This window comes from Thiothrix caldifontis, from assembly GCF_900107695.1.
GTDB classification, from domain to species: Bacteria; Pseudomonadota; Gammaproteobacteria; order Thiotrichales; family Thiotrichaceae; genus Thiothrix; species Thiothrix caldifontis.
The window spans coordinates 57,672-115,342 of the sequence record NZ_FNQP01000006.1 but is presented as its reverse complement, the minus strand read 5'-3'; the positions used below and the strand labels follow the sequence as shown (position 1 = coordinate 115,342).

General features: G+C 49.8%; 52 protein-coding genes and 1 tRNA gene (2 of these 53 cut by a window edge). 34 read left to right on the top strand and 19 right to left on the bottom strand.

Annotated elements, in window-relative coordinates:
• A protein-coding gene (locus BLV87_RS06615) for a serine protease (protein WP_093066663.1) crosses the window boundary here: on the bottom strand, positions 1-309 show its 5' end (the start). Its footprint begins 651 nt before the window's first position; only the first 309 of its 960 coding nucleotides appear in the window; the start codon lies at positions 307-309; the stop codon falls past the left edge of the window.
• Positions 310-395: 86 nt separating this feature from the next.
• Here BLV87_RS06615 and BLV87_RS06610 point away from each other — a divergent pair, with 86 nt between their 5' ends.
• Positions 396-1,265 (top strand): PfkB family carbohydrate kinase, encoded by an 870-nt coding sequence (locus BLV87_RS06610; protein ID WP_093066661.1) that lies wholly within the window; start codon positions 396-398, stop codon positions 1,263-1,265.
• Positions 1,266-1,282: 17 nt separating this feature from the next.
• On the opposite strand, the gene BLV87_RS06605 is transcribed toward BLV87_RS06610, so the two are convergent.
• Positions 1,283-2,599: a hypothetical protein gene (locus BLV87_RS06605; protein WP_093066659.1), complete on the bottom strand. Its 1,317-nt coding sequence runs from the start codon at positions 2,597-2,599 to the stop codon at positions 1,283-1,285.
• Positions 2,600-2,724: 125 nt separating this feature from the next.
• Here BLV87_RS06605 and BLV87_RS06600 point away from each other — a divergent pair.
• Positions 2,725-2,801, top strand: a tRNA-Met gene (locus tag BLV87_RS06600).
• Positions 2,802-2,904: 103 nt separating this feature from the next.
• Here BLV87_RS06600 and BLV87_RS06595 read toward each other — a convergent pair.
• Both BLV87_RS06595 and BLV87_RS06590 read right to left on the bottom strand, forming a co-directional pair.
• Positions 2,905-4,650, bottom strand: coding sequence for an ABC transporter ATP-binding protein (locus tag BLV87_RS06595; protein ID WP_093066657.1), 1,746 nt, complete (start codon positions 4,648-4,650; stop codon positions 2,905-2,907).
• Positions 4,651-4,653: 3 nt separating this feature from the next.
• The gene (locus tag BLV87_RS06590; protein WP_093066655.1) at positions 4,654-5,082 is read right to left on the bottom strand and encodes a hypothetical protein; all 429 of its coding nucleotides are present in this window, start codon (positions 5,080-5,082) and stop codon (positions 4,654-4,656) included.
• Positions 5,083-5,187: 105 nt separating this feature from the next.
• Between BLV87_RS06590 and BLV87_RS06585 the strand changes: the two genes are divergently transcribed.
• The 4 genes from BLV87_RS06585 to BLV87_RS06575 all read left to right on the top strand — a co-directional run bounded on the left by BLV87_RS06585 (position 5,188) and on the right by BLV87_RS06575 (position 8,548).
• Positions 5,188-7,236 (top strand): monovalent cation:proton antiporter family protein, encoded by a 2,049-nt coding sequence (locus BLV87_RS06585; protein WP_245706935.1) that lies wholly within the window; start codon positions 5,188-5,190, stop codon positions 7,234-7,236.
• Positions 7,237-7,287: 51 nt separating this feature from the next.
• On the top strand, positions 7,288-7,812 hold the full coding sequence (locus tag BLV87_RS06580) for a disulfide bond formation protein B (protein ID WP_093066653.1): 525 nt from the start codon (positions 7,288-7,290) through the stop codon (positions 7,810-7,812).
• Positions 7,813-7,993: 181 nt separating this feature from the next.
• Entirely contained in the window at positions 7,994-8,167 is a 174-nt protein-coding gene (locus BLV87_RS19275; protein ID WP_175517865.1) for a hypothetical protein, read from the top strand.
• A 123-nt stretch (positions 8,168-8,290) separates the two neighbouring features.
• Positions 8,291-8,548: a helix-turn-helix domain-containing protein gene (locus tag BLV87_RS06575; RefSeq protein WP_093066651.1), complete on the top strand. Its 258-nt coding sequence runs from the start codon at positions 8,291-8,293 to the stop codon at positions 8,546-8,548.
• Positions 8,549-8,602: 54 nt separating this feature from the next.
• Here the strand turns inward: BLV87_RS06575 and BLV87_RS06570 are convergent, their stop codons facing one another.
• Complete coding sequence (locus tag BLV87_RS06570; RefSeq protein WP_093066646.1) at positions 8,603-9,148, bottom strand: helix-hairpin-helix domain-containing protein; 546 nt, start codon at positions 9,146-9,148, stop codon at positions 8,603-8,605.
• Positions 9,149-9,328: 180 nt separating this feature from the next.
• Between BLV87_RS06570 and BLV87_RS06565 the strand changes: the two genes are divergently transcribed.
• Positions 9,329-10,777 carry a cytochrome-c peroxidase gene (locus BLV87_RS06565; protein ID WP_093066644.1) on the top strand — a complete coding sequence of 483 codons (1,449 nt, stop codon included), beginning with the start codon at positions 9,329-9,331 and terminating at the stop codon, positions 10,775-10,777.
• On the opposite strand, the gene pyrE is transcribed toward BLV87_RS06565, so the two are convergent.
• The 7 genes from pyrE to murA form a co-directional block, all read right to left on the bottom strand.
• Positions 10,774-11,415 carry an orotate phosphoribosyltransferase gene (pyrE, locus tag BLV87_RS06560; protein WP_093066642.1) on the bottom strand — a complete coding sequence of 214 codons (642 nt, stop codon included), beginning with the start codon at positions 11,413-11,415 and terminating at the stop codon, positions 10,774-10,776. The genes BLV87_RS06565 and pyrE overlap by 4 nt on opposite strands.
• Before the next feature lie 10 nt (positions 11,416-11,425).
• Complete coding sequence (gene asd / locus BLV87_RS06555) at positions 11,426-12,280, bottom strand: archaetidylserine decarboxylase (protein WP_093066640.1); 855 nt, start codon at positions 12,278-12,280, stop codon at positions 11,426-11,428.
• A gap of 117 nt (positions 12,281-12,397) precedes the next feature.
• Positions 12,398-12,886 carry a hypothetical protein gene (locus BLV87_RS06550; RefSeq protein WP_093066638.1) on the bottom strand — a complete coding sequence of 163 codons (489 nt, stop codon included), beginning with the start codon at positions 12,884-12,886 and terminating at the stop codon, positions 12,398-12,400.
• 186 nt (positions 12,887-13,072) lie between these two features.
• Positions 13,073-14,374, bottom strand: a complete 1,302-nt coding sequence (gene hisD / locus BLV87_RS06545) for a histidinol dehydrogenase (RefSeq protein WP_093066636.1) — start codon at positions 14,372-14,374, stop codon at positions 13,073-13,075.
• 3 nt (positions 14,375-14,377) lie between these two features.
• Positions 14,378-15,439 carry a 3-deoxy-7-phosphoheptulonate synthase AroG gene (gene aroG / locus BLV87_RS06540; RefSeq protein WP_093066634.1) on the bottom strand — a complete coding sequence of 354 codons (1,062 nt, stop codon included), beginning with the start codon at positions 15,437-15,439 and terminating at the stop codon, positions 14,378-14,380.
• Positions 15,436-16,080 (bottom strand): ATP phosphoribosyltransferase, encoded by a 645-nt coding sequence (gene hisG / locus BLV87_RS06535; protein ID WP_093066831.1) that lies wholly within the window; start codon positions 16,078-16,080, stop codon positions 15,436-15,438. The genes aroG and hisG overlap by 4 nt, the downstream gene beginning before the upstream one ends.
• A 4-nt stretch (positions 16,081-16,084) precedes the next feature.
• Positions 16,085-17,344, bottom strand: coding sequence for a UDP-N-acetylglucosamine 1-carboxyvinyltransferase (gene murA, locus BLV87_RS06530; protein WP_093066632.1), 1,260 nt, complete (start codon positions 17,342-17,344; stop codon positions 16,085-16,087).
• 267 nt (positions 17,345-17,611) lie between these two features.
• Here murA and BLV87_RS06525 point away from each other — a divergent pair, with 267 nt between their 5' ends.
• Genes BLV87_RS06525 through BLV87_RS06515 form a run of 3 tightly spaced genes read left to right on the top strand, consistent with a single transcriptional unit; the run spans position 17,612 to position 21,369 of the window.
• Positions 17,612-20,035 (top strand): sugar-binding protein, encoded by a 2,424-nt coding sequence (locus tag BLV87_RS06525; protein WP_245706934.1) that lies wholly within the window; start codon positions 17,612-17,614, stop codon positions 20,033-20,035.
• 27 nt (positions 20,036-20,062) lie between these two features.
• On the top strand, positions 20,063-20,485 hold the full coding sequence (locus BLV87_RS06520; RefSeq protein ID WP_093066628.1) for a DUF3293 domain-containing protein: 423 nt from the start codon (positions 20,063-20,065) through the stop codon (positions 20,483-20,485).
• Complete coding sequence (locus BLV87_RS06515; RefSeq protein ID WP_175517864.1) at positions 20,482-21,369, top strand: SH3 domain-containing protein; 888 nt, start codon at positions 20,482-20,484, stop codon at positions 21,367-21,369. The genes BLV87_RS06520 and BLV87_RS06515 overlap by 4 nt, the downstream gene beginning before the upstream one ends.
• 61 nt (positions 21,370-21,430) lie before the next feature.
• Here the strand turns inward: BLV87_RS06515 and BLV87_RS06510 are convergent, their stop codons facing one another.
• On the bottom strand, positions 21,431-23,149 hold the full coding sequence (locus BLV87_RS06510; protein WP_093066624.1) for a proline--tRNA ligase: 1,719 nt from the start codon (positions 23,147-23,149) through the stop codon (positions 21,431-21,433).
• A gap of 362 nt (positions 23,150-23,511) precedes the next feature.
• Here BLV87_RS06510 and BLV87_RS06505 point away from each other — a divergent pair, with 362 nt between their 5' ends.
• The 6 genes from BLV87_RS06505 to BLV87_RS06480 all read left to right on the top strand — a co-directional run bounded on the left by BLV87_RS06505 (position 23,512) and on the right by BLV87_RS06480 (position 30,861).
• Positions 23,512-25,113: a cytochrome ubiquinol oxidase subunit I gene (locus BLV87_RS06505; RefSeq protein WP_093066828.1), complete on the top strand. Its 1,602-nt coding sequence runs from the start codon at positions 23,512-23,514 to the stop codon at positions 25,111-25,113.
• Between the two features lie 10 nt (positions 25,114-25,123).
• Positions 25,124-26,269, top strand: a complete 1,146-nt coding sequence (gene cydB / locus BLV87_RS06500) for a cytochrome d ubiquinol oxidase subunit II (protein ID WP_093066622.1) — start codon at positions 25,124-25,126, stop codon at positions 26,267-26,269.
• Positions 26,270-26,281: 12 nt separating this feature from the next.
• The gene (cydX, locus tag BLV87_RS06495; RefSeq protein ID WP_093066620.1) at positions 26,282-26,392 is read left to right on the top strand and encodes a cytochrome bd-I oxidase subunit CydX; all 111 of its coding nucleotides are present in this window, start codon (positions 26,282-26,284) and stop codon (positions 26,390-26,392) included.
• Positions 26,393-26,471: 79 nt separating this feature from the next.
• A complete protein-coding gene (cydD, locus tag BLV87_RS06490) occupies positions 26,472-28,304 on the top strand; it encodes a thiol reductant ABC exporter subunit CydD (RefSeq protein WP_093066618.1) in 1,833 nt (610 codons plus the stop codon).
• Positions 28,301-29,950, top strand: a complete 1,650-nt coding sequence (gene cydC / locus BLV87_RS06485; protein ID WP_093066616.1) for a thiol reductant ABC exporter subunit CydC — start codon at positions 28,301-28,303, stop codon at positions 29,948-29,950. The genes cydD and cydC overlap by 4 nt, the downstream gene beginning before the upstream one ends.
• Before the next feature lie 50 nt (positions 29,951-30,000).
• Complete coding sequence (locus BLV87_RS06480; RefSeq protein WP_093066614.1) at positions 30,001-30,861, top strand: D-hexose-6-phosphate mutarotase; 861 nt, start codon at positions 30,001-30,003, stop codon at positions 30,859-30,861.
• Here BLV87_RS06480 and tgt read toward each other — a convergent pair.
• The gene (gene tgt / locus BLV87_RS06475; RefSeq protein WP_093066826.1) at positions 30,858-31,961 is read right to left on the bottom strand and encodes a tRNA guanosine(34) transglycosylase Tgt; all 1,104 of its coding nucleotides are present in this window, start codon (positions 31,959-31,961) and stop codon (positions 30,858-30,860) included. The genes BLV87_RS06480 and tgt overlap by 4 nt on opposite strands.
• A 187-nt stretch (positions 31,962-32,148) precedes the next feature.
• Here tgt and BLV87_RS06470 point away from each other — a divergent pair, with 187 nt between their 5' ends.
• The 10 genes from BLV87_RS06470 (at position 32,149) to aroE (ending at position 45,922) form a co-directional block, all read left to right on the top strand.
• The gene (locus tag BLV87_RS06470; protein ID WP_093066612.1) at positions 32,149-33,819 is read left to right on the top strand and encodes a hypothetical protein; all 1,671 of its coding nucleotides are present in this window, start codon (positions 32,149-32,151) and stop codon (positions 33,817-33,819) included.
• A 90-nt stretch (positions 33,820-33,909) separates the two neighbouring features.
• Complete coding sequence (locus BLV87_RS06465) at positions 33,910-35,463, top strand: EAL domain-containing protein (RefSeq protein WP_175517863.1); 1,554 nt, start codon at positions 33,910-33,912, stop codon at positions 35,461-35,463.
• 46 nt (positions 35,464-35,509) lie between these two features.
• A complete protein-coding gene (locus BLV87_RS06460) occupies positions 35,510-37,237 on the top strand; it encodes a glucosamine inositolphosphorylceramide transferase family protein (protein WP_139282131.1) in 1,728 nt (575 codons plus the stop codon).
• Positions 37,238-37,244: 7 nt separating this feature from the next.
• Positions 37,245-38,312 carry a glycosyltransferase gene (locus tag BLV87_RS06455; protein ID WP_093066606.1) on the top strand — a complete coding sequence of 356 codons (1,068 nt, stop codon included), beginning with the start codon at positions 37,245-37,247 and terminating at the stop codon, positions 38,310-38,312.
• Positions 38,297-40,081, top strand: a complete 1,785-nt coding sequence (locus tag BLV87_RS06450; RefSeq protein ID WP_093066604.1) for a glycoside hydrolase domain-containing protein — start codon at positions 38,297-38,299, stop codon at positions 40,079-40,081. The genes BLV87_RS06455 and BLV87_RS06450 overlap by 16 nt, the downstream gene beginning before the upstream one ends.
• Complete coding sequence (locus BLV87_RS06445; protein ID WP_093066602.1) at positions 40,078-41,280, top strand: O-antigen ligase family protein; 1,203 nt, start codon at positions 40,078-40,080, stop codon at positions 41,278-41,280. The genes BLV87_RS06450 and BLV87_RS06445 overlap by 4 nt, the downstream gene beginning before the upstream one ends.
• Positions 41,277-42,344, top strand: a complete 1,068-nt coding sequence (locus tag BLV87_RS06440) for a glycosyltransferase (RefSeq protein WP_093066600.1) — start codon at positions 41,277-41,279, stop codon at positions 42,342-42,344. The genes BLV87_RS06445 and BLV87_RS06440 overlap by 4 nt, the downstream gene beginning before the upstream one ends.
• 12 nt (positions 42,345-42,356) lie before the next feature.
• On the top strand, positions 42,357-43,802 hold the full coding sequence (locus BLV87_RS06435; RefSeq protein WP_093066598.1) for an oligosaccharide flippase family protein: 1,446 nt from the start codon (positions 42,357-42,359) through the stop codon (positions 43,800-43,802).
• The gene (locus tag BLV87_RS06430) at positions 43,769-44,905 is read left to right on the top strand and encodes a glycosyltransferase (RefSeq protein ID WP_093066596.1); all 1,137 of its coding nucleotides are present in this window, start codon (positions 43,769-43,771) and stop codon (positions 44,903-44,905) included. Before BLV87_RS06435 ends, BLV87_RS06430 begins: the two co-directional genes overlap by 34 nt.
• A 171-nt stretch (positions 44,906-45,076) precedes the next feature.
• Positions 45,077-45,922, top strand: a complete 846-nt coding sequence (aroE, locus tag BLV87_RS06425; RefSeq protein WP_093066594.1) for a shikimate dehydrogenase — start codon at positions 45,077-45,079, stop codon at positions 45,920-45,922.
• On the opposite strand, the gene BLV87_RS06420 is transcribed toward aroE, so the two are convergent.
• On the bottom strand, positions 45,908-46,495 hold the full coding sequence (locus BLV87_RS06420; protein ID WP_093066592.1) for a Maf family protein: 588 nt from the start codon (positions 46,493-46,495) through the stop codon (positions 45,908-45,910). The genes aroE and BLV87_RS06420 overlap by 15 nt on opposite strands.
• A 128-nt stretch (positions 46,496-46,623) precedes the next feature.
• On the opposite strand from BLV87_RS06420, the gene BLV87_RS06415 reads away from it, so the two are divergent.
• The 8 genes from BLV87_RS06415 to BLV87_RS06380 all read left to right on the top strand — a co-directional run bounded on the left by BLV87_RS06415 (position 46,624) and on the right by BLV87_RS06380 (position 53,395).
• Positions 46,624-47,169, top strand: a complete 546-nt coding sequence (locus BLV87_RS06415; protein ID WP_093066590.1) for a YceD family protein — start codon at positions 46,624-46,626, stop codon at positions 47,167-47,169.
• A 6-nt stretch (positions 47,170-47,175) separates the two neighbouring features.
• A complete protein-coding gene (rpmF, locus tag BLV87_RS06410; protein ID WP_093066588.1) occupies positions 47,176-47,370 on the top strand; it encodes a 50S ribosomal protein L32 in 195 nt (64 codons plus the stop codon).
• A 93-nt stretch (positions 47,371-47,463) separates the two neighbouring features.
• Positions 47,464-48,492, top strand: a complete 1,029-nt coding sequence (plsX, locus tag BLV87_RS06405) for a phosphate acyltransferase PlsX (protein WP_093066586.1) — start codon at positions 47,464-47,466, stop codon at positions 48,490-48,492.
• Positions 48,489-49,457 (top strand): beta-ketoacyl-ACP synthase III, encoded by a 969-nt coding sequence (locus BLV87_RS06400; RefSeq protein WP_093066584.1) that lies wholly within the window; start codon positions 48,489-48,491, stop codon positions 49,455-49,457. Before plsX ends, BLV87_RS06400 begins: the two co-directional genes overlap by 4 nt.
• Positions 49,458-49,463: 6 nt before the next feature.
• Complete coding sequence (locus BLV87_RS06395) at positions 49,464-49,949, top strand: CYTH domain-containing protein (RefSeq protein ID WP_093066582.1); 486 nt, start codon at positions 49,464-49,466, stop codon at positions 49,947-49,949.
• A gap of 7 nt (positions 49,950-49,956) precedes the next feature.
• Positions 49,957-51,303, top strand: coding sequence for a DEAD/DEAH box helicase (locus BLV87_RS06390; RefSeq protein WP_093066580.1), 1,347 nt, complete (start codon positions 49,957-49,959; stop codon positions 51,301-51,303).
• Positions 51,304-51,389: 86 nt separating this feature from the next.
• Positions 51,390-52,520 carry a histidinol-phosphate transaminase gene (gene hisC, locus BLV87_RS06385; protein WP_093066578.1) on the top strand — a complete coding sequence of 377 codons (1,131 nt, stop codon included), beginning with the start codon at positions 51,390-51,392 and terminating at the stop codon, positions 52,518-52,520.
• Positions 52,517-53,395, top strand: a complete 879-nt coding sequence (locus BLV87_RS06380) for a prephenate dehydrogenase (RefSeq protein ID WP_093066576.1) — start codon at positions 52,517-52,519, stop codon at positions 53,393-53,395. Before hisC ends, BLV87_RS06380 begins: the two co-directional genes overlap by 4 nt.
• 3 nt (positions 53,396-53,398) lie before the next feature.
• Here BLV87_RS06380 and BLV87_RS06375 read toward each other — a convergent pair whose 3' ends face one another.
• The 4 genes in view from BLV87_RS06375 to BLV87_RS06360 are tightly spaced (each overlapping or abutting the next) and all read right to left on the bottom strand, a layout consistent with a single transcriptional unit that may run on beyond the window.
• Positions 53,399-54,706, bottom strand: a complete 1,308-nt coding sequence (locus tag BLV87_RS06375; RefSeq protein WP_093066574.1) for a DUF58 domain-containing protein — start codon at positions 54,704-54,706, stop codon at positions 53,399-53,401.
• Positions 54,703-55,677, bottom strand: coding sequence for an AAA family ATPase (locus BLV87_RS06370; protein ID WP_093066572.1), 975 nt, complete (start codon positions 55,675-55,677; stop codon positions 54,703-54,705). Before BLV87_RS06370 ends, BLV87_RS06375 begins: the two co-directional genes overlap by 4 nt.
• Positions 55,652-56,662, bottom strand: a complete 1,011-nt coding sequence (locus tag BLV87_RS06365) for a DUF4350 domain-containing protein (protein WP_093066570.1) — start codon at positions 56,660-56,662, stop codon at positions 55,652-55,654. The genes BLV87_RS06370 and BLV87_RS06365 overlap by 26 nt, the downstream gene beginning before the upstream one ends.
• Positions 56,659-57,671 carry the 3' portion of a DUF4129 domain-containing protein gene (locus BLV87_RS06360; RefSeq protein ID WP_093066568.1) on the bottom strand. 499 nt of this gene lie beyond the right edge of the window, so only the last 1,013 of its 1,512 coding nucleotides appear in the window; the start codon falls outside the window, past its right edge; its stop codon occupies positions 56,659-56,661. Before BLV87_RS06360 ends, BLV87_RS06365 begins: the two co-directional genes overlap by 4 nt.

The following is a 57,671-nucleotide window of genomic DNA, read 5'->3' as shown; positions in this document are numbered from 1 at the left end:
GTGTCGGCCATTGGGGGAATCTAATCCGGTTGCCCCAGAAAAGATAACCAAGTCGGGTGTGCCGTATTCATAGTACAAGCCTTCCGCTTCACCTTTGATACAATGCCCAGCAGTTAACACCCACATGGGGTGAATTAAATTGCCACCGCAAAGCACTTGCCCATCTCGTGTGGTTTTGATGGCGACGACAGAAGGCCAAGCATTTTGCCCGACAGGGTTACCGCCTACAATACGCATGGTCATCTCGTTAGCATTCACGGCTTGCATTGGTAAGAGTGCGAGGAGTATTAGCCTCAATAATTTGTACATTATAAATCCCCTGTGACGTTATCATTCGGCCCAATGATTACGACCGCAAGATTTTAGAAAATACTGCACATGGACGAGAAAAATTTATGAGTTTTATTTTGGTAACAGGCAATGCCACCTTGGATATTGTCAATGTGGTCGATCATTACCCGCAGGAAGATGAGGAAATGCGAGCCTTACATCAGTGGCGGGATACCGGTGGTAATGCCGCTAATGTGGCACAGGTGTTGGCTGCACATTTACACCGCTGTGATTTCACAGGGGTAATTGCCCAAGATAATGATGGGGATTTTATTTACAGTACATTAACGGAAAAGTCGATTTATTTAGAACAGGTGAAGCGGCAACGAGGTAAGTCGCCAGTATCGTACATCACCTTGAATCAACAAAATGGTAGTCGCACTATTGTACACTATCGTGATTTAGTGGAGTTGGCAGCAGAAGATTTTTATCACATCCCCATTGCGCATTACGACTGGTTGCATTTTGAAGGGCGTAATGTGACGGAGTTGGCAAAGATGCTGGCTTATACCCGTGAAAACATTGTTGACCAACCTGTGTCTTTGGAAATTGAAAAAGTGCGTGACGGCTTGGAAGAACTGATACCGCTGGTAGATTTGGTTATGTTTCCGCGTGCTTATGCTCAGGCACAAGGTTTTAAGGATGCTGAACATTTTTTGCGTGATCGGCAAGCTAAGCATGGCAATGTGTGGATGACCTGCACATGGGGAGAAGCAGGCGCATGGGCAATTGATCAACTGGGTGTGATATTCCATGTGCCTGCATTAGCGGTAAAAGTGGTGGATACCTTAGGGGCGGGGGATGTGTTCAACGCTTGTTTGATCCATGCGTTGGCGACCGGGCAATTGCTGGAAGAGGCACTGCATTATGCGGTGAAAATGGCAGGGCATAAGGTACAGCAACAGGGATTGAGTGGTTTTTTACATTGGGCCTAAGTCAATCAAAGACTAAACTATCTCTGCTGCTCGATATTTTTTCTAAACCGCTGTAACTGTTTTTCACGCACTTGTTGCATATCTAAACGATAGATGTCGTAGGGAAATAGAAATTCGGTTACACCAGAGTCAAATAACCGCCTAACTTCGTATTCATCGTGTGAGGTGCCGCGCTGGTAACGGTAGTTGAGATAAGATTGGTTGGTATGAATAATGAACTCTACCCGCATTCCCCCCATGCGGGCAAAGAATTTCAGCATTTGGGTATTACTACTGCTGCCAACAGAGGTGGCAGCGTATTGACGCCCAGCTAGGGTATCGGAAATGTCTTCTAACATCATAATTGAACCAGCTTTTACCGCTGAGCGAGTTAGATGTCGTACAAAACGTTTGACATGATTGATGTTATCCAACACTGCCATCAGCCCTAATTCATCATCGACTGCGACAGCTGGGTTTTTCTCATTTTTACGTAATAGTTTTAGCACTTTGGCTGCCGAATCTTTTTTGCGCACAGTCACATAGACTGGGATCTCTTCTCCATTAGTATGAAATAAACGGCGTTTGACCAGTGTCAATTTCTCATTTTCTGCAAATTCATGCAGATGGTGGGCGGTTTCGGCATCAATAATGTCGACCTGTTTGCAACTAAAATCGGTCGTGTCGTGATAGCTGTGCAGGTAGGCGATTTCCAATTCTCCAATCTTGAGTTGCGGACTCCAAACGTACTGGTTGAGGAAGTTCAGGAAAGCGGAAAACTTATTTTCGATGTCAGTTTCACGTTCACGCTGGTCGATAGAACCAGCCAATCCCATCAGTACCAGTTTGCGCTTGGCCTCGAAACGGATTTTCTGGTGATAACGGTCATCGAAAATGGTTAGCAATAGGTCAACTGGGTTTTTCGCTGTTTCAATTTCGTTGCTGATTTCGATATGCGAACTGTAAGCAGCTAGTACTTTGCCACGAAGCTGCCCAATGACGGCATCAGCAGTATTCATGTATTCGTGAATTTTGCTGCGTATAGCAGGTAATTCCCCGCTGATGCCGAACAAATTGCCTAATAGCCGGTAAGCTTGTTCGCTGCGTTGTTCACGCAATGCAGTACTGCGGAGTAGGTCTGGTATGTCGTCGAAGCACTCAATCTGCAATAGATCAAACAATTGGTCGCGTACTGCGCGGTACTTGGTTGCCATTTGTTTGTCTTGTTGAAAGGCTTTTACCCAGAGGCGGTTTTGACGGGAAAATGGGTGAGAACATGATGGTTGGTTATGGATAGAGAATGGCCCATTCTGTTTCATGGCGATAAAGATAGATTTCTCGTCTACGACACTCATGCTTTGTTCCTTGCAACTATTGAGTCTTCGTAAGAGTGTAACAGAACAGATTATCTTCAATCTAACTAAGTTAAGAGAATGGGTATTGACAGCAAAGATAATAGTGGTTATGATCGCCACCTCTTGGCTACATAGCTCAGTTGGTTAGAGCACATCACTCATAATGATGGGGTCCCTAGTTCGAATCTAGGTGTAGCCACCAAGACTCTGAAATAGAAAAGCCTTCGCAACTTGCGAAGGCTTTTCTATTTCAGATAGTATCATGTTTCAGCCACATTTGATGTGGTGGGGTCTAGCCATCTGCTTCATAAAAACTCTCCACTCTGGTGTTGCCACATTTCGTAGTATTTGCCCTGTAACGCCAGTAGTTCGTTATGCGTACCTTGTTCGATAATCTGCCCATTTTCTAGCACAATGATTCTGTCCATACGTAGAATGGTGGAGAGCCGATGCGCAATCACAATCGCTGTTTTATGCTCAATAAGCTCGAAAATAGCAACCTGAATCTGTTGTTCGGTGAGTGAATCTAGTGCACTGGTAGCTTCATCCAATACCACAATTGGCGCATCTTCCAAGAAAGCACGCGCAATGGCGATGCGTTGCTTTTCACCGCCAGAGAGTTTCACGCCACGTTCTCCCACCATTGTTTCAAAGCCTTGGGGAAGTTTTTCGATGAAATCCAAAGCGCGGGCTTTACGTGCTACCTCACGCAGTTGGTCATCGGGTATCGCTTTACCCAGCGCAATATTGTCGCGGATACTGCGGTGAAACAAGTCTGGTTGTTGTGGAACTAGGGAAATCTGTTCACGCAACGAGGCTAAGGTAAAGCTGCTTGCGTCAATGCTATCCAGCAGGATTTTACCGTGTTGTGGATCAACAAAACGGAACAAGAGTTTGGTCAGCGAGGTTTTGCCTGAACCAGAATGCCCCACTAATGCTACTTTTTCACCCGATTTAATATGCAGGTTGAAATCTTCAAACAAGCCAACTTGTTTATTTTCTTTGCCATACGCAAAGCTGAGGTGTTCAAAGCGAATGTCGCCATGAGTAATGGTATGTGCCTGCATTCCCGCATGATTTTCCTCTAAATCCGTTTGGCGGAACACATCAGCCATTTCCCGTGCATCGGCCAGTACGTTGAAAAAACGCCTGAAATTCATCCCAAAATCCCACAAATGCCGAATGATGAGCAGTAGTACTGTTTGGAATAGCACAAATTCGCCGATCTCGAATGCGCCCTGTTGCCATTCACCGATCATCCAATAAATCAACAATAGCTCGATGCCGAAGACCAAGGTACTTTGTACGGCAAAGGATACAAAGGTCAACAGCCAGGCCACATTGCGTTTGCGGTAGGATTCATCAGCCAGTGCGCCGATATTGGCACGTTCGCGTTGTTCCAGCGCGAAACTTTTAACGATAGCAATATTGCTGATGCCATCGGCATACGCACCACCGAGTTTGGAATCCATGGCCGCTACGCGCAGGTCAAACTTGAGTTTCCAGACCAGAAATCCGCCACTCCACCCTAGAAATAGTACGACCCAGATCAGGAAATACAGGGCAAAAGTTGGTTGTTGCTGGTAAAAAATAATGAAGGCGAGGCTGACTTGCAGCAAATTGCCGTAAAATTCAAAAATCATCCAGTCGATGATGGTTTCAAACGCTTTAATAAAACGGTTGGCTTGCTTGACTAAACTACCCGCGAAATTGTTCTCGAAAAAATGATGGCGTTGTTTGACCAAAACATCAAAACAGCGTTTATCGAGTTGGTTTAGTCCCCAGCTTTGGAACATGATCATGCCGAGTTCCAGCGCTCGCCAACTGAGCCAAATAACGCCGTAAGTTACGGCGATATAGCTTAGGTTTTGCAATAAAAGTTCATGTGTTGCCGCTGTGAAAGGTTTGGATAAGCCATTAGCAATTTCTTTGTAATACAGTGGAACCAGCAGTGCCAGACCTGATCCCCCAGAAATTCCCAGCAGAACGACCAAAAACCAGCCCCATTTTTGGCGGATGATAGTGCCATATTCGCGAAAAATAACGTCCATATTTTAAGATTTTCCTTTTGCCGCAGCGGCTCTGGTGCGGGCTTCGATTTCGTAAGGGTTATCCCAGTAAAAACTGCCCCCACGTTGTTGTGCTCGTATGCCTGCAATAAAATAGACAAAGGGGAAGAGTAAGCCCCAATGCTCGAATTGTGTTACATGAACGCGCTCATGCACTCGGCTATTGTGTAAATGTTGGGGGGAGACTCCGGCAACGATATGCCCGATGGTAATTGCATTGACTGCACCGAGAAAGGGAATGCCGCGATCTAGCCGTTGCCCGACCCAACCGCCCCAAATTTCCAGTACTCCTGAATGTATGGCGTATCCACCCCCTGTCCACTTTGCGAGCAAGGCTAACGGTAAGCACCAGACGGTGATGGGGGCAACCCATACGTATAAGAGTAGTTGCCGCCAATAAGCTGTTTTTTTCACGGTCTATCTCAATTGAATCTGGATAAGAACTGAACCGATACGGTGTTTACAAGGTCAGAAACCCGTATACTTGGCAATACGGCTTAGCAAATTGTAGGGGATTCCTTGGCAGAACACGAAATATTACACGAGCATGGACTCTTGGAAAGTATCCTGCTGTTACTGGTCATGTCTGTCGGTGCAGTTGCTGCGTTTCGCACCTTGCATTTACCGCCTATTCTGGGCTACTTGTTAGTGGGCACGGTAATGGGGACGCATGGCTTGGGGTTTATCCCGGAAAGTGAAGGCTTGGCATTCATGGGGGAGGTCGGTGTGGTCTTCCTGCTGTTTGCGATTGGGCTGGAGTTCTCGCTGAAGCAGTTTATGGCGATGCGTACCACCATTATTGGTTTGGGCGGGTTGCAGGTGGTGATTTCTACGCTATCGGGCATTGTCATTTTGTCTTATTTTGGCGTGCAATGGCAAAGTGCTTTAGTAGCGGGTGGGGCAATGGCAATGTCGTCAACAGCGATTGTTGTCAAGCAATTAACCGATCAGGCAGAAATGCGTGCGTCACATGGGCAGTCAGCGTTAGGTATTTTGTTGTTTCAGGATATAGCGGTCGTGCCTTTTTTGGTAATGATCCCGTTGTTGGCAGGTAGCGGCAACCTAGAGGTGAATACCAGTGAACTGTTGCTAAATATTTTCTCGGCAGCAGTGTTGTTTTTTGTGATGTTGTTGGTGGGGCATTACACACTGCGCCCTTTATTTCAGTATATTTCTCGTGCCGAGTCGATTGAGTTATTCAATATTACGGTGTTGCTTGTGGCTCTAACGGCAGCTTGGCTTACACAGTCAATGCAGCTTTCATTGGCTTTGGGAGCATTCCTTGCTGGGATGCTGCTCAGTGAAACAGAATACAAACATCAGATTGAGAGTGAAATACGCCCGTTCCGGGATATTCTGATGGGGATATTTTTCATCACGGTGGGGACTAAGTTAAATATTTCTGTCCTGCCTTCGTTGTGGCTTCCTGTGTTGTTGTTAGTGGTCGGGATAATTGTCGGCAAGGGCTTATTAATTGCCGTATTAACGCGTCTCTTTGTGAAGAATAATGCGACATCACTACGTACCGGGTTGGTGTTAGCACAAGGTGGGGAGTTTGGGTTTGCGCTATTGGCCTTAGCGTTAAGTAACCAAGTTATGTCCTCCGGTGAGTCGCAAACGACATTAGCTGCTATCGTGATTAGCATGGCACTTTCCCCGTTTATTATTCGCTATAACGATAAAATTACGAACCTATTGTTAGCTGATACTTATAGTTATCAAAAGTTTAAGGATGTAGCAGATGTCAGTGCGGCTGTTAAAGAGGCAGATGACCATGTAATCATTTGTGGCTACCGGCGTATGGGGCAAAATATTGCTCGCTTTTTACAGGAGCAGGGCGTGCCTTATATTGCGCTTGATCTTGATCCGAGTATTGTAGAAAAAACTTGGGAAGCGGGGGATCCGGTGCATTATGCGGATGCGACGCGTCCAGAGATTTTGATGGCTGCTGGTTTAGACCGTGCTCGTATGGTGGTTATCACTGTAGTGGATGTTGAAGTGGCTAAACGTATTATCGAAGCGGTGCGTTTGAAACGTACTGATGTGCCAGTTTTAGTGCGTACTCGCGATGAGCGCCATTTGGAGGCTTTAGAACGCTTAGGGGCAACCAGTGTGTTGCCGGAGAGTTTGGAGGCAACCTTGATGATTACTCAACGTATTGTGGAGCAACTTGGGTTTAGCCCGGATGAAGTGTTCCAGATGACAGAAAAAATTCGTCAGGATAGTTACCGTTCGTTGCATAGCTATTATCACGGGGATCAAGATAAGCCGATGTCGAGTGGTAAAGTTGCTGAAGCTTTTTTACATACGTTTACCTTGCAGATGACTGATTATGCAGTGGGTAAGCGCATTGAAGAGTTGGAGTTAAAGCGTTTTGCGGTGAACATTAAAGCATTACGTCGGGGTGATATTCGGGGGGACGAGCCTTCCGCAACTATTTTTCTGCAAACGGGGGATGTATTGGTGTTAGAAGGTACTAAAGCCGAATGTTTTCGGGAGGTGGAGAACCTCTTGAAGACGGGTGGGAAATTAGCAAAAAATAGTGCGGTTGCTACAGCCGAATCATAACGCGTATTGATGAAGACAGTTGTATGAGTATTTTTTTGAGAGAGTGCTGCTATGAATAAACGCCCACATTACTTATTTGTGTTTGTCTTTTGTTTAGCGTTATTGGGAGCAGCCTTGTTTTTTCAATTTGTGATGGGTTTAGACCCTTGCCCGCTGTGTATTTTGCAACGAATGGCAATGATAGGTATTGGCTTGGTAGCGTTATTGGCTTTTTTGCATAATCCTACCGGGTTAGTTGATAAAGTCTATGGGGGACTGTTGGTGGTGGTGGGACTGTTCAGTGTCGGGGTTGCGTTACGTCAGGTGTGGTTGTTGAGCTTGCCATCAGAGGAGGCTGATTCTTGTGGGCCGGGTTTAGAATTATGGTTAGATCGTTTTATTGCTGCTTTACCTCAGGGGCAGGTGACAGAGGCATTGTTACGCAGTAGTGCTGGTTGTGATGAGGTGAGTTGGTCTATCTGGGGGTTAGGAATGCCACAATTAACCTTTCCAGTGTTTATATTCTTTGCTTTTTATTTAATTTGGTTATTCTTTAAGCGAAGCAATAGGCATGTCGGTACATTTTCTATGCGTTAAATCTTAGCCGTTTTTCTGTTGGACACTACCGTTTATCAACCCAATGTATTGGGTATATTTCACTCTATGGTATTCTTTTATTCAGGATATGCGTTTAGTTAGATAGTTTTTATAGTGAAAGCTCTTGTAAAGTAAACACATGCCGATAGCCCGATATATGTCGGGCGACTTGGGGTCTGCCATGGATATTCTCGCAAATAAAAGATTTTCTGAGCGTAGAGAACCTTTTACACAACAGCGTGTCTATGAAGGGTGTCGAGTCGTTTTAGATTACATTGGCGCTATTTATGACTTCTATGGAGCGGATGCTGATTTCCGTATTGCAAGGAAGCATATCGGGTGGTATCTGGATTGAATCACCTCCAAGACAAGTTGCAAAAAGGAATTTTTACGATAACGACTCCTGAAAGCAGTTGGCTACGGTTCATCAAACATTGTGTAGAATCGTACCAACAAATACTAAAAAGGTTGCATTAATATGACGAATACATCTTCTCGTGCCGGTCTGGACGCTTCTTTGTCTGAAACAGTTGCCCGTACTTTACAAGATTACTTGGATACACTGGGCGATCATGAGGCATCAAACATTTACCGTTTGGTGTTGGATGAAGTGGAACGCCCTATGTTGGAAATCATGATGCGTTACACGCACAGCAATCAGTCTAAGGCTGCTCAGTGTATGGGTATTAACCGTGCTACATTGCGTACTAAACTGAAGCGCCATAACTTGCTCTAACTGGAGTAAGTATGGCTAAAAGGGGCGGTTTAACGTAACCGCCCCGGTTAGCCATTACGCTTTTAATGCATTTTGATATGTTTTTAACCCATCCCAATCGCCCGCTGCTGCTAATGTTGCCTGCTTAGCCCAACTTTCCGCAGATGCTTTGCTGTAACGAATGTTGCTTGATGCAAGTTTCTCATTGAGGTCATTTATCGTTAATTCTGCTAACTGTGCATAACGTTTAATACCATTTGCCTGCATAGCTTCCGCCAGTTTCGGACCAATACCATTTAATTTTGTGAGATCATCAGCCACTGTTGTTTCAACAACCGGCGTTGAGGTAACAGGTGTCGCTCTGGAGGTAGGAACCACTATAAGTTCTGCTGCATTCGTGAGAGTTTGGGCGGGTGATGCAACAAGTTTTTCTTTTGCGGTACTCAGTTCTGCTTGTAACTCACGATTTTGCTTTTGTAGCGTATCATTTTCTTTACGGCTGATTTGCAGGGCTGTTTCGAGTTTTTTCTTCGGATTAGGTACAAACAAACGGACAAAAATCCATTCAACTAACCAACCCACCAGTATTCCAAGAATAAATACGCCTATTAGTTTAGACATTGTGAAACTCCATTGATTTAGCATGTATTTAATGCTTTTTATTACAAAGCAGATTCTAAACACATAATACGGCGGACAGAATACACCAAATGGTAGGGTTTGGCAGACAAACCTCCTCCCGACTTGATCTATAGCAATGTAATAATGTGATTACTTCATTGCTTTTAGTGTCTTGCTCATATGCTATTAAAGTTTATTGCACTTGCTTGGGTCTTGTTATTGTTGGGAGGGTGTCAGGATGAATCCAATATCTATCAACCGGATAATAGCAGTGCAAAAGTATTGCGCTCCAGATTAGATACCACACTGAGAGGATTGATTCAGCAGCATGGGCTTTCAGGTGATGCGCTGCAAGGTCGAATATTGCCCACCATCGAATCACCTTTGGCACAGTTGGGGATGCACTTGTTTTTTAGCAAGTCACTGTCCGGCAATCGGGATGTTGCCTGTGCAAGTTGTCATCATCCATTGTTGGGGGGAGGGGATAACTTATCATTGTCGATTGGGGTGGATGCGGTTGATCCTAATGTATTGGGGCATAAACGTTTGTTACAGGGGGGCTTAAGTCTTGGTGTACCACGTAATGCGCCAACCACGTTTAATATTGGGTTGTGGCAACAGTTCATGTTCCATGATGGACGGGTCGCGCAACTTGATACGGGAATTACCACCCCAGATGTCGCTTATTTACAGCCAGACCCCTTGGCAGGTAGTAATCTGGTTCATGCACAAGCACGATTTCCCGTGACATCAAACCATGAAATGCGTGGCAAAACGTTTGATGTTGGTGGTACTGCGCAATCTTGCCGTGAACGTTTAGCCGAGCGTTTGGGGGGGTATGGTGCAATACCTGAAGAGCGATTGCCCGCTGAGGAAACGGATTACTGGCTGGATGCATTTCGTAAAGTCTACCAACAACCTCAGGCACAAGCAGCGGAATTGATTACCGAGCAAAATATTGCGGCAGCTTTAGCGGAATATCAACGTTCGCAAGTATTTGTTAACCATGCGTGGAAACAGTATGTACAGGGTGAACTTGCGGCGATCAGTGAACCGGCAAAACGTGGCGCGTTATTGTTTTTTCGGGAGAGTGAGGCCGGTGGGTATGCGTGTGCAAGCTGTCATCGGGGGGATTTCTTTACAGATGAACTCTTTCGTAATGTATTGATGCCGCCGCTAGGGCCGGGTAAAGGCAATATGGATACTGAAGTGCAGCAGGATTATGGACGTTGGTTAGTGACGCAAAATCCAGACGATAAATTTCGGTTTCGTACACCCAGTTTACTGAATGTGGCAGTGACGGGGCCATGGGGACATAACGGCGCGTATACCAGCCTTAATGCCATTGTCCGGCACATGCTAAACCCATTTCAGGCAGCGCTTAATTATGACAGTGGGCAATTAAAGCAGCCAAACATTCCAACCGAGCAATTTGCCGCAAACCTGCGTGACATGTTGGGTAGTAATACTGATATGGCGGGGCAGGCGTATCAGGAAGAGGATGTGCAGTATTTAGTTGCATTTCTACACACCCTGACTGACCCGTGTGTGACACATGTAGATTGCCTGCAACCTTGGATTCCTCCTGTTGCAGGTTTACCAAAATCAATCTTACAGGCGAGGTTTTAGACACCAAATTCGTTGCGGTATGCCTGTACTTTTTCCAGTAGGGCAGTGTCTTTTAGATGACTACCGACATGGTTGATGACCTCACTCAAACCGACGATGCTAATGACATTGATGCCGTATAAGGCTTCCACCTCTTGTACAGCGGACTGAGCACCTTTGCCGCGCTCTTGGCGGTCGAGTGAAATGGCTACACCCGCTAAGATTGCACCTTGGGCGGCTACGATGTCAGCCGATTCACGAATTGCCGTTCCCGCTGTCATGACATCATCAATAACTAGTACGCGACCTTGTAAGGGAGAGCCGACAATGGTGCCACCTTCGCCATGATCTTTGGCTTCCTTGCGGTTGAAGGCATAGGGGTAGTCTTTGCCATGATGTTCATATAGAGCAATTGCTGTCGCTGCTGCTAAGGGAATGCCTTTGTAAGCAGGGCCAAACAGCATATCGAACGCCAGACCAGAATCCACAATGGCTTGCGCGTAGAATTTACCAAGTCGAGAGAGGGCAGAACCCGTTTGGAACAAGCCTGCATTGAAAAAGTAAGGACTGACTCGACCGGACTTTAGGGTAAATTCACCGAATCGCAACACTCTTTGCCCGATAGCAAAATCCAGAAAATCTTGTTGATATGTTTTCATTGCTTTCATCCTATGCTTTTAAGTCTGCTAAGGCTTGCCCCAGTTTTAGGGCGACATCGGCTCCCAGCGTTTTCTCCCAAACTATGTGTGGCTGTTCCAACAGTAGAATAACGGTTGAACCCATGTTGAAACGCCCCATTTCCGTGCCTTTACTCAAGGTAATATCAGGGAATACTTGGCGTTTGACACCCCAGCCTTGTGGTGGTGTTACCAAGCCATCCCACACGGTTTCGATGGCGGCTACATTGATAGCACCGACCAATATCATGGCTAATTTGCCGAATTCGGTATCAAATATAGCCACGACCCGTTCATTACGTGCAAACAGACGTGGAATTGTGCGGGCAGTATGCCCCGCAACGCTGAACAATCGCCCCGGTACATACACTTGCTCGATCAATGTGCCATTCAGTGGCATATGGATACGGTGATAATCACGCGGCGAGAGGTAAATCGTCATGAACTGACCGTTCAGAAATGGAGCTGAGCGGGCTTCATCTCCCCCCAGCAATTCCAATGCAGAATATTCATGGCCTTTGGCTTGAAAAATTCGCCCTGCTTCAATTCTACCCATTTGGCTAATGCGGCCATCGACTGGGCTGACCAATACCTGTGTTCCTTTTGCTATTGGGCGTAACTCGGCTTGTAGTGGTCGGGTGAAAAAGGCATTAAACGTTGGGTAGCTAGCAGGGTCAGAATTGACGGCTTCCGTGAGGTTCACCTTGAATATCTTGCTGAATAAGCGGATAGCATGGGGTACTACAGTTGGACAGGTGATACGGGTCAGGCGGAACACTTGTCGGGAAATAAAGTGATGTGGCAACAGATACAGCGGCCAGGATTTCAAAGCATCGAGTAGATTCATGCAGGATTCGCGTGTCAGGAACTAAAAGCGGGATAATACGGGAAATTGGGGGAGAATAAACCAAAAAAGGCATCCCGAAGGATGCCTTTTAGCAAACTGTGATGCTTGCGTCTGGTCTTACTTAGCAGCAGGTGCTTGAGCAGCAACAGCAGGAGCCGCTACCGGTGCTTGGGCAGTAGCAGGTGTTGGCATTTGTGGAGCCATCATTGCTGGAGCGAAGCCATTGTTAGCGCCTTCAGCAGCGAAGTTGTTGTAGCCGTAACCGTTGCCATTACCGTTGCCGTAGCCATAACCGTTACCTGCACCGTACCAGTCACCGTTGCCTTTGCCGTTAGCAGCCATGTCAGTATCCATGTTAGTACGGCCTTTGCCTTTGAAAGTGATTGCGAAATCAACTTCGCCATCAGCGTCGCCTTTACCACGACCCCAGCCGTTTACATCGCCATTACCTGTACCGTAACCAGTACCTTGACCACTGGTAGAACCAGTGCCTTGACCAGCGCCTTGACCGGTGGCAGAACCATTGTCAAAACCATCAGTGAAGTCAGCAGAAGCAGTACCAGCGAAAGCGATCAGAGCAGCGAAAGCGATAGTTTGCAGTTTCATAATTGTATCTCCTAGCATTGATTTGGAAAATTTCAGTATGGGTTAATAATAATATTAGAACTTGCTAATGTAAAGAGGGTTTTGCACGATAACTGCAACTTTTTTGCAATTATCGTGAACTTTTTGCAGTGAACAAAAAGCCCCGTTCGTCGGGGCTTTTTGTTGCTAAATAGTAAGCAGGGTTATTTAGTCTTTGATACGATATTCTGCTGACCGCGCATGGGCAATAAGTCCTTCACCGCGAGCCAAGATTGACGCAATCTTGCCCAGTGTTGAAGCGCCTTCTGCCGAGCAATCAATCAAGGATGAACGTTTCTGGAAGTCATAAACCCCCAGTGGGCTAGAGAAACGTGCGGTACGTGAAGTTGGCAATACGTGGTTTGGCCCTGCGCAGTAGTCACCCACCGCTTCTGCCGTATAACGTCCCATGAAAATTGCCCCAGCATGACGAATTTGTGTCGCCATTTCACGCGGGTTTGCTACGGAAAGTTCCAAGTGTTCTGGTGCGATGTAGTTGGCAACTTTCACAGCTTCATCCATAGTTTGCACATGGATCAGCACGCCACGATTTCGTAGTGAGGTGGAAATGATTTCCTTGCGAGGCATCTCTTCCACCAAACGGTTGATGCTGGCTTTTACTTGCTCGATGAAAGTTGCATCGGGGCAAACCAAAATGGATTGAGCATCCTCATCATGTTCAGCTTGAGAGAATAGATCCATTGCAATCCAGTCTGGGTTGGTTTTGCCATCGCATACGACGAGGATTTCGGAGGGGCCTGCAATCATGTCGATGCCAACAGTACCGTACACCATACGTTTGGCAGTTGCTACATAGATATTGCCAGGCCCAACGACCTTATCAACTTGAGGAACGGTAGCAGTGCCATAAGCAAGTGCGGCAACGGCTTGTGCGCCGCCGATGGCAAATACACGGTCAACGTTAGAAATCGCTGCTGCTGCCAGCACCAATTCGTTGACTTCACCATCGGGGGTAGGCACGACCATGATCAGTTCTGGCACGCCTGCGACTTTGGCGGGTACCGCATTCATCAGCACAGAAGACGGGTAAGCCGCCTTGCCACCGGGAACGTATAACCCAACCCGATCCAATGCAGTGACTTGTTGACCCAGTAATGTGCCGTCTGCTTCGGTGTAACTCCATGAGTTTAGCAACTGGTGTTCGGCATAAGACTTAAGGCGAGCTGCTGCTTGTTCCAATGCTGCTCGATGTTCTGGTGTAATATTCTCCAAAGCTGCTTGCAAACGCGCCAATGGAATTTCCAACTCGGTCATGCTGCCAACGCTCATGCGGTCGAAGCGGTTGGTGTATTCCACCACAGCGGCATCACCACGTTTGCGCACATCTTTGAGAATGCCGTTGACGGTGTTGAATACAGCGTCATCAGAGACGCTTTCCCATGCCAGCAAGTCTTGCAGTTTTGTCCAGAAGTCGCTGTCGGTGGTGTTTAGTTCGGTAATGTTGAGCATATTTCAGATACTCCTACGCTTTTCAATGGCCTCAGCCAACTGGTTCAGTACGGCAGTGGTGGTGTCGAAGTTAATACAAGCGTCAGTAATACTTTGCCCGTAGACTAGCTCTTCGCGCTTTTTACCATCCGCTTTCTGGTTGCCTTCCACCAAATGGCTTTCGATCATCACACCGGTGATGGCTTTGCTACCTGCTGTAAGCTGTTCTGCTACACTTGCTGCTACTTCTGGCTGGCGGCGATAATCTTTGTAGCTATTAGCGTGGCTGAAATCAACCATCAGATACGGTGGCAATTTCGCTTTTTCCAAGGAATCAACCGCAGCAGCAACACTGGCAGCGTCATAGTTTGGCTCACGCCCGCCGCGCAAAATCACATGGCAATCTTCATTGCCTTTGGTGGCAAAAATCGCCGTGCGCCCTTCTTTAGTGACAGACAAAAAATGGTGCGGACGCGAAGACGCGCCAATCGCATCAATCGCAATGTTCAAATTGCCATACGTGCCGTTTTTAAAACCAATTGGACAGGAAACACCAGAGGCGAGTTCACGGTGAGCCTGGCTTTCGGTGGTACGTGCACCAATTGCCGCCCAGCTTACCAAATCCGCTACGTATTGCGGGCTGATCAGGTCTAGGTATTCAGTGGCAGCAGGCATCCCCAGATTGTTTAGATCCAACAATAACTTACGTGCCATGCGCAAGCCTTTGTTGATGTGGAAACTGTTATCCATATCCGGGTCATTGATCAAACCTTTCCAGCCAATAGTGGTGCGTGGTTTCTCGAAATAGACCCGCATGATAATGTGCAATTGATCTTTGAGTGTGTGGCGCAAGTGTTGCAAACGTGCGGCGTATTCCATGGCTGCATCCACGTCGTGAATGGAGCAAGGCCCTACCACGACCAACAAACGGTCATCCTCGCCATGCAAAATACGGTGGGCTTCTTGACGTGCCGCATACACGGTTTCGGTAGCCATTTCGCTCAAGGGGTATTCACGGTGCAATTCCACCGGTGGGGTTAACTCGTGCATTCCGATAATGCGCAGGTCGTCAGTTTGGTATTTCATGAGGGATTCCTTTGGTCGACTGCAGCCTGAATGTGTGCAATCAGCTCACGAATGGCGGCATGTTTGAGTTTCATGGATGCTTTATTGACGATCAAACGCGAGGTGATGTTTGCCATGTGTTCGAGTGGCGCAAGCCCGTTAGCACGCAAGGTGTTACCGGTGTCTACCACGTCCACAATGCAATCCGCCAAGCCAACCAGCGGGGCAAGCTCCATCGAGCCGTACAGTTTGATTACATCGACTTGGCGGCCTTGCTCCGCAAAATAGCGGCGGGTGCAGTTCACAAATTTGGTGGCAACTTTCAGCCCTGTCGTCGGCAACGGGCGGTCTGGAAAGCCTGCAACCATGAGTTTGCAACGTGCAATTTTTAGGTCAACCAATTCGTACAGCTCTTGACCGCCATGTTCCATCAGCACGTCTTTGCCTGCCACACCCAAATCAGCCGCGCCGTACTGCACATAAGTTGGCACATCCGTAGCTCGGATAATAACCAGCTTTACGTCGTCACGGTTGGTATCAAGAATCAGCTTGCGGCTGGTTTCGGGGTCGTCCAAAGGTTCGATACCAGCGGCTTTTAATAGCGGGGCGGTATCTTTGAAAATGCGCCCTTTGGAAAGCGCAATGGTCAAGGTATCTTTCACAATCTTATCCATTTACTCGCTGGATTCGCGCACCCAAGCGGGAGAGTTTTTCTTCAATGCGTTCATAGCCACGGTCAGTGTGGTAAATCCTATCAACCGTGGTTTTGCCTTGCGCCGCCAAGCCAGCCAACACCAATGAGGCCGAAGCGCGTAAATCGGTTGCCATGACGGGTGCGCCTTTGAGATAAGGCATCCCCGCAACAATGGCAGTATTGCCTTCCAAGCGGATATTTGCCCCCAGACGCATCAATTCGGCAACGTGCATCATACGGTTCTCAAATATGGTTTCGACAATCACGCCGATGCCTCGTGAAACGGCATTCATCGCCATGAATTGCGCCTGCATATCGGTCGGGAACGCGGGGTAGGGGTCAGTGCGAATATCCACCGCTTTCAGAGTGCGGTCACGCATATCGACTTCGATCCAATCAGCCCCGGTCGTCACTAATGCACCTGCTTCGGTAAATTTGTGCAGTACAGCATCGAGTGTATCAGGTGCGGCTTTTAAAGTCCTTACCCGCCCACCAGTAATCGCAGCGGCTGCTAAAAAAGTACCCGTTTCGATACGGTCAGGCAGGACGCTGTAATCCACACCCTGGAGGCTGGTCACGCCCTCGACAGTGATTTTGTCCGTACCCGCGCCTTTGATCTTCGCACCCATGGCAATTAAGCAGTTAGCAAGGTCGACCACTTCCGGTTCACGTGCTGCATTTTCCAATACGGTCGTACCTTCTGCTAATACTGCTGCCATTAACAGGTTTTCTGTGCCGGTGACCGTTACGATGTCCATGACGATTTTTGCACCCTTGAGGCGCTTGGCAGTGGCACGGATATAGCCCTCTTCGACCACGATCCTCGCACCCATCGCTTCCAATCCTGTCAAATGGATATTGACCGGACGTGAACCAATCGCACAACCACCGGGTAAAGACACTTCGGCTTCACCGTAACGTGCCACCATCGGTCCCAGCACAAGGATGGAGGCACGCATGGTGCGCACCAAATCATACGGCGCGACAAAATGCTGAATGGTAGCGGTATTGGTATGGATATTATGGTGTTCATCGGTTTCTACTGTAACGCCCATGCCTTCAATGACCGCAGCCAAGGTAGACACATCTTTTAAGCGTGGCACATTGCGGATAGTCATCGGCGTTTCTGCCAATAAGGTCGCCGCGAGCAGGGGCAGTACAGCATTCTTTGCACCGGAGATGTCGACATCTCCATCCAGTGTTACGCCACCTTCGATAATCAGCTTTTGCATGGTATTAAGATCCGATTCAGTCGCTTGTCAGCAAAAGGATGGAATAATAGCGAAAATTGCGGGGGGATTCACCGCATCCTGCAAACTTTCCTACAAACTGCGACGTTGGGGGCAAGGTAGGGAACTTAATCGGCAAAGTTGTTTTCCAATTAAAAGATATTGGGCAATAAAGCAGCGAAAAGGCAGGGCTTTTACGGCTGCTCATCATAATATGGGGTTTAGTAAATCATGATAAATGCTTTCCATTGGGGGGGGAGCCGCTGGGCTATGGCTTTCTTACTGCTATTGGGGTTAATGGCGGTTAAACCAGCCTCAGCCTTCTACAACAGTCATTCTGCGTTGGGAACCAATACGAATGAAATCATGGATGACGATTCAAGCGTACCCTTCATTGATTTGATGAAAATGGCTTTGCCGTTTCGTGAAGCCCATCAATTGAATAAAGGTCATATCGAATATGATCGTTACGGCTGGCCTAAAAAGATTTCTACGGGGGGGCAAGCAGGTACACGCTTTGTGAGTAAGTTACCTGCTGGAACTATCCCTAGTGGGCGTTACACCGTTTTATACGATGGTGAGGGTAAGTTGGAGTACCGCAATGATGCCATCTTAGTGGAAAACATGCAGGGGCGGGACATCATTACGCTTGAACCAGGCAAAGATAACGAGCTGAATGCCACGTTGTTTATTATGGCAACGAATCCCGCCAACCCGATACGCAATATCCGCATCCTGCCACCGGGTGGAATTTGCGGGAGTAACCCGTTTCAGCGTGTGGCTGGCGCAGGGCAGTGCCGGGGTGATTATCTGGCATTTGAACAGCACTCCAGCAAGATCATTTTCAATCCCGATTACCTGACCTATATGCGGGATTTCCGCGTGATTCGCTTTATGAACATGAGCGGTATTACCCGTAATCCGGTGTATGCGTGGGAAGACCGTGCCAGCATCGACCAGCAAACCTGGGGGGGCGCAGAGGGTATCCGTGGCGCACCCATGGAAGTCATGGTCGAACTTGCCAACCGTTTGCACGCTGATCCGTGGTTTTCCATGCCACATGCAGCGAGCAACGACTTTATTCGGCGTTTTGCTGAATACGTGCAGACAAACCTTGACCCAACTTTGAAGGTGTATGTGGAATATTCCAACGAAGTCTGGAACGGTGTTTTCACCCAACACGCTTTCGCCAAGCAACAAGGGATGCAAATGGGGTTAGACCCTGATCCGAATCAGGCTGCGTATAAGTTTTATTCCAAACGTTCGGTGGATGTGTTTGGGATTTGGGAACAAGTGTTTCGTGGGAATAAACGGGTAGTACGGGTGATGTCAGGGCTGGTGGGCAGCACCCAAATGACCAAAACAGTGCTGTCCTACAACGGTGCTTACCGCTTTACCGATGCGTATGCTGTTGCACCCTATGTGTTTGGTGATGCGAATGCCTTACGTCAGGCGCGTAGTGTGAATGATATTTTCCGGGTGATGACCGACCCGAAGTACCCACATTCCCTGCCTAATGAAATCAAGCTTATTGGCAAGCAAGCGGAGATGGCAAAAAGTTTCGGGGTTGATTTAATTGCCTATGAGGGTGGGCAACATTTGGTGGATATGACCACTAAATCCGATAGTCAGCACCCCAATAACTTGTTTTACGCCGCTAACCGTCACCCACAAATGGCCTCCATTTACCAACAACTGTTAGCCGGTTGGAAACAGGCGGGTGGCAAATTATTTGTACACTTTAGCTCCCCGCGTATTTACCGCAAATACGGTAGCTTTGGCACCAAGGAATACATTACCCAAGCGGATGCACAAGCACCAAAGCACCGTGCGTTAATGGCATTTACCCGTGCTAACCCTTGTTGGTGGAATGGTTGTTCGGGTAACACTTTGGTACGCCAAGCGAAACCCGTCAGCACCTTGGAGGCATTGAAAACACAATCGGAACCTTTGGATGCCACAGCACCACAATACGAACCAATCCACGGTGAACCTCCACCGTTCCCTATGGGCAATATTCCTCCAGAAGAGGCTATGCCCCCGCAAGCAGCCGTGCAACCAACGCTGGTCACCATGCGCAATGCACCGAGTGAGCAATACGTTGCAGGCGGTAATGCCCTTATTCGGCGGGTGCGTAATCCGGCAGATGTTTGGCAAGGTGCGACAGCCTATCAACTGCGTAATATGTTGAATGGCAAAATAGATGGCACGACAGATTTAGCCGCCATGTGGCAAGCCAGTTGGGATCAGCAAAACCTGTACCTGCGCATAGGTGTTGAAGATGACCGTCCGGGCATAAGTGATTCTACGTTGCCTTGGGAAGATGATGCGGTGGAACTTTATCTGGATGCGGATGCTTCCATGCGTCCACAATATGACCAATATAACGACTTCCACTTCATTTTTGACCTAAAAACTGGCACAGTTGTGTTGGGCAAAAACTCACCTAAAATTGACCGTATGCCATTGACTCATAGCATGATACGTTCCAGTAATGGTTATATGTTGGATGTAACTTTGCCTTGGTCGGCTTTACAGGTTAACCCGCGTTCGGGGCAGCGCTTAGGGATAGATGTACACATTGACGACGACGATGACGGTGGTGATCGTGACGGTAAGTTGGCTTGGAAGGCCAAGCAAGACGAGTCTTGGCAAAATCCATCGTTATTCGGTGGGGTGATTTTGGGCGAATAACAGCATTAATAACACGGGGAATTCACGATGATGACATCAGAACTGCTGGCGGCTTACCATGCAGCACATTACCAAGTGCAAGATCCACAAGGGGCGTTTACGCTGAGAACGGATAGCCCTTCACCGGAGCTTGCCGCATTGCTGCGCACAAGAGGGCATAACTGTGCCGCTTTTATTACCGCTTGCAACCCACACAGTTGGCCGTTGAGTGAGGCTGAAAATGCCAGTGCTCAACAACAATTAGCGGCGGAGTTGGCACAATACGGGTACACCACTATTCCAGCCATTGGGTTAGACCCGGCGGGTGAGTGGCAAGGTGAGGCAAGCTTTCTTGTACCGGGCTTGGATTTAGAAAATGCCAAATCACTGGGTGAGCAATACGCACAAAACGCTATTTTATGGGCAGATGCGGAGACTGCTGTACCGCAATTGGTGGTATTAGCCGGATGAAACACTGCATTCGAGGTTTGCTATTAGTGGCAGCATTGGTATTACCGTTGCACAGCCATGCAGCCAGTTTCAATTGCGCCAAAGCCAAAACATGGTCAGAGAAAACCGTGTGTAATACCAAGCAATTGTCCAGTTTGGATGATCTGTTAGCGGTTTCATTCAAAAAAGCGTTGGAAAGCACTGACGATAAAGCTGCTTTGAAATCGGCACAAGTTGCATGGCTGACGGATGAGCGTGATGTTTGCGAAGATATTGCTTGTTTAAAAGCAGTTTACACGGCTCGCCTTGCGGTACTGAATGAGATTATTGCCAGTGCTGAAGAGTCCGTAACAGAACCCGATAGCGATGAAGTGAGTGGTGGTTGGTATCAAGCTATTGCTAAACCTAACTTGACGGTACGCAAAAGCGCAGATGTTACTGGTAAAAAGCTCGGCAATGTTCCCTATGGCGGTAAAGTAAAGGTCTTAGAGTTCACCGATAAAACCGATTCGATTGGAGGGCGTGCGGGTACGTGGGTAAAGATCGAATGGCAAGGTAAGAGTGCTTACGCCTTTGATGCTTTTCTGGAAAAACTGCCTGTGGCTGATAGTGATAAAGCTGACGAATCTGACACCACTAAGGCAAGTAAAACCTTGGAAGGACTCATCACCTCCTATGAATGTGGCGACAATTGCTATTTGGTGATCACAGACAAGCAAGGCGAGCAACATTCAGGCTTGTGTACGGCAACGCTATGTGAACCTTGGAACGAGGTGGCGGAAATGCCAACCAAGTTCCAGAATCAAAAGGTGAAAGTCACTGTAGGTACAGGAACCCAATACGACGGCGGCGGCAACGTGATGGGTGAGATGGATGCATTTGAAACGATTAAGTTACTGAAATAACCGCAGTCGCAAGCAAGGTGCGGTGCGGTTATTGAGTGGGTTCTATGCATGGCGGGCTATATCAGCCCGCCAGTTTCCCTTGTATAAACGCTAAAATATCGGCAACCGGTATTTTCACTGCATCACCACCGCTGCGAGCTTTGTATTCCAATTCACCGGCTTGCAGGCCACGTTCTGAAATAATGACGCGGTGTGGAATGCCTAGTAATTCGTGGTCAGCAAACATCGCACCGGGGCGCAAGGCACGGTCATCCAGTAACACATCCACACCCACTGCCTGCAATTGCGCATACAGATCTTCTGCTTTCGCGGCAACATCCGGTGATTTCTGCATGTTCAAGGGCGCAATGACCACCGTGAATGGCGCAATCGCCGCAGGCCAGCGGATACCGAATTCGTCGTTATTCTGCTCAATCGCGGAGGCGACGACACGCGAAACGCCGATGCCGTAGCAACCCATCGTCATCACTTGCGCACGTCCGCTTTCATCCAGCACTGTCGCGTTGAGTTTTGATGAATAGGTTTTGCCTAACTGGAAAATATGCCCGACTTCAATACCGCGCACAATGGAGAGCGTGCCGCACCCGTCGGGACTGGGGTCGCCTTCGATGACATTGCGCAAATCGGCCACTTTTGGTAGAGCAACATCGCGTTCCCAGTTGATGCCGAAGAAGTGTTTGCCGTCGATATTCGCGCCTGCGCCGAAGTCAGACATATTTGCGACTGTGCGGTCAGCAACCACCGGAATCTTTAAACCGACCGGGCCTAAGGAGCCGGGGCCTGCACCAATTAGCGGACGAATTTCATCTTCACGGGCAAAGCGCAATGGCACAGCAACGCCGGGGATTTTTTCCGCTTTGATTTCGTTCAAGGTATGATCGCCGCGTACTAGCAGTGCGACAAAATCGTATTCTGCATCTTCGGCAGCAGCCACGATCAGGGTTTTGATGGTTTTTTCAATTGGTAAGCCGAATTGTTCCACCAATTCCTCGATAGTTTTAGCGTTAGGCGTATCGACTTCACGCATTGTCTCCGTCGGCGCGGCGCGTTCGGCAATCAGGCAAACCGCTTCTGCCAATTCGATATTCGCGGCGTAGTTGCTGCCACTGGCGAAGGCAATCGCATCTTCACCAGAATCAGCCAATACATGGAATTCGTGCGAAGCGTTGCCCCCGATCGAGCCGGTATCCGCTTGCACCGGGCGGAAATCCAAGCCCAACCGCTGGAAGATGCGCGAATACGCCGCGTACATGGCGTCATAGGTTTCTTGTAGCGATTCTTGGGTGAGGTGGAAGGAATACGCATCCTTCATCAAAAACTCACGCGCCCGCATTACGCCAAAACGGGGGCGCACTTCGTCACGGAATTTGGTTTGAATCTGGTAGAAATTGATCGGCAATTGCTTGTAGCTGCTCAATTCTTTGCGGGCGTAATCGGTAATGATTTCTTCGTGGGTTGGGCCGTAGCAAAAATCGCGGCTGTGGCGGTCGCGAATGCGCAGCAATTCAGCGCCGTATTTTTCCCAGCGCCCGGATTCTTGCCAGAGTTCGGCGGGTTGGATGGAGGGCATCAGCACTTCTATCGCACCCGCGTTGTTCATTTCTTCGCGCACGATAGCTTCGACTTTGCGCAATACGCGCAAGCCATACGGCATCCACGTATACAGACCGGAAGCGAGGCGGCGAATCATGCCAGCGCGTAGCATTAATTGGTGGCTGATGACTTCGGCATCGGCGGGCGTTTCGCGCAGGGTGGTGAGGGGGAATCGGGAAACTCGCATGGTGTTGTCTTCTATCCGGTGTGTGAAAGGGGTGATTATAGATTTCGTGGCAGATTTGCGAAACCCCTATAGTGCCGTGGCGTATATGTTGATGAATCAAGTCAGAATTACTCACTAAATTTGATGGAAATCAATGTTGTTGCATTGCGCTTCAGAGTAGATTCGGCCCACAACAGGTAAGAGTCTGAGGAGGTGGCAAGCGGGTAGAGTGGTGTGGCATTTCACCTGCGAAGTGAGTGTGATGCTATGAGCATCTGTTGATCTGCAAAGCTAAGTATATGTTTGTTAATAATTAAATAATTTGGCATCTTTTTTGCTTTGTTCGCGATGAAGTTTTTAATGCGCTAGAGGTAATGCTATTTATGGTAACCGATGAAGTCGTCGATCTCTCGCGGCTGCAATTTGCAGTCACTGCCCTTTACCATTTCCTGTTTGTCCCCTTGACGCTTGGCATGACCTTCATGCTGGCGATCATGGAGTCGGTCTATGTGATGACCGGCAAGCAAATCTACAAGGACATGGTGAAATTCTGGGGCAAACTATTCGGTATTAACTTCGCGCTCGGTGTCACTACTGGCCTGACAATGGAATTTCAGTTCGGCACGAACTGGGCATATTACTCACACTATGTCGGTGACGTGTTCGGCGCACCGCTGGCCATTGAAGGTTTAATGGCCTTCTTCCTCGAATCGACCTTCGTCGGTTTGTTCTTCTTTGGTTGGGATCGCTTGAGCAAAGTGCAACATTTATCTGTCACTTGGTTGATGGCGATTGGCACGAATCTTTCTGCGCTGTGGATTTTGATTGCGAATGGCTGGATGCAAAATCCGGTGGGTGCAATCTTTAGCCATGAAACCATGCGCATGGAAATGGTGGATTTCGCCGCTGTCTTGCTAAATCCGGTTGCGCAAGTGAAGTTTATTCACACGGTTGCAGCAGGTTATGTGACGGGAGCAATGTTCGTGTTGTCGATCAGTGCGTGGTACATCCTCAAAGGGCGTGATCTTGGGTTTGCGAAACGTTCGTTTGCGGTGGCGGCGGGTTTCGGTATGGCTTCCATCCTCTCGGTTATTTTGCTGGGTGATGAAAGCGGTTATGAAGCGGGTGACGTGCAAAAAATGAAACTCGCGGCGATTGAAGCGGAATGGGAAACCCACCCCGCACCGGCGGGTTTCAACCTGATTGCTTTCCCGGATCAGGAAAAGGGCGAGAACAGTTTTGAGGTGAAAATCCCTTACGCACTCGGTCTGATTGCCACCCGCTCGCTGACGGAAGAGGTGAAAGGCATCAATGATTTGGTCGAGGAAAATACCCAACGTATCCGTAACGGAATTTTGGCTTACGACTTGTTCCTGAAAATGCGGGCAGGCACTGCGAGTGATGTGGATAAGGAAAGTTTTGAGCGGTTGCGGGTTGACCTAGGTTACGGTTTGCTATTGAAGCGTTACACCCCGAATGTGGTGGATGCGACCGAGGCGCAAATCCAAATGGCGGCGAAAGACACTGTGCCACACGTTGCACCGTTGTTCTGGACATTCCGCATTATGGTGGCTGCCGGTTTCATTATGCTGATCGTGTTTGCGCTGTCATTCTATTACACCGCGAAAAAGACCGCGTTTGAAAAGCGTTGGTTGATGCGTTTGGCGTTCTTCAGCTTGCCGTTGCCCTGGATTGCGATTGAATCCGGTTGGTTTGTGGCGGAATACGGGCGTCAACCTTGGGCGATTGGGGAAGTGTTGCCAACGTTCTTGGGTACTTCAACGCTGACGGAGTGGGATTTGATTGGGTCAATTGCTGGCTTTGTATTCTTCTACACCATTTTGCTAGTGGCGGAAATGTACCTAATGATCAAGTTTGCCAAACAAGGCCCCAGCAGCCTGCACACCGGGCGCTACTACTTTGAGAAGCACGGTGGCGGTCATGCTGGCGCGGTTTACGCTGACAAAATGAACGATCAGGTCTAAGGAGCAAACCATGATTTTTGATTACGAAACGTTTAAGTTGATCTGGTGGGTATTGGTCGGCGTGCTGTTTATTGGCTTTGCCTTGACCGATGGCTTCGATATGGGCGTGGGTGCGTTGTTGCGCTATGTCGGCAGAAATGACGAGGAGCGCCGTGTGGCAATCAATGCGATTGCGCCGCATTGGGATGGCAATCAGGTGTGGTTGATTCTGGCGGCGGGGGCGATTTTTGCGGCTTGGCCGATTACCTTTGGTGCGTCGTTTTCGACGTTTTATTGGGCGTTGGTATTGACCTTGTTTTCGCTGTTTTTCCGTCCGGTGGGCTTTGATTACCGTTCTAAAATTGCGGATACGCGCTGGCGGAATACGTGGGATTGGGGGTTGGTGATCGCGGGTGTTGTGCCGCCATTGGTCATCGGCGTGGCGTTTGGCAATTTGTTGCTGGGTGTGCCGTTTGCGTTTGACGAGTTTTTGCGAATTACGACTTACGGCTCATTCTTTAAGTTGTTCCACCCATTTGCGGTGTTGGTGGGCTTGGTGAGTTTGCTGATGTTTACCATGCAGGGTGCGACGTATTTAATGCTGCGTACTGATGATGTGGTGTATGAGCGTTCACGTAAGGCGGCGCGATGGACAGCGGCTGGGGTGATTATCACCTTCGGGCTGGCGGGCATTTGGTTGTGGGCAGGGATTGATGGTTATGCGATTGTGCAAGAGCCGCCCCATGATTCCTTGCCGAATCCGGTAGCGAAAACCGTTGTGCCGATGGCGGGCGCATGGTTGGCGAATTACAGCACGTATCCGTTGGCAATTGCTGCGCCGTTGGCGGGTTTCGTTGGGGCATTCGGGGTATTGATGCTGGCAAGTGGTAAAGGTCGCCCGGTATTGAGTTTCGTCCACAGCTCTTTGTGCTTGATTGGGGTGATCATGACGGCGGGTGTTTCCCTGTTCCCGTTCGTCATGCCTTCCAGCTTGAACCCGAACCACAGTTTGACGATTTGGGATTCGGCTTCCAGCCATTTGACGCTGGCAATTATGTTCTGGGCGGCGATGATTTTTGTGCCGATTATTCTGTTCTACACCGTCTGGTGCTACAAGCAGATGTGGGGCAAGATTACCGTTAAATTCATCCGTGAAAATGATCACGCCGTTTATTAAGGAGATTTTAGCATGTGGTATTTTGCTTGGTTACTCGGCGTATTGCTGGCGTGTTCCTTCGGTATCATTAACGTGATGTGGCTGGAGTTTCATGGCGGCTTGGATACGGATGATGAAAAGTAAGGCGTGAAGCACGTCTGAGAAAAGGGAGTGTATGAAAACACTCCCTTTTTTGTGTAAACCTGTTGGATTTTAAATTTGCATGACCACACAATCCCAACCTAAACCCCATAAACCTGCCCCTGAAATCCTCACCGCGCTGAAAGGCTGGAAAACCCATTCCGGTTTCTGGCTGAAAGCCGCTGTTGCGATTGGTCTTACCTCCGGTTTGCTGCTGATTGTGCAGGCGTGGTTGCTGGCAAATGTGGTGAATGCGGTGGTATTTGCCGAAGCAAGCTTGGCGGATGTCATGCCCAGTCTGTGGGGTTTGCTGGCATTATTTCTCCTGCGGGCAGGCTTGGCGTGGGCATCCGAACAAGCCGCGTTTCATGCTGCGGTGCAGGTCAAGCTTGCCATCCGCGCCCAACTTTACCAAAAAGTGCAGCAACTCGGCTCCGCGTGGTTGACGGGTGAGCGCAGCGGCGATTTACTCAATACCCTCAGCGACGGCGTGGAGGCACTCGAAGCCTATTACGCCCGTTATATTCCCGCGATGTCGCTGATGGCACTCGTACCGCTGGCGATACTGGTGTTTGTGCTTGCCAATGATTGGCTTTCGGCGGTGGTGATGCTGGTGACAGCCCCACTGATTCCGCTGTTCATGATCCTGATCGGCAAAGGCACGGAAAAGCGTAACCAGCAACAATGGCAACAATTGGCGCGAATGAGTGCGCATTTCCTCGACGTGATTCAAGGCTTAACCACCCTGAAACTCTTCAATGCCAGCCGCAGCGAAGCGCAAGTCGTCGCGCAAATTTCCGACCAATACCGCCAAAGCACCATGTCGGTATTGCGGGTCGCGTTTCTGTCCTCCTTCGCACTGGAATTTTTCGCCACGGTCAGCATTGCGATTATTGCGGTCTTGATCGGCTTCCGCCTGTTCTGGGGGGAAATGGATTTTCTGTACGGTTTCTTTGTGCTGCTGCTTGCACCAGAATTCTACCTGCCGCTGCGGAATATGGGGACACAGTATCATGCGCGGATGGCGGCGATAGGGGCGGCGGAGAAGATGGTGGAGGTGTTGAATACCCCGAATTCCCCCCATCCCAGCCTTCCCCCGCAAGGGGGGAAGGAGCAAGATGTACATCCTTCTTCCGTCTTACTCCCTTCACCCCTTGCGGGGGAAGGGCTGGGGATGGGGGGGATGTTCGGAGTGACAATCTCGAATATCTCCTTCACCTACCCCGACGCTAGAACCGCCCTAAGCAACCTCTCGCTGGACATCCACCCCAACGAAACCCTAGCCATCGTCGGCGCAAGCGGTGCTGGCAAAACCACGCTAATCAACCTGCTAATGGGTTTCCTACAACCCCAAAGTGGGCAAATCCTCATCGGCGATACGCCGTTAACCGCCATTGCCCCGGAAATCTGGCGCAAACACCTAGCATGGCTGCCGCAAAAACCGCAACTGTTCCCTGGCACGGTTGCCGACAATATCCGCCTCGGCAATCCCACTGCAACGCTGACACAAGTGCAAGCCGCTGCCGAACAAGCCTATGCCGCCGAATTCATCGTCAAATTGCCGCAAGGTTATGACACGCTGATTGGCGAAGCGGGGCAGGGGCTTTCCGGCGGGCAAGTGCAACGCATCGCACTGGCGCGGGCATTCCTCAAGGATGCGCCGCTGGTAATTCTCGACGAAGCCACCGCCAACCTTGACCGTGCCAGCGAAACCTTGGTGCAAGCCGGGGTCGAACGTTTGGCGCAAGGGCGCACGCTGGTGATGATTGCGCACCGTTTACGCACCGTACAAACCGCCGACCGGATTGTGGTGCTGGATCAGGGTACGGTGAGCGCGATTGGGACGCACGCTGAATTGCTGGAAAGTTCCCCGCTCTACCAGCAGATGCAAGCGGCTTACGGAGGTGAAGCATGAACGATTTGCTGCGTTTGTTGCGCCTGTTCAAGCCGTATTGGAACTGGGCGGCGTTGGGCATGGGCTTGTCATTCATCACCTTGCTGGCGAATGTGGGGTTGATGGCGGTGTCGGGCTGGTTCATTACTGCGATGGCAATGGCGGGTGTCGCGGGCGCGTCGATGAACTATTTCACCCCTGCTGCGTTGATTCGGTTGGCAGCGATTGTGCGCACGGCGGGGCGTTACGGCGAACGTTTGGTCACGCACGAAGCTACGTTTCGGATGTTGGCGGAATTGCGGGTGTGGTTTTACGAGCGCATCGAGCCGCTGGCTCCGGCGGTGTTGGAGCAATATCGCAGCGGTGATGTGTTGAGCCGCATCCGTGCCGACATTGATACGCTGAATAATGTGTACTTGCGCCTGTTAGTGCCGGTGGTGGTGGCGGCGTTGGCGACGCTGGTATTCGTGGTGGTATTGCTGTTTTATCACCCGTTACTAGCGTTGCTGGAGTTGAGCTTGCTGCTGGTGGCGGGGGTGCTGATTCCCTGGTTGATGAACCGTTTGGGGCATGAAGCAGGGCAGCAATCGGTGGAAACTGCTGCGCAATTGCGCTCGGTTTTGGTTAGCGACTTGCAGGGCATGGGCGAATTGCTGGTGTATGGTGCGGCGGATGACCATGCCGCGCACGTTCAACAGTTGTCGCAAACCTTGGCGGCGCAACAGCAAACCCTGAGCCGTTTGAATGGCGTGGCGCAAGGCGCGTTGGGGCTGTGCGCGAATTTGGCGATGTGGGGCATGTTGGTGCTGGCAATTCCGTTGGTGCGTGATCACACGATAGCCCCACCGGAATTGGCGATGTTGGCATTGTTCGCGCTGGCAAGTTTTGAAGCGGTGTTACCCTTGCCGCTGGCGTTCCAGTCCTTGGGGGAAACCTTGGCGGCGGCGCGGCGTATTTTCAGTCTTGCTGATCAAGCGGCGGCGGTGAGTGAGCCAGCGCATCCTTTGCCTGTGCCTGAGCGTTTAGATTTTGCGTTGCGGGACGTGGGGTTTCGCTATCAGCCGCAGGGTGATGCGGTATTGAATGGTTTGACGTTGGATTTTCCGCAAGGTCACAAGCTCGCCATCGTCGGTGTCACGGGTGCGGGCAAAAGCACCTTAACCAGTTTGCTGCTACGTTTCCGCGAACCGACCAGTGGTGAATTGCTGTTAGGTGGGCAAGCTATCGCCCACTACAGCGGCGAAGCTTTGCGCCAACACATCGCGGTTGTGCCGCAGCAAACGCATTTGTTTAACACTACCTTGCGCGAAAACTTGTTGCTGGCAAAACGCGATGCGACGGATGCGGAGCTGGAGGCGGTGTGCGACACTGCGCTGATCCACGACTTCATTACGCAACAGCCGGGAGGTTATGCAACATGGGTGGGGGAAACGGGCGTGCGTTTGTCCGGCGGGCAAGCCAAGCGCGTGGCAATTGCGCGTGCCTTGCTGAAACCTGCACGGCTATTGATTCTCGATGAACCCACCGAAGGCTTAGACCCAGAAACCGCGACACAGGTGATGGTCAATATCCTCGCGCATGTGGCGCGTAACGGGCAAAGCTTGTTGCTGATTACGCACCGGGCGCACGGCTTGGAAGCGATGGATCAGGTGCTGCATCTGTCTTGAAGGATGCGGTATGATGGCGGCGATTTTTAACCAGAAAACAGGAATGCACCATGACCATTACCCATGTAGCAGGCAAGGGCGGCTTGCCCATGATCAACGTTAGCAACGACCATGCCGATGCCGTGATTTCGGTTTACGCAGGGCAAGTCTTGTCCTTTACCCCCAAAGGCGCGGCGGATGTGCTGTTTGTCAGCGACAAAGCCTATTACGCCGAAGGCAAGGCGATCAAAGGCGGCGTACCGATTTGCTGGCCTTGGTTTGGCGCAGATCCCGAAGGCAAAGGCCGCCCCGCTCACGGTTTTATGCGCAACCGCATGTGGAGCGAGTGGGAAACCCGCGAAAATGCGGATGGCTCAACCACCGTGATTTTGGGCGTGGAATCCTCCCCCGAAACCTTGGCAATTTGGCCTCATGCGTTCCGTTTGGCGATGGAAATTACCGTCGGCAAAACCTTGCAACTGGCATTGGTGACACGTAACACGGGCGATGCAGCATTCACCATTACCCAAGCGATGCACACCTATTTTGCGGTGGGTGATATTGCGCAAGCGACCGTGACCGGGTTGGAAGGTACGCAATACCTCGACAAAGCGGCAGACGGCAATGGTGCTACCAAGCAGCAAGACGGTGCAATCAGCATTGTGGGCGAAGTTGACCGCGTTTACCTCGGCGTTCCGGCAGAACTGGCGATTGTCGATGGCGCGTTGAACCGCACGATCCGCATTACTTCCAGCGGCAATAACACGGCGGTGGTGTGGAATCCGTGGGCGAAAATCGCGGCGGGCATGGCAGATTTGCAGGACGATGATTACACTCGCTTTGTGTGCGTGGAAACGACGAACGCGGCAGATGATGTGGTGGAAGTGGCGGCAGGCAGCGAGTTCCGTTTGCTGGCGGAGTACGCTCTCTAATCGTTCTTTTGCCTGAGTGCGTAGAACTCACTGACAAATGCCTCAAATCGACCTTCGCTGATTGCGGCACGAATTCCCCGCATCAGTTCCTGGTAGTAATACAGGTTGTGGATGGTATTGAGGCGGGCGCTGAGGATTTCTCCGCACTTATCCAAATGCCGCAAATAGGCACGTGAATAGTGTTGGCAGGTATAGCAGCCGCACTGTTCATCAATTGGGCGTGTGTCATGCTGGTACTGGCTATTGCGGATTTTCAGTGTGCCGTAACGAGTGAACAGGAAACCGTTACGCGCATTGCGGGTGGGGATGACGCAATCGAACATGTCCACGCCGCGTTTCACTGCTTCCACAATGTCTTCCGGTTTGCCAACGCCCATCAGGTAGCGCGGGCGGTCAGTCGGTAATTCGGGCAGGGTGCATTCCAGCACCTTGTCGCGTTCGTCTTTGGGTTCGCCAACGGAGAGACCACCAATGGCGTAGCCGTCAAAGCCGATGTCTAGCAAGCCGTGCGCGGAGACTTTGCGCAATTCCTCGTACATCCCGCCTTGCACAATGCCGAATAGGGCGGAAAGGTTGCCCTCATGCGCGTCTTTGCTGCGTTTGGCCCAGCGTAGCGAGAGTTCCATCGAATGGCGTGCTTCGTCGGGTGTCGCGGGGAAGGGAGTACATTCGTCGAAAATCATCACGATGTCTGAACCGAGGTCGCGTTGCACTTGCATCGAGGATTCGGGGGTCATCAGCACTTTGCTGCCGTTCACCGGGGATTGGAAGCGCACGCCTTCTTCGGAAATCTTGCGCATTTCAGCCAGTGAAAACACTTGGAAGCCGCCAGAATCGGTGAGAATGGGTTTTTCCCAGTGCATAAAGCCGTGTAAGTCGCCATGCAGTTTCACAATGTCCGTTCCGGGGCGCAGCATTAAATGAAAAGTATTGCCGAGGATGATTTCAGCACCCATGCCTTGCAGTTCTTCGGGGGTCATGGCTTTGACCGTGCCATAGGTGCCAACGGGCATGAAGGCGGGTGTTTCTACCGTGCCACGCGGGAAGGTAAGGCGCCCTCGGCGGGCATTGCCGTCAGTGGCGAGCAGGTCGAACTGCATGTGGGACATGGGGTTTCCTCTTGGTGGGGCGCAAATCCGAAGGGCAAAGAGTTTACCTGCTTGGGCTGGCAGAAGAAACCCCTGCGGCGTGCGTCACTTCTGCGCGATTATCGTCTCATGTTCGTTTGTTATCTTTGGTACTGTTATACTAAGCCGATACATAAAAAATATAACGGATACCGTGAACATGGCTACAGATGAAGCACAGATTTCCAACCATCGATTTATTCCTTTGTCCAGCAGCAAAGCCCGCGATTGGATCAAAGCCCTGCCACTAACTGATCCCGGCGAAACGACACGGCGTATCTTCCACGGTTTAGTGGATTTAAACCGGCGGGCATTGCCAGCGATGGCGCGTTTGCAAATCAGTGAAATGTTGCGCCCAGCGGTGGATGTGTCGTTGGAGGCATTGCACCGTCATTTGGAAGCACGTGCTTTTCCGCTCACCCCCAAAAGCCAGAAAATTTTCGAGCTTACCCAGTCCTTGATGTTGGAGTTTGCGGGGGCGTATCAAGTGGCAGCGCTGGATATGATGACCAAGAAAGAGGGTAATAAAAAAGCCTTGCAGTTGGCTATTTATCGGGCAATGGATTTAATGGGTAAAGTGCTGGTCTTGACCTATTCGGTATATGTGCGTACTCGTGAAACTTTGTGGCATGACATTCATCACCTCTACTTGTTGGCGGTGGAAAATGGTGTGGAAAAATTGCCACTTCGTGATGCTGCTTTGGGTGCGCCTACCATTGAATCACGCTATACCCAGATGAATTTGCTGGCGCTGGTTAAGCCTTACAGTTTGCGGCAGGGTGAGGTGGTGCGCTTGATGCAGTATTTCGCGCAACACTCGCCGTTAGTGACGCTGACGCGGGACACCAACGGGCAACAGATGGGTGATTATGTTCATGCTGCGCTTCTGAATAGTGACGAGCCAGCGGTGATGATGTTGGCAAGTGATTTGCCTCATTCCCCTACCGTGAGAGTGTTGAACTTGAGTGCGTTGGTGGCGCAGATGGATACGCATATTCGTGAGTTAGAAGCCAAAGGTGTGCCAGCGATGATTCTTCAGGAAGGGTTGAGCCGTAACCTTGCTAAGCGTGTCATTTATCATTTAACGGCAGTGCTCAATCGTAGTTACAACCGTTTCCCAAAAAATGAACAGATTGGTATGGTGACACGCCTACACGATGTCTTGTCAGTTATTCGCCATGCGCATAAAACTGAAGCCAGTGAAGATGCTGAGGCAGAGGACATGTTGTTCAATGTATTTATGGCGAGTGATTATGAGGATGAGGGTGAGGCGAGGAAGGCCATTATTCACCGGGTAGCCGAGGATGATGGCGCACGTATCCAGACTTGGCATGTTATGAATACCAGTGTGGGCGGCTACGGTTTGCGCTGGGAAGGTAAAGAAGCATCTGGGGCGCGGGTAGGTGAAATTGTAGGTTTACGTGATTTAAGTGATGACACCTCGTTGTGGATGATCGGGGTGATCAAATGGATGGAGTTTGTAGCTGGAAAAGGCTTATGTTGTGGTGTTGAGTTATTGTCGACCAAAATGATGGAAGTGTCTGTACAGCAAGTGCTTAACCGCACGGTGGCACAAAAAATGCCGATGGAAGGCTTGATGTTACCAAGTATCGAAGGTGTACGCCCTGATCCGGCATTGATTTTGCCAGCCTATATTTTTCAGGCAGGTGATGAAATCCGTTTGGAGTTCGCTGAACGTGAAGAGCGGGTACGGCTAGTCTTGTTGGATGAGTGTTTAGGGGCGTTTGCTTATTTTCGTTTTACGACACTTGCAGAGAAAGCGATTGAAGAAGACGAAGACGATTTCACCTTGTTGTGGCAATCGCTTTGAGGCGTTAGCGCTTGCAGTTCATCCCCTAGTCATACTCGATAATCGGTCTTTATGTAGGTTTGTCTTGGGGTGATGCGTATCTTCTGTGTTATGAAAAAGCAGAAGATACATTGTGTTGTAGTTGATCAGGATGTCGAAGTCACAGCATCGCTGGATGCGGCTTTGCGCCATTCTGATGTGCTGCTGGAGCTGAATCAGGTGGCATCAGTGCAGCAACTGATCCCCGTGTTGCAAGAGCTTCAGCCGCACCTGTTGTTTTGTCCCTATGATAAGAGTAAGCCTTCGGTCGAGTTACTGGAAACGTTGCAGCGTTATTCGCCGGATACGTTATTGGTATGGGTAGCACGGGATGAATGGCAAGGTTTGACCACTTGGCTGATGGGGGTTGAATCCTGCATTCTGCCCTTGCGTGACTTGGAATATTTCGGGCAATACATTGATTTTCTGTTGCGTTATTCGAGTATTAAGCAAGATTTTCGCGATTGTAAGCATTTACTGGGGGTGGCGGAATTACGTTGCCATTGGTTAGTGGATTATTCGTGGGAGGCGATTGCATATATTTCCCAAGGAATGCACCTGTATGCCAATAATGCTTATGTGACTCTATTTGGTTTTGAGGGCATGGCTGAAGTGCGTTCCATGCCAGTTGCACATTTGGTGGATAATACCGAGCGTAAAACCTTTGAAGCGATGAGTAAAGCTGCTGATGTGGGCAGCAAACCTTCCAATCGTTTGCTGATTACATTACGCACGCTTGAAGGTGAGAGAATGCGAGCAGAAATCCGCTTCATTCCTGCGGTACTAAAAGGTAAGCGCTGTACCCAACTGCACGTGAAACCGCTAGAGCGTAACATATTGAAAGGTGTGTCATTGCGTAAACAAGACAACCCGTGGGAAGCAACTGAGCTACGCTTACAAAAGGTGCCAGTAATGCATAAGGTACAAGAGGAGCATACCGTAACCTCATCGCCTAATGCGAAGACACCTGTTGCCCCACCCGCTGTTAATAGGATGAAAATGGTTTTCCGCAAACTTCAGCGTATGAATGAAAACCTACCTGACATATATCTTTCAGAACCTGAGTTTCAGCAAAAAGCCCAAAAGCTTAATTATACTGCACTCGTAAAACAGTTGGGTAATAGTGGGGGGCGCTTCCGATTGGATTACTGGAATCTGGGGCAAGTCGTATTAAAACTGTCAACTCAGGAGAACGAAAAGCCCGATTATCTGGTTTTTGTGTCGGTGAGCAGTGCGATTCTGAATAATGACGCTGAGCTAAAGCGGGTAGTGGAGTTACTTAATACAACCCCTGAGGTTGCTAAACGCATGGTGTTGGCATTTCAGTATCAGGATTGTATGACAAACATTGCTCAACTTGGCAAAGTGATTAAGCTCTTGAAAGTCCTTGGTGTACATTTGGCGATTGATGGTTTGCCGGATTCTTCCCAAGCCTTGAAATTTGTCCAAGTGGTTAAGCCAGCATTAGTACGGGTAGATGCTAACGTAAACATTGATCATTTGCAGCGCTTGATTGAGCAACTGGTTGATAGGCATTGTAAAGTGATTATACCCAGTGAGCAGGATCAAAATTTCTTAAAAGTGGCTTATTCTACGGCTGCCGCTTATGTTCAGGTAGCCACATGAAATAACTAATCAGTAATAATGACTAATAACATGTAGCGAGCGTCGTATGTTTGTTAACGCTTTCAGGGCTGCCTTAGTGGTAGAGGGTGAATACATTTCTGCTTGGCAATATCGAATGTTGGAGCGTTTACAAGCATCCGGCAATGTCCACATTGCCATGGTTATTTTTCGTCAGCCGGTAGCTACCGCATGGTTACAGCGTTTTAATGCATCTTGGCTTAGTGTATTGCATTATTTTGATGGTAAGTTATTTAAATGTCCGGTAACTGCACAACGCCCTACCAGTTTGTTAGCGTTACTCGGTGATACTCACTTGTGTGATGTTGGTAGTCGGCGTTATCAGCATTTGCTTGCACAGCAGGCATTGGATGTTGTAATTGATTTGAGTGCCCAAGCACCCTTGCCAGATATCATCGCAGCAGCAAAATATGGCGTGTGGCGGTATTTTTACGGTCATCTTGGGGATAAAACTGATTCTTATGTTGGTATACGCGAATATGCTGGTCAACAATCAGAAATGCTTTCTGGGGTTGAGTGTTGGCGCGTGGGTCAAACGATACCTGACTATCTTTTCCTAGCAACGACTAGCACAGATATGGCGTCGATTAACCGTGGTATAGAACATTCTTTGTGGAAAATGGCTGATTTTATTCCGCAGCGCTTGCATGAATTGTTTCAGGTGGGCGAATGCATTTTCTTCAGCAATGCGAAACAACGTGTGCAGCCAACCACATTAATGCCTCCCCAGCATAAGCCAAGTTCCAGCTTTCTCATGAGCTTGAAAATACTATGGCGTTATCCTAATAACTTTCTCAACAAATTGTTTATTGCATTGTTTCGCGATGAGCAATGGATATTGCTAACCAAAGCCATTGGGGATGTCACTGATTTAGGTACGCTGGAGCATTTACACAAATGGATTCCCCCGCGTGACCGTTTTTGGGCTGATCCGTTTGTTGTTGAACATGAAGGCGAACAGTACGTGTTTTTTGAGGAGTTGCTGTATGCGCGAGGCATAGGGCATTTGGCCTGTATGCGTTTAAATTCTGATGGTTCCCATTCCGAACCCGTGACGATTTTGGAAAAGCCTTACCACTTATCATACCCTTTTATTTTCAAATATCAGGGTATCTATTACATGATTCCTGAAACAGCTAGCAATCACACCATTGAACTGTATCGCTGTGAAGCATTTCCATTCCGCTGGGTTTTTGAGAAAAACTTGATGGAAGGCGTAGAAGCTTATGATGCTACCTTGTTAGAGTATGATGGACGCTGGTGGATGTTTACCAGTATGCGGCAACATCAAAGCTGTTCACCCAGCGAGTCACTGTATTTATTTCATACAGATGACCCATTAAGTACCCAATGGCAAGCACATCCTCAGAACCCGGTAGTCGCGAGTGCTGCACACGCCCGCCCGGCAGGGCGTATATTCACGAAAGCGGGTAAATGGTATCGCCCTTCACAGAATTGTGCAGGCACTTACGGACGCGGTTTGAACGTCAATCTTATTCAGCAATTGGATCAGCATACTTATCGAGAGGAAACTATCAGCTCTTACCTGCCGGAAGGTCAAAACGACATGAACGGAATGCATACCTTGGGTGTGGGTACGCCCGTATCCGTGGTAGATGCCGTTCACGTACATCGCCGCTTAGGGCCACTGGATCGTTGGGTGGTGAAGTTAAACTGTTTTTTTAACCGACCTATTTTGAAAACACGCTATGCATTAGCGGCTATTCCGCTGGCATTTTTATGGTTTGATACGTGATCAGGTTATGACAGTACGCAGAAAAATTGCTTTGGTGGTGTACTCGCTGGGCATGGGGGGGGCAGAAAAAGTTGTGTCTGACTTGTCATTCCAGTTTGCAAAGCAGCATGATGTGACGCTCATTTTGTTTGATGCCAGCCACATGTATTACCCTTATGCGGGGGAATTGATCGACATTCAGTGTCCTTCCAAACATGGCTTTATCTTTAAAGTGTTCAATTTTTTGGATCGTGCCAGCCAACTTCGGCGTATTTTCAAAGTAAAGCGTTTTGATACGATTATCAGTGTGATGGAACATGCCAGCTTTCCGTCAATCTTAGCCAGCAGCCAAACTATTGCTGCAAATCATTGCAATCCTGAAAGGAATTTCACCCGATTTGACTGGTTGTTTGCGCGTTGGTTGTATCCGCGTGCTAAAAAAGTTATTGCGGTTTCCAAAGATGGAATGAGTATTTTTCAGCAGCATTTGAAGCTGAAAAATATTGATTGCTTGTATAACCCGGTGAATTTGTACCGTATTCGTGAATTGGCTAAGGAACGTCCGGCAGTAGTCGTCAATGGCGCTTATATCGTGGCAGCAGGCCGGTTGAGTCCTGAAAAAAACTTCGCCAGCTTACTGGAGGCTTATGCACATTCACAAGCATCGCAAACCTTCAAATTATTGATTCTGGGGGAGGGGCCAGAGCGTCTTGCTTTAGAACAACACATTAAGCAGTTAGGTTTAGAAGAGCGGGTGTTCATGCCGGGTTTTATGCGTAACCCTTACCCGTACATTGCGAATGCCCATTGTTTGGTGTTGTCTAGCTTGCATGAGGGTTTTCCGGTGATTTTGATTGAAGCCTTGGGTTTAGGGCGTCCGGTCATTTCTACCGATTGTGAAACTGGGCCGCGCGAGATTATCCGTGACGGCGAAAATGGCTTATTAGTGTCTACCAATGATCAGGCCGCATTATCAGCCGCACTGGATCGTGTGTGTCTGGATGAGGCGTTGCATGACCACTTTCAGCGAAACGCGGTTCCTTCGGTTGAGTATTTGGATATTGAAAAGGTAGCAGAACAATGGCTTGCTATTTGAAGCGCTGGTATTGCTACGCTGTATTGCTGCTGGGGCTGAGCGGCTGTTCATCCGAACCGTCTGTACCGGGTTTGCAGGTTAAAGCGATTGGTGTGTTGGAACGGTTTGCGCCATTTGAGCCAGTGGTAGGGAGTGATCAGGTGGATATTTTCGCTGCCCGCAATGAATACGAAGGTTTTCAGTTGGTCATCACGGCAGGTCAGGCAGGGGCGATGAATGTACAGATCAGTGTTTCCTCATTACGTAGCTCAGACGGTGAAGTAATTGATGGTTTGCAGGTATTCCGTGAGCGTTATGTCAAAGTGAGTACTCCATCACCTTATTCGCCCTATCCACCACAATTATGGCCAGATATTTTATTGCCTGCCACGGATGTTGCTGAGGGTGTGTCCAGTGCTTATCGGGCATTTCCGCAAAATTTGAGTGCAGGTGAAAACTTACCGGTGTGGGTTGATGTGCATATTCCGGCAAACACCAAGTCCGCTCAGTATAGTGGGCACGTAACGGTAAGTGCTGATGGTTATGTGCCTTTGGAGTTGCCCATTAATTTGACGGTATGGAATTTTACCTTACCGGAACGCTCTCCCTTGCGCACGGTATTTGGTACGAATGGCTATCGGGTGGCGGAGATTTACGGTTTTGAACGTACTGGGGAATCGGTGGCGGATAATCGCTTAATTCGTGCGTATAACGATTTTATGTTGGATCACTACTTGTCCCCGGAAAGTTTATGGGATGCATCACCGGAAGCGGATGCGACAGGCAAGCCCGACTTTCAGCGTGAGTTTGCGGGTTTGGGAACCGTGACCGACAATATGCACCATTACATGCAAGAAAAGCACGCTTCCACTTACACCTATGTGTTTGCGGATAGTTATCCATTTGCTGATCCTTTGGGTAAGGATCGCCAACAAGCTAAACAATTTATGCGGGAATACGCGGGTTGGTGCGCGGCGCACGCGGGGGCTGAGCGTTGTTATACCGACCCCTCCTTTGTGGATGAGCCAGATACCCGCGAAGCCTATCAGTATGCGCGGCGTTGGGGGGCGTTTTTTGATGAAATACCGTTGCTCAAAGATGCAAAGATTCGTTATCAGGTTAGCGAGCCACCGCTAAACGAAGAGCCTGCATTAGGCAATCTGGCAGGGGCGGTGGATGTGTGGATTCCCAAGTTTTACGATTTGTGGCGGGATGTGGATCATCTTGGTAAAAATGCAGTATCTCAGCGTTTAGCTGCGGGTGAGGAAGTATGGGCATACACCGCTTTGGTGACAGACTTTAAGGAATACCAGCAACTGAATCCACGTGCTGAGGTGCTAATCGGCAATTATCCACCCGTATGGCAATTGGATTTTCCTGCGATTAATTACCGGATACCAACGTGGTTGTTGCATCGTTATGGCGTCACGGGTCTGGGGTATTGGGATACGCTGGCAGGGGCGGAAAATGCAACTATTTGGCAAGATGCGGCGAGTTTCATCAGTGATAACCCGCCAGGCATGGTGTTTAATGGCGATGGTTTGTTGGTATATCCGGCTAAACAAGCGCAAATCGGCTTTGATGGCCCAGTCGCTTCCTTGCGCCTGAAATGGATACGCGATTCAGTGGAAGATTATATGTACATTGATTTGCTATTACAGGCCGGTGAAAGCGCTTTTGTTGAACAGCAAGTGGGGCGAATTGCGCGTGATTTTGGTCATTGGGATAACAATCCCGTTTTGTTAATGCAAGTGAGGCAGGCGTTAGGCGAACGTCTGGCAAGTTTATGAATACGCTGCGCAATGCTGCGGTATTTTTCATGATGATCTTGGTATTTGCCTTGCCAACGGATGGGGCGGTTGAAGTAGCAGGAATGTCATTGGTAAAAATTGCTGGGTTAATGGCGTTTGGGTTAGCTGGGTTGCTATTAGTGATGGGCAATAATATTCATGCGATGCAGGCGTTTCATACTACCGTACTGCTGTATGTGGCGTGGGTTCTGTTGTCGTATACCTGGTCGGAAATGCCCGTGCCGTATGAAACCACGCAAGCAGTCAGCAGTGAGCAAGCATTAAAAAGTAACTTGTATATCCTGATGATTAGCTTATTACTGTTTCAACTGATCACGACAGCGCATGACTTAACGAAATTGTATATTGCGTTGGTGTTAGGTTCATTCTGGTTGGTGTATTTGATGGTTAAAGATTATCAAGTGACAGCCAATACGGTACGTCATGAAATAAAACAGTTCGATGCCAATGAAGTATCCGTGAAATTAGCGATGGTCATACCATTGGCTATTTACTTACTGACGCAAGTGAAACAATGGTGGTGGCGTTTATTGGGGCTGGCTTATATTCCAGCAGCGGCATTTACCATTTTGATTACAGGGTCACGCACAGGTGCGGTCATTATGGTGCTGGGGTTGGCGGGTTTCTTGCCAATTATTCTACGTTCTGGTTGGTTGGGTAAGGCGGCAAGTGTATTGGTTATGGTGGTGGCACTGATTGCGGTGGCGAATATTATTCCACAAAAAACCATTGAGCGTATTTTTTCGACCGGCAAAGAGATTTCCAGCGGTACTTTAAATGAGCGCAGCGTAATATGGGCAAATGCGTATGAGGAGTGGGAAGAAAGTCCGCTGTATGGCCATGGGTTAGGATCTTTTCGCCGCATTATCAATCCATACAATGTGGACTATACCGCCCATAACAGTTTTGTGGCGATTACGGCGGAACAAGGTATTGTGGGTGTCGTGTTGTACTTGAGCGTGATTGGCATTGTGTTTGCTCTTGCGTGGCGCTTACCGGGTGATGAACGCTGGCTACTGTTGCTCATGTTGTTAGTGGTGGTGATTGGACAAATGTCCTTAACGCTGCAAGACCGAATGTATATTTGGTTTGCTTATACGCTGACTGCTTTGAATTTTTATATTAAAAATAATGCGCCGGTGGCGAAAGATTTTAACAAGGTATCTATACCGACATGAAAAAGATAGCGATTGTTATTGCTGAATTAGCTGCCCCAGGTGGGGCAGAGAAGGTTGCGGTAGATCTTGCAGAGGAGTTTCGCCAGCGTGATTATGAGGTAACGGTGGTCAAGTTTGCACGTTTACCAGCAGAGATTACGCGTTACACCCTTCCTGTGCGCATGATTAATCTTGATATTCCTGAACGAAAAGGTGGTTTGTTTACGCAGATCGTTATTTTGTTACAACGGGCTTGGCAGTTTCGGCAGTTATTTCAACGTGAGCAGTTTGATCATATTTTTTCGTTTCTGGAAGCGGCGAATGTGCCGTGTGCATTGGCTTGCCCTGACTCAGTATTATCCGTACACCTTGACCCTAGCACTATGACCCGTAGCGAGTGGTTGGCTTTTCGTTGGTTATATCCACGTGCAAAACGGGTGATTGCGGTGTCGCGGCAGATGCAGGATTTACTGGAAAAACAGGCTCACCTGAAAAATGTAAACTGTATTTATAACCCAGTGAATACCCGCCTGATTGCGGAAAAGTCTCAGGAGGTTATTGGCTTTAAGGGACGTTTTATTCTCGGTGTGGGACGTCTAGAAAAGCAGAAGCGTTTTGACTTGCTGATCGAGGCATTTGCACGTAGCAAGGCACAACAAGATTGTCAGTTGCTGATTGTCGGACGTGGTACGCAGCAAGCCATGTTAGAGCAGCATATTAAGACCCTAGGGATGGAAGAACGTGTTGTGTTAGTCGGATTTGATGCGAATCCTTACAAGTACATGGCAAAAGCAGAATTTCAGGTGATGAGCAGCGATTATGAGGGCTACCCGCTGGTATTGATTGAGGCGCTTTCTTTAGGTTGTCCGATTGTGTCGACGGATTGCCCGACAGGGCCACGCGAGATTATTCGTCATGGCGAAAATGGTTTGTTGGTTGAAAAAGGCAATGTGGATGCACTGGCGGCTGGAATAGATACCTTGTTTTTTGATCAAGAGCAATGTGAACGCTTGCGCCAACAGGCTAAGGAATCGGTGCGTAAAAATGATATTGCTGCGGTTGCTGATGCATGGCTGGCAGCATGATGGCGGTGCATCATGTACGTTAAACACAGTTTGATTTATTTGTTGGCAAAGCTTGCCCCGGCGCTGGCAAGTTTTGTGGTATTGGCACTGTATACGCGCTGGATGTCAGCCGAGGAATACGGCATTTTCACGACGATTTTGGTGGTGGCTTCCAGTGTCAGTCTGTTTGCTTTCGGTTGGTTGTACGTCGGTATCATGCGTTTTTGGGATAAGCAGACACTGACAGCGGGAGCGGTGGAACGTTTAATTAGTGCATCGGTGTTGTTGATAGCTTTGCTAGTAGGGTGCGCTACAGCAGTATTTGCGTGGTTGACAGGACAATGGGCGGTGGCTGGCGGATTTTTCGCGGTATTTATCAGTTCAGCATTTTATGAGGCTTATCAACGCATTAACTCTATCACCTTAAAAGTTGACTATTATTTATGGGCTGAGGTCGGGCGTACTGTATTGACGATGGGCAGTGGTTTGTTGTTGGTTTGGGCAGGGTATTCGTGGTTGGGTGCTATTGGTGGTGTGATTCTGGGAGTGTTGCTAGTTTTGGTATTGTCAGGTGCATTGTGGCGGTATTTTCGGCTTTCTTGGCAGGAATTGGACAGGGGTGTGCTTAAGTCCTTGCTGGTGTACGGTTTGCCTTTGAGTTTGTCTTTTGTACTGTTGGAAATCATCCATGCTGCTGATCGGGTGATGTTGGGCTGGTTACTGGGTTATGCGCAGGCAGGCGAATACGCGGTGGCTTATAACCTGCCGTTTCAGATTTTGATGATGCTGACCAGTTCGTTGAATCTGGCAGCTTATCCCTTGGTTATCCGTACTTTGGAGCAAGCAGGGCGGGAACAGGCAGAGGCGCGTCTCCAGCAATATTTTGTATTACTGATGGGGGTTTCCATTCCGGCTATTTTTGGATTGCTGGGGATCGCTGAGGCATTTATTCCTTTGTTGGTGGGGCCTGAGTTTGTACCCACATCATTGAGTCTATTACCGTGGATTGGGCTGGCTATTTTTGCCAATTGCACGTATTTGTTCTACGTCTCGTTGGCGTTTCAGTTGGCAGAATACACCGCCGGTTCGGTCAAAGTGGTGGGGGTGGCGGCAGTTGTGAATGTGGTGCTGAATTTGATCCTGATCCCTACACAGGGTGTGTTGGGTGCTGTATTGGCGTCGATTGCGGCGTATCTGATTTGCGTGGTGTATGGTTATTATCTGGGCAAGCAGCATTTTGCTTTGAATATTCCCGTATTGGTGTTAAGCAAGATTCTACTGGCGGCTTTAGGTATGTACCTGTTAATGGAGCAGTTGCCAGTATTACCGTTGCACGGTGCGTATGTGGTGGCTTTGAAAATACTGTTGGGAATGCTGACGTATGCAGCACTGGTATGGTTGTTGGATATTGGTAAGGTTCGGCAATTAGTGAAAACGAGGTGCGTATGGGCAACATGCTCTATATCATCACCTCGCTAAGTGTCGGGGGGGCGCAAAAAGCCCTGTTAAATCTAGCTACCTCTGCATTCAGTGATGATTACAAACCCCATGTGATTGCATTAGTAGACGTGAAGGGTATGCAGCAGCAGTTTGTGGATGCAGGCATTCCTGTGCAGATGTTGGGTTTAAACCGTTTTAAACAACTGCCTTGGCTATTGCCGCGTTTGTTGCGTTTGGTCAGGGCGATTCAGCCAGAGTTCATTCACGGGTGGATGCACCACGGTAATGTGTTTGCCACATTGGCGTGGATGTTCGCAGGTTGTCGCCCGGTATTATTGTGGGGAATGCACCATACGCCGGAAAAAGCGACGTTAGAACGTGCTCAACATGCGCTAGTGCTCAAGGTGGGGCGTTGGTTGTCACGTTTCCCGCAGCACATTGTGTATGTGTCACGCCGCAGTATGCAGCGTCACGCGGAACTGGGGTATGTCACCACACAGGCTCAGGTGATTGCTAACGGCATTCCTTTGCGACATTTGCAGCAGGCAGCAGAGGCGCGTGCCAGTGTGTGCGAGGAGCTGGGAATTCCGGTTAATACGTGCTTGGTTGGCAGCTTGACCCGTTACGTGCCGGAAAAAGACATTCCCAATTTGCTGCAAGCCATTACGTATTATCAAACAAATGGCGGGGATGCCCACTTTCTGTTAGCCGGTGAGGGCATGGATGCTCAACACCCTGTCTTACCCTCCTTGTTGGCGCGGCTTCCAGCGCCGGAGAACGTGCATGTGTTAGGGGTGCGCACGGATGCGGAACGTTTGATTGCCGCGTTGGATATAGCCACGCTGTCTTCACAGCGCGAGGCGTTTCCCTTATTTTTAGCCGAAGCAATGGCTGCTGGTGTGCCTTGTGTGGCCACCGATGTAGGAGATATTGCGGAATTTGTGGCTGATACCGGGTTGATTGTGCCTGCGGGCGATGCGCAAGCGTTGGCGCAAGCGTGGGCAGCGCTATTGCAACAGTCAAATGTACAGCGTCATGCCTTGGGGCAACAAGCCCAACAGCGGGTGGCTGCCTGCTACAGTCTCGATGCGGTGATCCAGTCGTATCGGCAATTGTTAGCGCCTCCATCTATTAATTCCTAGGCTGTGAATTAAACATCGCATTTTGCTACGCAAGCGGAACTGATGTGCCTGTTCCGGCAAAGCTGACATGTTCCATTACGATCTACAAAGTGTCTAAGGCACTTCTAGTGCTGGCGTTATGATGTTTGCCTGTGTAGCATCTGCCAGACTTGAATTGACAAAGTTCCAACCATGAAACAGACTGGTACTCCTAATAACTACGCCGTCTTCGGCAACCCCATTGCCCACAGCAAATCCCCGCGCATCCACACCCTATTCGGCGCACAAACCGGCGAAGCGGTGGAATACGGTGCAATCTGTGCCGAACCGGAAGAATTCGCGCAAGACGTGATGATGTTCCTCGTCGCAGGCGGCAAAGGTTGCAATGTCACCGTGCCTTTCAAGCAGGAAGCGTGGGAACTGGCGGATGAACTCAGCGATTACGCCGCCCGTGCCAAAGCGGTGAATACGCTGGCATTCCGTGACGATGGCACAATGGTAGGCTACAACACCGATGGCATCGGCATTGTGCGTGACTTGCAGCAAAACCACGGCATTGCTTTACAGGGTAAACGCATTTTGCTGTTAGGCGCAGGAGGGGCAGTGCGTGGTGTCTTGCAACCTTTGTTGGAAACGCAGCCCGCGAGCCTGTTCATTGCCAACCGTACTGCTGCGAAGGCGGTGGAACTGGCGCAGGATTTTGCCGAATTCGGGAACGTTTCCGGCGGTGGCTTTGCGGACATCAGTGGGCAGTTTGACCTGATTATCAACGGTACGGCTGCCAGCTTGCAGGGCGAGTTGCCACCGCTGCCTGATGGTTGTTGTTTAGCAGAGAATGGCTGCACTTATGACATGATGTACAGCGCTAAACCTACCGCATTTGTGGCATGGGGCAGGGCGCAAGGCGCTGCTCAAGCGTTGGATGGTTTAGGAATGCTGGTTGAGCAAGCGGCTGAGGCGTTTTTTATCTGGCGTGGGGTGCGCCCTGATACTGCGCCGGTATTGGCACAATTGCGGGAAGAATTAAGCCGCCAGTAAATTCACGCCAGCCTGTTTAAGCATTTGACTCAAGCGAATCAGTGGCAACCCCATTAATGCCGTGGGGTCGTCGCCATGCATACGTCTAAACAAGGTGATTCCCAAACTTTCCGAGCGAAAACTGCCTGCACAGTTATAAGGCTGATCTTTGTGCAGGTAGGCATCGATTTCCTCATCGTTCAACTCGCGAAAATCCACCGCAAACGGCACAACATCCAATTGATACGACCCATCACGGCTGTCATACAAGCACAAGCCAGTTAGGAATGCGACGGTTTTCCCCGATGAATTCTGTAATTGCTGCACCGCATTTTCATGATTACCGGGTTTACCAATGACTTGCTCATGCAATACCGCGCATTGATCTGAGCCAATAATCAGCGAGTCGGGATATTGTGCGGCGACCGCTTGAGCTTTTTGCAAAGATAAGCGCAATACCATGTCGCGGGCGCTTTCACCGTCATGACGGGTTTCATCAATATCCGGTGCGGCAGTTTCAAAGGGAATCGCCAAGCGCTGTATCAATTCGAGCCGATACGGGGAGGTCGAGCCAAGAATCAGTCTTCGGGTCATGATTAAGCCTACAATCGCCTATCTGGTAGGAAAGTAGTGCATGATACGCAAGATATACGCATTACCCAAGTAAAAAAGCTAGAAATTCCTTTACACATCATAGGCTGGATTCATATAATCCCGCGCTTATGTTGAACAGACTACCCGTAGACGTTAATCCCTTTAAACTGGTTGAGCAAGGAAGATGCCTAACCGGTGCTGTGCCGTTGCAGCAATTGCCGCGTTTAGCGGAGATTGCCTTAGAGGGTACTGAGGATATGGCAGTAAGCTTGGACTTCACCCGCAGTATGGGTGGTCGCCCCATGATTAAAGGGTATATCCGTGGCAATATTGTGTTGGAATGCCAACGCTGTATGCAGCCGGTGACGTTTCCCCTTGATGCATTGCTACAAGTAGCACTGACAACGTTTGAGTCGGATGAACGCCCCGAACAAGAAGGCTTAGAGGCTTGGTTGATCGAGGATGAACGGCTATTTATACAGGATTTCGTTGAAGATGAAATTCTTCTGGCTCTGCCCTTAGTGGCGAAGCATGAGCAGTGTGAACCGTTGCGCAAGTTAATTGAAGCTTTGCCCTCGGATGAGCCTGTTACAGAAAATGGGCAAGCGGATAGTGCGGCCAGTGCCAAAAAAAATCCCTTTGCAGTGTTAAAAAATTGGAAAAAACCGGAGTAACAGACTATGGCAGTCGGTCAAGCTCGAATGACTCGTTCAAAACGCGGTATGCGCCGTTCACACGACGCACTTTCTAACCCTACTTTGTCAGTGGACGCGACTTCAGGTGAAACGCACCTGCGTCACCACATGACCAAAGACGGTTTCTACCGTGGTCGTCAGATCATCAAAACAGCGGTTGCAGTGGAAGACGAAGCGTAAGTGGTAACACGTTGCGCTTGTTCTCAACACACTCAACAAAAATCGCGGGCATGACCCGCGATTTTTTTTCAAGCGAGCACTAGAGAGGATAGCATGGCAGAACAGTATCGCATTGCGCTGGATGCGATGGGTGGCGATCACGGTTTATCAGTAGTGGTTCCAGCCGCTCTGAACGCGTTGCAACAATACCGAGATCTTGCGCTGATCTTAGTGGGTGATGAAACCCAAATCAACGCCGCTCTGGTACAGCATAAGGCGCTATCGACACCCAATCTGCGTATTCATCATGCCTCACAAGTGGTACACATGGATGAATCTCCTGCAGTCGCCTTGAAAAACAAAAAGGACTCCTCCATGCGAGTAGCCATTAACTTGGTTAAAGCGGGTGAGGCCAATGCGGCTGTTAGTGCCGGTAACACAGGGGCGTTGATGGCCACCGCCCGTTTTGTTTTGAAAACGTTACCCGGTATTGACCGCCCCGCGATTTGCACCGCGATTCCTTCCATGCACGGGCATACCCACGTGCTTGATTTGGGTGCAAACGTGGACTCTGAAGCCGAACATTTATACCAGTTTGCGCTCATGGGGTCAGAATTGGTCAAAGCCATTGATAATAAAACTAACCCCAAAGTGGGTTTGCTCAATATCGGTCAGGAAGCGATTAAGGGTAATGAGCAGGTGAAAGCTGCGAATGCTTTGCTACAAGGTTGCCCGCTGAATTACATTGGCTATGTGGAAGGCGATGACATTTACCAAAGCGATGTGGATGTGGTGGTTTGTGACGGATTTGTCGGCAATGTTGCGTTGAAAACCAGCGAAGGCTTGGCGAAAATGGTTTCTGCTCAGCTCAAAGCCGGTTACAGCGCCAACCTGTTTACCAAACTAGCTGCCTTAATCTCCATGCCGGTGTTGAAATCATTCAGACGTAAATTTGACCCTAGGCGCTATAATGGGGCAAGTTTGCTAGGCTTGCAGGGTATTGTGGTGAAAAGTCACGGTGGTGCGGATAGTTTAGCGTTTGCTAACGCCATCGGTATTGCTCGCAGTGCCGTTATCAGCAATGTCCCGCAACGTATTCATAAACAACTGGAAAGTTTGCACACACAGAGGCAGAGCGCATGATCTATTCTCGAATTACTGGTACTGGCAGTTACTTGCCGGAAAAAATCCTGACCAACCACGATCTCGAAAAGATGGTGGATACCACTGATGAGTGGATTTTTGAACGTACCGGCATTCGGGAACGCCACGTCGTGGAAATGGAAAGTGCCTCAGACATGGCAGAACACGCTGCCCGACGTGCCTTGGAAATGGCAGGCAAACGCCCTGAAGACGTTGACTTGATTATTGTCGGTACGTCCACCCCGGATTTGGTTTTCCCCAGCACCGCTTGTTTATTGCAAAACAATTTGGGGATTCGTAATGGTGGTGCGGCGTTTGACGTGCAAGCGGCGTGTTCCGGTTTTGTGTTTGCCTTGAGTGTGGCAGACAAGTTTGTGCGCAGTGGCACGAGCAAGTGCGCCTTAGTGGTCGGCTCAGAAGCCATGTCCAAAATTCTGGACTGGACGGATCGCGGTACCTGTATCCTGTTCGGCGATGGCGCGGGGGCGGTGGTATTGGAAGCCAGCGAGGAAGCAGGCATTCTGTCTACCCACATTCACGCGGATGGCGCTTATGAACATTTGTTGAGTGTGAATGCCGGTATTTCCCGCAATATGGAGATGCTGCGTGCTGAAGGCGCATTGCTGCAAATGCGCGGTAACGAAGTGTTTAAGGTGGCGGTCAATACCTTAGGGCGGATTGTGGATGAAACGCTTGAAGCTAACGGCATGACCAAAGCTGATGTGGATTGGTTAGTCCCGCATCAAGCGAATATCCGCATTATTCAAGCCACCGCGAAAAAGCTGGATATGTCGATGGATCACGTGGTGGTGACGGTCGAGTCACATGGCAATACTTCCGCAGCCTCTGTGCCGTTGGCCTTGGATACTGCCGTGCGTGACGGGCGCATTAAACGCGGCGAAATTATCCTGTTGGAAGCCTTCGGCGGTGGCTTTACGTGGGGTTCAGCTTTAATTAGGTTCTAGGTGCTAATGGCAACAGAAATCGAACGCAAATTTTTGCTGGTATCGGATGCGTGGCGGGCGTTAATCAGCCGCTCGGAATCCTTCCGCCAAGGTTATTTGAGCAGCAGCAAACGTGCCTCAGTACGGGTGCGCATTGCTGATGACACAGCCACGCTCAATATAAAAGGCATGACTTTAGGCGTCCAACGCCCTGAATATGAATACGAAATCCCGTTGCATGACGCGACGGAATTGTTAGATCAGTTGTGCGAACGCCCACTGATTGAAAAGACCCGCCATTTCGTCGAGTTTGGCGGCAAACTGTGGGAAATAGATGAATTCCACGGTGACAACGCAGGCTTAATTGTCGCGGAAGTCGAACTCGATGCACCGGACGACGTAATCCCCATGCCCGCGTGGGCAGGTGCAGATGTTTCCCATTTGGAACGCTATTACAACGTCCGTCTTACGCAATATCCCTACAGCCAATGGTCGGCTGAGGAACGAGGTTAATTACACCATGCTATTTTCTGAACTCGGCTTGTCCGAGCCGCTGTTGCGTGCCATCAGCGAACAGGGCTACGACACCCCAACCCCTATCCAAGCACAAGGCATTCCTGCTGTTCTTTCTGGGCGTGACATTATGGCGGCGGCGCAAACCGGCACGGGTAAAACCGCTGGTTTCACGTTGCCGATGCTGCATTTGCTTTCGGCTAACGGCAATGCGCCAAAATCCAACCACATTCGTGCATTAGTATTGACCCCGACCCGCGAATTGGCGGCTCAAGTCGGCGAAAGTGTGCGCGATTACGGTAAAAACCTGCCACTGACTTCTACCGTCGTGTTTGGGGGCGTGAGTGCCAACCCGCAAATGATGGCGTTACGCCGTGGCTTGGATATTCTGGTAGCAACACCGGGGCGTTTGCTGGATTTATACGACCAGAACGCGGTGAAGTTTTCCCAAGTAGAAATGCTGGTGCTAGACGAAGCGGATCGCATGTTGGACATGGGGTTCATCCGCGACATTCGTAAAATTCTGGCGTTGTTGCCGAAACGTCGCCAAACGCTGATGTTCTCCGCGACCTTTTCCGATGACATCGTGGCACTGACCAAGGGTTTATTGAATAACCCCGTGCAAATCTCGGTTAGCCCGCGCAATGCTGCGGCAAATACCGTGACGCAATCGGTTTTCTTGGTGGATAAATCGCGTAAAACCGCTTTGTTGAGCCACTTAATCCGTGAAAATCAGTGGGAACAGGTGCTGGTATTCTCGCGCACCAAACACGGCGCGAACCGTTTGGCTGAAAAGCTGGAACGCGATGGTGTAACCGCTGCGGCGATTCACGGCAATAAGAGCCAAGGCGCACGTACCAAAGCACTGGCAGATTTCAAACAAGGCAATATTCGCGTGCTGGTAGCGACGGACATTGCCGCCCGTGGCTTGGATATTGAGCAATTGCCACACGTGATCAACTTCGAGTTGCCGAATGTATCGGAAGATTACGTGCATCGTATCGGGCGTACCGGGCGGGCAGGGGCGACGGGTGAAGCGATTTCCTTAGTCGAACCGGAAGAATACGGTTTCCTGAAGGGCATCGAAAAGCTCATTAAGCAGCAATTGCCGCGTGAACCGTTGCCAACCATCAGCGTTGCGCCGACTCGTGCCTTGACTGCCGCAGAGATTGCTAAAGATGCGGAAGCGGATCGTCCGCGCCCTGCACAACATCGCCCTGCGAATCGTCGTACCAAATCGCAAAAGACTGAAACGCGCAAAGCCGCTGGTTTGCCGCCTGTGAAAAAAGCGGAAGGTGCAGCAGCGAGCAAGCCACGTCGCCGTCGTCCGAATAAGCCGAAAGCGGTCGCGTAAACCCCGCATTGTCAGCCGCTGCTCTTGGCAAGCGCGGCTGGCTGTGATTGAATGCCTGACTGATTTTTTGCTTATTCAGGCCAATCATGCAAACGACTGTTGATTTCAAAACACTGGCGGTAACAGGGGTGCAAGCCTTGCAACCCTATCAGCCCGGCAAGCCCATCGAAGAACTGGAGCGCGAACTGGGGATTAGCAATATCCTCAAACTGGCTTCCAACGAAAATCCCCTCGGCGCAAGCCCCAAAGCGCAAGCGGCGCTGGCTACCGCTCTCAAATCGCTGGAACTTTACCCTGACGGCAGTGGTTATCAGTTGAAAGCGGCGATTGCGGACAAGTTTGGTTTGCAAAGCGTACAAATCACTTTAGGTAACGGTTCTAATGATGTGTTAGACATCATTGCCCGTGCATTTCTGGATAATAGCCGTGCTGCCGTCTTTTCAGAATATGCGTTTGCGGTTTACCCGATTGTGATTCAAGCTGTCGGTGCGGAATTGCAGCCAGCTAAAGCGAATCCGTCTACGCACGATACCATGCCTTATGGGCATAATCTGGTAAACCTTGCCGAGAAAATTACCGATAAAACCCGCGTGGTGTTCATTGCAAACCCGAATAATCCGACAGGGACGTGGTTGGGTAAGGAGGAATTGCACAGTTTCCTTAGCCGCGTGCCGGAAGATGTGATCGTGGTGATTGACGAAGCCTACACCGAATACGTGACCGACCCGACGTTCCCGAATGCGCTGGCGTGGCTGGCAGAATTCCCGAATTTGATTGTAACGCGCACGTTTTCCAAGATTTACGGTTTGGCAGGGTTACGGGTGGGTTATGCTGCCTCCAACCCTGCGATTGCGGATATGCTGAATCGGGTGCGTCAGCCCTTCAATGTGAATTCACTGGCACTGGCGGCGGCGCAAGCGGCGTTGGGCGATGATGATTTTCTTGAGCGCAGTGTGGCAACCAATGCGGCGGGTTTGCAGCAATGGTTTGCGGCGTGTGCGGAAAATGGCTGGGAATACATCCCGACGGCGGGCAATTTCATCACTATCAATATGCAGCGCCCCGCAGCACCATTATACGAGGCGTTGCTGCGGGAAGGGGTAATTGTGCGTCCGATTGGTGGGTATGGTTTGCCACAACACTTGCGGATTACGGTCGGTACTGAGGCGCAGAATACGCGCTGTATCAATGCGTTGCAGAAGGTTCTTACAGCGTGATTAAAAAACTGGTTATTTTTGGTGTGGGGCTGATCGGTGGATCGTTGGCGTTGGCATTGCGTGAAGCGAATGCTTGCGAAACCATCGTTGGGTGTAGCCGCAATGCAGTGCATTTGCAAAAAGCGGTGGATTTGGGCGTGATCGACAGCTTCAGCCTTGACCCAGCGGAGGCGGTATGCGATGCCGATATGGTGTTGCTGGCTGTGCCAATGGGGGCGATGCGGCACTTGTTGCAACAGATTAAACCCACGTTGCCTGCGAATGCAATTCTCACCGATGCGGGCAGTACCAAAGGCAGTATCGTGGCGGAAGTGGCACAGGTGTTTGGTGCGGATTTCAGCCGTTTTGTGCCGGGGCATCCCATTGCAGGGCGTGAAAAAAGCGGGGTGGAAGCGGCGATTCCTGATTTGTACATCAACCGCCGTGTCATTTTGACACCGCAGGCGCACACCGATGCTGATGCGATTGCTAAGGTGGAAGCGATGTGGCGTGTAACAGGAGCATTGCTGGAGCAAATGCCGGTGGAGTTGCACGATCAGGTATTGGCAGCGACTAGCCATTTGCCGCATGTGTTGGCATTTTCGTTGGTCGATACATTACTGAACATGCCGCAGCGCGAAGATATTTTGCGTTATGCAGCGGGTGGCTTTCGTGACTTTACCCGTATTGCATCCAGTGATCCCGTTATGTGGCGAGACATTTGCTTGACAAATAAAGCGGCGATTCTTGAGGTGATTAATGCTTTCCAACACAATTTGGGTGAATTTGCTGCGATGATCGATGCGCAGGATGGTGAGGCGCTGCACAATCGTATGACACGCGCTAAGCAAGCCCGCGATAATTATGTTGCCCAATTTGAGGCGCAACAGCCATAGACACTACAACAAACCACTCCGTTTAATATCCAGATAGTGGTTGATTAAATTCACCGATAATTCTGCAGGCGGCACATCCAAACAGCGAATCCCTGCTGCCCGCACCCGATTCAGGGTTGCTTCGCGCGTTGCCAAGTAATGTTGTACGGCTGCGGTATGCAAAGCATCTTCCAGATTATCCACCGGTGCATTTAACGCTTGGTCAATGGCTTGTTCGCGCATACTCGCCAGCAGTACCAGATGGCGTTTGCGCAGGATATGCAAAGCGGGTAATAAGTCATCCAAATCCTCATCCCGCAAATTAGTCAGGAGTACAATCAAGGCACGTTTTTTCTGGCGTACCAGCAGTTCAGTGGCCGCTTGTGCATAATCGGGGGCGTGCGTAGTCGGTTGTAAATCATACAACGCATTCAGCATGTGTTGCACATTGTGTTGCCCCTTGTGGGCTGGTAGCCAGCGATTTTGCCCTGCAAAACTGCCCAACCCGACCGCATCGCCTTGGCGTAATGCCACGTAAGTCAAGAGTAAAATGGCGTTCAAGGTGTGATCGAAATGTGACAGTTCATCATCTTTCGCCAGCATTCGATGCCCGCAATCCAGTAAGAAAATGATTTCTTGATCGCGTTCATCCTGATATTCACGGGAAATGGGTTTGCGCATCCGTGAACTGGCTTTCCAGTCAATTTGACGCAGACTGTCACCCGCACGGTATTCACGTAATTGGTGGAAATCTTGGCCTTCACCGCGACGGCGTTTTTTCATAATTCCCATATGACTGAGGTGGTGATCCGTTGCCATTAGCGCATATTGCGCTACGGCCGCAAAGTTAGGGTATACCTTGGTTGCGGAGGCTATCGGTAGCTTGACATCATGCCACCACAGTTGCAGGGGGGATAGAATCCGCAGTTGCAAGCAAGGGAAGTGCAGTTTGCCGCGTTCGTTCGCGGTTATTTCATACAAAGGTTCAGCGAATTTGCCTACTGCTAACCCTAAGCGAAGTGGAAAACTTTGAGTGCTAACTTCCAGAGGAAAATGGTCGAAGACATCCAGCGTGAGGGAGCGCTTGCTGGTATTGTGAATCCGCAATTGTACGGTACGCTTCACCCCCAATGGTAAGGAATGTGGCACAAACCGTTCGGCACGCGGAACAGGTTCTGTCACGACCAGCAATAAATCAGCGAACGCCAGCAGTAAGCTGATACCAACGGTCACATACCAGACACCGATGAGGTCAGGGAAAATGCTGGCAAACAAAGCGATCACTGCATTCACGCCAACCAGTTGAAAGCTGCGGCGAGCGGGCAATATCATGAACGGGGTGCTTCAGTCTTGTCGAGAACGGCGGTTAATAAGTGGTCGGCATTATACCCTTCTAGTTCCATTTCTGGGGCCAGCGAAACGCGATGGCGCAGTACGGGTAAACAGACTTGTTTGATGTCATCCGGGTGCACAAAGTCGCGTCCTGCCAGCAAAGCATTAGCACGCGCAGCACGAATCAGCGCGATACTTCCACGCGGCCCGGCTCCAAAGCGCAGTCCTTGCCAATGACGAGTGGCACGGGTAATACGTACTGCGTAATCCAGCACCGCGACATCCACGGCAATATCAGCGGCCACTGTTTGCATTGCCATGACTTGTTCAGGGGTGGCAATCGCTTGCAGATTATTCAAGTTGAAACGATCACCGATTTGTTTGTCAGTGACGACCATAACCATTTCCGCTTCTTCCTCTAATGCGGGGTAGTCAATGAATACTTTTAGTAGGAAGCGATCCAGTTGGGCTTCGGGTAATGGGTACGTGCCTTCTTGTTCCAGGGGATTTTGGGTAGCCAGTGTCATGAAGGGCAGGGGGACAGGCAAGGCTTTACCTTCGATCGTGACCTGCTGCTCTTGCATGACTTCTAATAAAGCGGATTGGGTTTTTGCCGGTGCACGATTGATTTCATCCGCCAACAATAGATTGGTGAATACCGGCCCTTTGCGCACGTTGAAACTCTGGTGTTGCATGTCGAACAGTACATGTCCGCTGATGTCCGCAGGCATCAAATCAGGGGTAAACTGGATACGGGCAAATTGCCCGGAAATGGTGCGGGCAAGGGCGCGTACCAGCAGGGTTTTGCCAAGACCGGGTACACCTTCAATCAACACATGCCCACCTGCGAGTAACGCAATGAGGGTTTCGCGTACCACTTGTTTTTGCCCTATCAGTGCTTTGCTGATTTCATGGCGGATGTTTTCTGCCAGTTGGCTGGCTTGTTCAAGCGTCAGGGTTGCTGTTGTCATGTTGTTTCCTTGTGCCTGTTAGTAGTTGAGTGACACGTGCGGCGAAAGCAGCGTATTGGGTATCACCGTGTTGTTGATGACGTTGCCACATGAATAGGCCGCTGGCATGGATATGTTCCAAAATACGGCGGCGTGCGGGGGCTGGTTTGGGAATCATCGGGCCAAAACGCGGGCTGAGAGCCAGCAGGGTCAGTGGAATAAAGCTGGCCAACGTTAGTACCAATGCCCAGGCGTGTTCCCATAACAGTTGCCAGAGGGGGAGCATATCATCTTGATGGATAAGCCAGACGGCTTGTGGTTCATCGTGTAAGCCGTGCAGCATGTACCAAAAAAATTCTGCATGGTCGTAATCGCCAATCGCGGGGTTTTCGATAAAATCCAGGTTAGCGGCGAGAGTAATTAAACCGTTACCGTGCTCCAGTTCTAAGAGCCAGGCGGCATTATGGTAATGTTGTGGGTAGGCTTGTTCCGCAGTGGTATTGAGTGCATAGAAAAACTCAGGGTCAACTTGCAGCGGGTGGCTCATCGTAGAGAGTTCTGCTTCTAGCGGCAGATCGTCATCGTCGGGGATAATATGCTCACCGGTTGTTACGCCTAAAGCCAGTTGTAGCAAATCATTGCTGGCAGAGGCTTCAACGTCAGTTTCGGCAAGGGTTTGACGCACACGGGTAATGAGATGCCCGCCACGTTCCACCCATGCAAGGATCTCATCCACGGTTGCGCGTGACAGAGTATAACGATCCGTGTCGATGACCAGCACCGTGTTGGTATCCGGTAGCCTTTGCAGGCTCTCTTTGCGCTCAGCGGGGATGCCCATGCGTTTCAGAAATAAGCGGGCAGCGAAGAGTGGATTCTCTCGTGCCTCTCCGCGCAACCCGATGTATTCGTCAACTTCTTTGTATTCATAGGTATTCAGGAACCAGAACACACCGGTGGTTGTGACTAGGGCAACAAACAGACCGATGAGGATGGATTGGAGCTTCATCCGTGCTCCTTGAAATCACTCCAGCCCTGCCAGAGGAGTTCCAGTGCGGCGGTATTTGGGGTGCGGTGAGCGTAGGCTATTTCTTGCCATGCATGAGTCGCTGCCCGTAACCAGATAAGCCGCGCGTTGCTTAGGTGTGACTGTGCCAAGTTTAGGATGTCGCCTTCTGTGTGGCTTTCTTTCACGCCCAAATGGTCATGGCGCGTTAAACGCATCAAGGCTCCCCGGTACAATAGGCTGAGGGCATCACGGTGTTGACCCGTTTCCCATAAGCGTTTACTGGCAGCGGCAATATCATCCGGTAAGGATTCTGGACGAATATCCATGCCGAACAGGATGTCCGGTGGCAGTGATGTGGGCAATTTAGGTTTGGTGGGTTTTAGTAAGGCCAGAATGCGTTGACGGTATACAAGTGCCATGACGAGCAGCACAATGACCGCAACCCACAGGAGGAGTTTGGTGATATTGGCAAACAGCAGTTGCAGGGATTTGGCAAGGGCTGCGGGGTCTTCCGATTTTTCTTGTTCTGGGTTGCGTGCAATCCACTGCATTTGGGTGCGTATTCCGGCGAGTTCCTCGCGTTGCATGACGGTACTAATCTGTGTTGCGGCTTCTGCTGGGGGAAGGCGTTCAGATGCTAAGTATTCACTAACGGTAGTATTTGCCCATGATGTAACCGGCATCAGTGTGGGCAAACCTACCAACAACAGGCTCGCCAATAAAAGTGTCAGCGGCTGTCGTGCCAGTTGACCAAGGCGTTTTCCCAAATGACGAAAAGCCAGTTCAATATCCCACGCTTCCAATTGGGTGCGGCGATTCAAGTACAGGCTGAAACTGGCGGCTACGTACAACGGTTCAATCACCAGAATAGTCAACGTATACAGTAGCAAGTACAGCAGGTTGCCCCAATATTGCGTTTCCGTATCCAATGTTTCGGTGAACGCACTGAGCATGTAATCCCATGAACCATCCGTGGGGTCAAGGATGATAATGAGTACATACAGGCTGG

Excerpts from the sequence above, each read along its gene's own strand:
- BLV87_RS19275 (WP_175517865.1), top strand. The coding sequence starts at position 7,994 with ATGGATATTCTCGCAAATAAAAGATTTTCTGAGCGTAGAGAACCTTTT.
- cydX (WP_093066620.1), top strand. The coding sequence starts at position 26,282 with ATGTGGTATTTTGCTTGGTTACTCGGCGTATTGCTGGCGTGTTCCTTC.
- cydC (WP_093066616.1), top strand. The coding sequence starts at position 28,301 with ATGAACGATTTGCTGCGTTTGTTGCGCCTGTTCAAGCCGTATTGGAAC.
- BLV87_RS06430 (WP_093066596.1), top strand. The coding sequence starts at position 43,769 with ATGGGCAACATGCTCTATATCATCACCTCGCTAAGTGTCGGGGGGGCG.
- BLV87_RS06575 (WP_093066651.1), top strand. The coding sequence starts at position 8,291 with ATGACGAATACATCTTCTCGTGCCGGTCTGGACGCTTCTTTGTCTGAA.
- BLV87_RS06550 (WP_093066638.1), bottom strand. The coding sequence starts at position 12,886 with ATGAAACTGCAAACTATCGCTTTCGCTGCTCTGATCGCTTTCGCTGGT.
- BLV87_RS06580 (WP_093066653.1), top strand. The coding sequence starts at position 7,288 with ATGAATAAACGCCCACATTACTTATTTGTGTTTGTCTTTTGTTTAGCG.
- BLV87_RS06480 (WP_093066614.1), top strand. The coding sequence starts at position 30,001 with ATGACCATTACCCATGTAGCAGGCAAGGGCGGCTTGCCCATGATCAAC.
- plsX (WP_093066586.1), top strand. The coding sequence starts at position 47,464 with ATGGCAGAACAGTATCGCATTGCGCTGGATGCGATGGGTGGCGATCAC.
- BLV87_RS06455 (WP_093066606.1), top strand. The coding sequence starts at position 37,245 with ATGACAGTACGCAGAAAAATTGCTTTGGTGGTGTACTCGCTGGGCATG.
- BLV87_RS06450 (WP_093066604.1), top strand. The coding sequence starts at position 38,297 with ATGGCTTGCTATTTGAAGCGCTGGTATTGCTACGCTGTATTGCTGCTG.
- hisD (WP_093066636.1), bottom strand. The coding sequence starts at position 14,374 with ATGCTCAACATTACCGAACTAAACACCACCGACAGCGACTTCTGGACA.
- BLV87_RS06610 (WP_093066661.1), top strand. The coding sequence starts at position 396 with ATGAGTTTTATTTTGGTAACAGGCAATGCCACCTTGGATATTGTCAAT.
- BLV87_RS06400 (WP_093066584.1), top strand. The coding sequence starts at position 48,489 with ATGATCTATTCTCGAATTACTGGTACTGGCAGTTACTTGCCGGAAAAA.
- aroG (WP_093066634.1), bottom strand. The coding sequence starts at position 15,439 with ATGAAATACCAAACTGACGACCTGCGCATTATCGGAATGCACGAGTTA.
- BLV87_RS06570 (WP_093066646.1), bottom strand. The coding sequence starts at position 9,148 with ATGTCTAAACTAATAGGCGTATTTATTCTTGGAATACTGGTGGGTTGG.
- BLV87_RS06565 (WP_093066644.1), top strand. The coding sequence starts at position 9,329 with ATGCTATTAAAGTTTATTGCACTTGCTTGGGTCTTGTTATTGTTGGGA.
- BLV87_RS06505 (WP_093066828.1), top strand. The coding sequence starts at position 23,512 with ATGGTAACCGATGAAGTCGTCGATCTCTCGCGGCTGCAATTTGCAGTC.
- pyrE (WP_093066642.1), bottom strand. The coding sequence starts at position 11,415 with ATGAAAACATATCAACAAGATTTTCTGGATTTTGCTATCGGGCAAAGA.
- BLV87_RS06465 (WP_175517863.1), top strand. The coding sequence starts at position 33,910 with ATGAAAAAGCAGAAGATACATTGTGTTGTAGTTGATCAGGATGTCGAA.
- BLV87_RS06460 (WP_139282131.1), top strand. The coding sequence starts at position 35,510 with ATGTTTGTTAACGCTTTCAGGGCTGCCTTAGTGGTAGAGGGTGAATAC.
- BLV87_RS06370 (WP_093066572.1), bottom strand. The coding sequence starts at position 55,677 with ATGACAACAGCAACCCTGACGCTTGAACAAGCCAGCCAACTGGCAGAA.
- BLV87_RS06605 (WP_093066659.1), bottom strand. The coding sequence starts at position 2,599 with ATGAGTGTCGTAGACGAGAAATCTATCTTTATCGCCATGAAACAGAAT.
- BLV87_RS06435 (WP_093066598.1), top strand. The coding sequence starts at position 42,357 with ATGTACGTTAAACACAGTTTGATTTATTTGTTGGCAAAGCTTGCCCCG.
- BLV87_RS06525 (WP_245706934.1), top strand. The coding sequence starts at position 17,612 with ATGGCTTTCTTACTGCTATTGGGGTTAATGGCGGTTAAACCAGCCTCA.
- aroE (WP_093066594.1), top strand. The coding sequence starts at position 45,077 with ATGAAACAGACTGGTACTCCTAATAACTACGCCGTCTTCGGCAACCCC.
- cydD (WP_093066618.1), top strand. The coding sequence starts at position 26,472 with ATGACCACACAATCCCAACCTAAACCCCATAAACCTGCCCCTGAAATC.
- BLV87_RS06470 (WP_093066612.1), top strand. The coding sequence starts at position 32,149 with ATGGCTACAGATGAAGCACAGATTTCCAACCATCGATTTATTCCTTTG.
- BLV87_RS06375 (WP_093066574.1), bottom strand. The coding sequence starts at position 54,706 with ATGATATTGCCCGCTCGCCGCAGCTTTCAACTGGTTGGCGTGAATGCA.
- cydB (WP_093066622.1), top strand. The coding sequence starts at position 25,124 with ATGATTTTTGATTACGAAACGTTTAAGTTGATCTGGTGGGTATTGGTC.
- BLV87_RS06515 (WP_175517864.1), top strand. The coding sequence starts at position 20,482 with ATGAAACACTGCATTCGAGGTTTGCTATTAGTGGCAGCATTGGTATTA.
- hisC (WP_093066578.1), top strand. The coding sequence starts at position 51,390 with ATGCAAACGACTGTTGATTTCAAAACACTGGCGGTAACAGGGGTGCAA.
- asd (WP_093066640.1), bottom strand. The coding sequence starts at position 12,280 with ATGAATCTACTCGATGCTTTGAAATCCTGGCCGCTGTATCTGTTGCCA.
- rpmF (WP_093066588.1), top strand. The coding sequence starts at position 47,176 with ATGGCAGTCGGTCAAGCTCGAATGACTCGTTCAAAACGCGGTATGCGC.
- BLV87_RS06510 (WP_093066624.1), bottom strand. The coding sequence starts at position 23,149 with ATGCGAGTTTCCCGATTCCCCCTCACCACCCTGCGCGAAACGCCCGCC.
- BLV87_RS06415 (WP_093066590.1), top strand. The coding sequence starts at position 46,624 with ATGTTGAACAGACTACCCGTAGACGTTAATCCCTTTAAACTGGTTGAG.
- BLV87_RS06420 (WP_093066592.1), bottom strand. The coding sequence starts at position 46,495 with ATGACCCGAAGACTGATTCTTGGCTCGACCTCCCCGTATCGGCTCGAA.
- BLV87_RS06595 (WP_093066657.1), bottom strand. The coding sequence starts at position 4,650 with ATGGACGTTATTTTTCGCGAATATGGCACTATCATCCGCCAAAAATGG.
- BLV87_RS06365 (WP_093066570.1), bottom strand. The coding sequence starts at position 56,662 with ATGAAGCTCCAATCCATCCTCATCGGTCTGTTTGTTGCCCTAGTCACA.
- BLV87_RS06440 (WP_093066600.1), top strand. The coding sequence starts at position 41,277 with ATGAAAAAGATAGCGATTGTTATTGCTGAATTAGCTGCCCCAGGTGGG.
- murA (WP_093066632.1), bottom strand. The coding sequence starts at position 17,344 with ATGCAAAAGCTGATTATCGAAGGTGGCGTAACACTGGATGGAGATGTC.
- BLV87_RS06390 (WP_093066580.1), top strand. The coding sequence starts at position 49,957 with ATGCTATTTTCTGAACTCGGCTTGTCCGAGCCGCTGTTGCGTGCCATC.
- tgt (WP_093066826.1), bottom strand. The coding sequence starts at position 31,961 with ATGCAGTTCGACCTGCTCGCCACTGACGGCAATGCCCGCCGAGGGCGC.
- BLV87_RS06395 (WP_093066582.1), top strand. The coding sequence starts at position 49,464 with ATGGCAACAGAAATCGAACGCAAATTTTTGCTGGTATCGGATGCGTGG.
- BLV87_RS06445 (WP_093066602.1), top strand. The coding sequence starts at position 40,078 with ATGAATACGCTGCGCAATGCTGCGGTATTTTTCATGATGATCTTGGTA.
- BLV87_RS06520 (WP_093066628.1), top strand. The coding sequence starts at position 20,063 with ATGATGACATCAGAACTGCTGGCGGCTTACCATGCAGCACATTACCAA.